At 61.9% G+C, this 42386-nt stretch carries 25 protein-coding genes; 11 read left to right on the forward strand and 14 right to left on the reverse strand.

The features are described 5' to 3' along the window. Positions 1–39: 39 nt before the first annotated feature. The 8 genes from ACW9H9_RS23490 to ACW9H9_RS23525 all read right to left on the reverse strand — a co-directional run bounded on the left by ACW9H9_RS23490 (position 40) and on the right by ACW9H9_RS23525 (position 18296). Positions 40–378, reverse strand: coding sequence for a hypothetical protein (locus ACW9H9_RS23490; RefSeq protein ID WP_457345567.1), 339 nt, complete (start codon positions 376–378; stop codon positions 40–42). A gap of 7 nt (positions 379–385) precedes the next feature. After that, on the reverse strand, positions 386–625 hold the full coding sequence (locus ACW9H9_RS23495) for a hypothetical protein (RefSeq protein WP_457345568.1): 240 nt from the start codon (positions 623–625) through the stop codon (positions 386–388). A 611-nt stretch (positions 626–1236) separates the two neighbouring features. After that, positions 1237–1638, reverse strand: a complete 402-nt coding sequence (locus tag ACW9H9_RS23500; RefSeq protein ID WP_457345569.1) for a contact-dependent growth inhibition system immunity protein — start codon at positions 1636–1638, stop codon at positions 1237–1239. Further along, entirely contained in the window at positions 1635–1940 is a 306-nt protein-coding gene (locus tag ACW9H9_RS23505; protein ID WP_457345570.1) for a polymorphic toxin type 28 domain-containing protein, read from the reverse strand. The genes ACW9H9_RS23500 and ACW9H9_RS23505 overlap by 4 nt, the downstream gene beginning before the upstream one ends. Positions 1941–2855: 915 nt before the next feature. After that, a complete protein-coding gene (locus ACW9H9_RS23510; RefSeq protein WP_457345572.1) occupies positions 2856–3056 on the reverse strand; it encodes a hypothetical protein in 201 nt (66 codons plus the stop codon). A 5-nt stretch (positions 3057–3061) separates the two neighbouring features. Next, complete coding sequence (locus ACW9H9_RS23515) at positions 3062–15343, reverse strand: two-partner secretion domain-containing protein (RefSeq protein WP_457345573.1); 12282 nt, start codon at positions 15341–15343, stop codon at positions 3062–3064. A 32-nt stretch (positions 15344–15375) separates the two neighbouring features. After that, entirely contained in the window at positions 15376–17067 is a 1692-nt protein-coding gene (locus ACW9H9_RS23520; RefSeq protein ID WP_457345597.1) for a ShlB/FhaC/HecB family hemolysin secretion/activation protein, read from the reverse strand. Positions 17068–17321: 254 nt separating this feature from the next. Next, positions 17322–18296: a hypothetical protein gene (locus ACW9H9_RS23525; protein WP_457345574.1), complete on the reverse strand. Its 975-nt coding sequence runs from the start codon at positions 18294–18296 to the stop codon at positions 17322–17324. A gap of 352 nt (positions 18297–18648) precedes the next feature. Between ACW9H9_RS23525 and mexE the strand changes: the two genes are divergently transcribed. From mexE to ACW9H9_RS23540, 3 genes are read left to right on the forward strand one after another with little or no spacing between them, the layout of a single operon-like run. After that, a complete protein-coding gene (gene mexE, locus ACW9H9_RS23530) occupies positions 18649–19893 on the forward strand; it encodes a multidrug efflux RND transporter periplasmic adaptor subunit MexE (RefSeq protein WP_457345576.1) in 1245 nt (414 codons plus the stop codon). Positions 19894–19908: 15 nt separating this feature from the next. Beyond that, the gene (locus ACW9H9_RS23535; RefSeq protein ID WP_457345578.1) at positions 19909–23088 is read left to right on the forward strand and encodes an efflux RND transporter permease subunit; all 3180 of its coding nucleotides are present in this window, start codon (positions 19909–19911) and stop codon (positions 23086–23088) included. Continuing rightward, positions 23085–24500, forward strand: a complete 1416-nt coding sequence (locus ACW9H9_RS23540) for an efflux transporter outer membrane subunit (RefSeq protein WP_457345579.1) — start codon at positions 23085–23087, stop codon at positions 24498–24500. The genes ACW9H9_RS23535 and ACW9H9_RS23540 overlap by 4 nt, the downstream gene beginning before the upstream one ends. A 136-nt stretch (positions 24501–24636) precedes the next feature. Here the strand turns inward: ACW9H9_RS23540 and ACW9H9_RS23545 are convergent, their stop codons facing one another. Next, positions 24637–25653 carry an AraC family transcriptional regulator gene (locus ACW9H9_RS23545; RefSeq protein ID WP_457345581.1) on the reverse strand — a complete coding sequence of 339 codons (1017 nt, stop codon included), beginning with the start codon at positions 25651–25653 and terminating at the stop codon, positions 24637–24639. A gap of 168 nt (positions 25654–25821) precedes the next feature. On the opposite strand from ACW9H9_RS23545, the gene efeU reads away from it, so the two are divergent. Genes efeU through efeO (ACW9H9_RS23565) form a run of 4 tightly spaced genes read left to right on the forward strand, consistent with a single transcriptional unit; the run spans position 25822 to position 30045 of the window. Next, positions 25822–26667: an iron uptake transporter permease EfeU gene (efeU, locus tag ACW9H9_RS23550; protein WP_457345582.1), complete on the forward strand. Its 846-nt coding sequence runs from the start codon at positions 25822–25824 to the stop codon at positions 26665–26667. 10 nt (positions 26668–26677) lie between these two features. After that, a complete protein-coding gene (gene efeO, locus ACW9H9_RS23555; RefSeq protein WP_457345583.1) occupies positions 26678–27880 on the forward strand; it encodes an iron uptake system protein EfeO in 1203 nt (400 codons plus the stop codon). 14 nt (positions 27881–27894) lie between these two features. Then, a complete protein-coding gene (efeB, locus tag ACW9H9_RS23560; RefSeq protein WP_457345585.1) occupies positions 27895–29199 on the forward strand; it encodes an iron uptake transporter deferrochelatase/peroxidase subunit in 1305 nt (434 codons plus the stop codon). 27 nt (positions 29200–29226) lie between these two features. After that, on the forward strand, positions 29227–30045 hold the full coding sequence (gene efeO, locus ACW9H9_RS23565) for an iron uptake system protein EfeO (RefSeq protein WP_457345586.1): 819 nt from the start codon (positions 29227–29229) through the stop codon (positions 30043–30045). On the opposite strand, the gene ACW9H9_RS23570 is transcribed toward efeO (ACW9H9_RS23565), so the two are convergent. After that, the gene (locus tag ACW9H9_RS23570; protein ID WP_457345587.1) at positions 30042–33278 is read right to left on the reverse strand and encodes a hypothetical protein; all 3237 of its coding nucleotides are present in this window, start codon (positions 33276–33278) and stop codon (positions 30042–30044) included. The genes efeO (ACW9H9_RS23565) and ACW9H9_RS23570 overlap by 4 nt on opposite strands. 123 nt (positions 33279–33401) lie before the next feature. Next, positions 33402–34745, reverse strand: coding sequence for a CDP-diacylglycerol--serine O-phosphatidyltransferase (gene pssA, locus ACW9H9_RS23575; protein ID WP_457345589.1), 1344 nt, complete (start codon positions 34743–34745; stop codon positions 33402–33404). Positions 34746–34871: 126 nt separating this feature from the next. On the opposite strand from pssA, the gene ACW9H9_RS23580 reads away from it, so the two are divergent. Together ACW9H9_RS23580 and ACW9H9_RS23585 are read left to right on the forward strand one after the other, a co-directional pair. Next, positions 34872–35423 carry a TetR/AcrR family transcriptional regulator gene (locus tag ACW9H9_RS23580; RefSeq protein ID WP_457345590.1) on the forward strand — a complete coding sequence of 184 codons (552 nt, stop codon included), beginning with the start codon at positions 34872–34874 and terminating at the stop codon, positions 35421–35423. A gap of 47 nt (positions 35424–35470) precedes the next feature. Beyond that, complete coding sequence (locus ACW9H9_RS23585; protein WP_457345591.1) at positions 35471–35950, forward strand: nuclear transport factor 2 family protein; 480 nt, start codon at positions 35471–35473, stop codon at positions 35948–35950. 48 nt (positions 35951–35998) lie between these two features. Here ACW9H9_RS23585 and ACW9H9_RS23590 read toward each other — a convergent pair whose 3' ends face one another. Continuing rightward, positions 35999–37153 (reverse strand): PQQ-dependent sugar dehydrogenase, encoded by a 1155-nt coding sequence (locus tag ACW9H9_RS23590; RefSeq protein WP_457345592.1) that lies wholly within the window; start codon positions 37151–37153, stop codon positions 35999–36001. Between the two features lie 44 nt (positions 37154–37197). After that, complete coding sequence (locus ACW9H9_RS23595; protein ID WP_457345593.1) at positions 37198–37518, reverse strand: hypothetical protein; 321 nt, start codon at positions 37516–37518, stop codon at positions 37198–37200. Between the two features lie 196 nt (positions 37519–37714). On the opposite strand from ACW9H9_RS23595, the gene ku reads away from it, so the two are divergent. Both ku and ligD read left to right on the forward strand, forming a co-directional pair. Next, positions 37715–38548, forward strand: coding sequence for a non-homologous end joining protein Ku (ku, locus tag ACW9H9_RS23600; RefSeq protein WP_457345594.1), 834 nt, complete (start codon positions 37715–37717; stop codon positions 38546–38548). A 13-nt stretch (positions 38549–38561) separates the two neighbouring features. Next, positions 38562–41006 (forward strand): DNA ligase D, encoded by a 2445-nt coding sequence (gene ligD / locus ACW9H9_RS23605; protein ID WP_457345595.1) that lies wholly within the window; start codon positions 38562–38564, stop codon positions 41004–41006. An 18-nt stretch (positions 41007–41024) separates the two neighbouring features. On the opposite strand, the gene lpxO is transcribed toward ligD, so the two are convergent. Beyond that, positions 41025–41924: a lipid A hydroxylase LpxO gene (lpxO, locus tag ACW9H9_RS23610; protein ID WP_457345596.1), complete on the reverse strand. Its 900-nt coding sequence runs from the start codon at positions 41922–41924 to the stop codon at positions 41025–41027. Positions 41925–42386 lie beyond the last annotated feature (462 nt).

The following is a 42386-nucleotide window of genomic DNA, read 5'->3' on the forward strand; positions in this document are numbered from 1 at the left end:
AACGGGATCGGCGTATTTCACCATATTTGGAAGTCTTCTTCAGGATTTCCCTAATTCAGAATCCAAATGACAATTAAACTTCCACAATGCCGTAGCGCCAACATTCTGAACAAACTCCAACCCATCTAAAAAACCCTCTGACTCTTCAAGCTTTAACCCTTTCATCTCCGCCATCAACTTTTCAAACAGATCAAGCACATAACCCCTACATCCTAAAGAGAAAAGCTCTTCGTACATTGCACGCTCATTACGTAAAAAATCTTCTGAAAAAGACAAATCCCCATCAATATAATTTATGCACAGCTCCAAAACAGAAAGTCGCTTTCCATTCTGACGCAAAAATAAAAAATAGATAATCCGCATGGTAACTTCGCACATTTTTTAACTACCTTAAAGATTGAGGATGCCAAACTTTTTTTGTAACAGGATTATAAACCATCTCCATCGAACCATTCGTATAACGATAGAACCCTGCCATCCTATCCGGGGTAACCGTTGTTGCTGTTTTCAGGACCTCATCCGCCTGAACAAAAGTTCCCCCACGCCCAGTCGACCATAAGCGTTTGTAGTAATACTCAGAGAATTTTAATGGTGTGCCTTCCGCTTGATAGAAACCATCAACCATCTTAATTTCTGGAAGACTACCTTTTGCACCAACTAATCAAACTTTTTGGCACGACTCAATTGCCTAAAAGGGTCCCAACCAAGAGGTGCAACCTGATTTTTACTCCACCAAGGCATACCTTTAGAGACCCACTTTTTACACAACTCTGAATGTGTCAGTGAAGAATCATCATAACCAAACTCTGTCCCGCAACATGGGCATATACTATATGAAGAGCAACCAAATTCATCATATGGCGCCTCATCAAGATCAACGTACCAACATACCGGACATGTATATAGCTTTTTATCACTGCGCGTTGAAATAATCCAAGTTAGTACCTTTACCATGCACGGGTGGATCAGGCCTGTAATATGTACGAATATCTCCTTTATTTGACACTACACCAAATTCATCGGTGGCAGGGTTGTACCGTACAATATCTCCATTAGGCCTTACTTTTTCGAGCACTTCTGCTGGCTTTGAAGATGTAAGAAACGCATCTGCCTGAGCTTCGTATTCAAGAGCGTTAGCGGCTCCAAAATCAGTACCATTTCGGGCGAAGTGATCATCAAATTTAGCTAGGTCAGCAAATCCGGATCCATTTCCAACGCTTTTTGCAACGTAGACGCTTACAGTTTATTTGCTTCCGTAAGTACCTTTGCCAGGTTTGATACATCTCTTAACAGGTCGGTATCTTGGCTTAATGTTTCAACCTCAGCCAAAGCGCACGCAGCTTGACATGCAGTACTTGTATTCCCTTGCCAGTACCTCGGACTCAAACCTGAAAGGGCAGCGACCAACTCGCCATCGTACCTTTCTCCTGCCAAAACATCATCGTTTAGCAAGGCTACGGCAACAGGTAAAACTTCACTAACAAACAAGTCTTGTCTTAGTGCACGGCAAATATCCCCCACACCTAACTGATTTAAATGGATGTCGCGCACAGAAATATACCATTCAGTCAAAGAGGAAAATTTTTCTTCTGGCAACCAACCGACTGATACTCCTTTTTCCAAATCACGAAACTTCATATTTCTGCACCATTTAAAGCTGATTCGATACGTTGAATTGAGTCTAACCCTCTTTGACGTGCAGCTTGTGCTACAGGATCACTCACACCGTTCAGCGTTTCCGCATAATTTCGTAATCCTCGAAGCGTGTCGTTCATTTCTTTCATGTGATCCCAATAACCACCACCAGGCTTCGGAACAGGATCACCAGCCATATCCTTTAATGCACCCGTAATGTCGCTGCCCTTGAAGTTATTGAGAATATTGTCAATTTCACTAACGGCCCTCTGTTGACCCTGGCTCAGCTTAACTACACTGTCCACCGCCTCTTTTTCACCAACATGCGACTAGAACCGATAGAGTTAACGCCTATCTTTTTCCGGCAACCAGCCCTCTTCAATTCTCTGGACTAATAACGTGTCGTTCCATGATCCACGTATAGGAAACTTTCGTTGATCTTCGGTGATTTCGCCAACTTTCCATTCTTTCTCCCCGTTCCAAAACCACCAAGTATCAACACGCCCAGTTGAAGGGTCGACTACTCCCGTACGGAACGTCGGGGTCTCCTTGGCATGCGCTGGGATAATACAACCCTTAGCTTTTTGGATAATCCCTTGCTTCAGAGCTGCCGAGACAGGAAAAAAAAACCCAGAAATTTGTTTTTTCCTCCACCAAGATATCTAGATCCGGCTCGCTATTATACGTACCTGGCAGGACACGAATTAATGAGCCCATAGGAGGGATTTTTTTACAAACTGGAAATATGCTTTTCCACTTATGGTTGCGATGGTAAATACATTTCCAATCTTGATCATTACTTGAATCCTGTGTATCCAACTACTTTCAAAAGAGCCGAACCTCTAGAGAGAGACTCGGCATAAATCGGATTAGCTGTAGAGATGCTATTGATCTTGTTAATCAATGAGCCGCCATCTTTACCTAAACCACTGTATTCGATCAACACTTGCTCAACTGCTCTCGCATCACTACGAGATATATTTTTGGAGACCTGGCATTGCGAAAAAAGTTGACAAATTTATTTTCCTGAAAATAAATCCGTCCCCTTTTTTCTCTAACAGTTTTAATTGGCGTTCCAGCTAACTCCGAGTAGAGCTTTTGTCCATCCTCACTAAAAGATCTGTCGGACTTGATTTTGTTTTGAGTAAAATTCGCCTCTGATAATTCACCTTTCTCTGCATTAGCGATGGTTCCTGCGCCTTTTGCCCCATAAAATTAATTCACGCGTCCATTCTATCAAGCAATCGCCCAACCTCGCCTAGAATCCCCAAAGCACATGTTTTGTCAACGCCAATACGAGTTTCAAACTCAAAAACCTCTATCCCATTGCACACTTCGTTCAAAGCAGCATTAATAACCAAAAGCTCAGCACGTGTAATATTGATGCTTGCCTTATTAGTTTCGGATCCAATGACTTCCATTATTACTACCTCAAATTATCAAAATATGTACGCCCACTTGTAGGGCGAAACGCTGTGCCACCGTCAGCAGCTTTGGGGTTCCTGATAACAACGGTGCCACTGGCATCATCCCAATAGGCAGACCTTCCTCCGCTCAGCTCGCGAAACGAAGTGGGATTGTTCACAATTTCTTCAATATGATTCGAAAATTCTTCACGAGTAGTTATTCCAAGGTCCTGATACTCACCTTGCTGAATCACGTGCTTTTCGAATGCATGACCGTCAGCTATTTCGTCAGCTGTTAACTGCGCACGACGCTTGCCTGCGTTGAGGGCATTTTCCGCTCCAGAGCTAGTAGTCCCATCCGTTGCTTTTGCACCCTCTACACCCGCATCCCCACCCCCTGCCACCTCCTCTTCAATAACAGAACCACCGCTACCTCCCCCGCCCGCCTCCGATGCCGCCGCCCGCGCACCTCCCGCGGCCTCATTGCCCACCTCATTGAACACACGTCCCAAACTAGCCGAGATCTCTGCCGCTTCGCCAGCCACCGCCCTGCCTGCTAGGACCTCGGTGCTCGCCGCTGCCATTAGCAACCCTGCTAATGCCTTGTACTCGGCGCCAACAAATACGTTATTGGAGAACACCCCGCTTGGCTGGCCAGACTGTAATGCAGAATCAAGGGAGCTGTCGAAGTCATCAGCTGGCTGTTGAGTCATAGCAGCAAAAATCTTGTGAAAACCCACGTCTGCGGCTTTCATGAGCACATGCAGATCCTGGTTGTACTTCTCCCCATACCCCCCAATCATGCTGCCGGTCGCGGCATCTCCTCCCGCCAGCGAAGACGAAAGTAATCCAATGAGCTGCGCAGTAAGGACTTTCTTCTGGCCCCCCTCATCACTCAAATCATCTGTCGAAAACTGATCGCTTGCGTACTGTGCCAAAAGCCCATTCGCAAGCGGTGTCAGGCCTTCCGCTGCGCCACCGGCGATCGCACCACTTGCAAAATCATGCCCTTTAGCAACCGAAATCAAACCGCCCAACGTGGCGTGAAGCAGCATCGTCGTTGCGGTGCCTGGGTCCACTTTCAGTTCTTTTGCCAGGTCACCTACCCCGCGGTTGCCCGCCGCAGCCGCAAGGTCGATGCTTTCGCTCACCAGCGCGCTGCCAAGGTTGGTTCCAATGCTGCCACCGTTAATTGCGGTAGAAATACCGCTACTGATTACCGCGTGTGCACCGCTCCTTAACACAGTGTCCGCGGCGTTTTTCCAGGTAAGCATGGGTTCGGTATAACCCGGGTTTTGCGCCGCGTTTGCGGTATAGATGGCCGAGCCGCCGTCACTTGCACCCGTAGGCGGCTTCAGGAAAGTGCTGTCTGCATAGCTGAGTGCCCCCGCCGTAAAACCACCGACAAGCGCATTTTTAAGGCTGTTTGAACCGAAGGTGTCACCCAGGGCAGCGCCTAGATTGCCTTTGTTGTTGACGAAGCTGACTGCCCCGGTACCCGCTAATGAACCAAGACTCGCTGACAGCGCAGCGTTCGCCCATCCAGCCGAAGCGGTTCCCACCGCAGTACCCGCAGACACCATGGCCGAGCTGCCACCGGCGGCAAACGCCGCTCCACTGCCGGCCTCGGCACCGGTGCCTGCCATCGTACCGATAGCGCCACTCGCGGCGCCTGCGGTCAACGCGGACACGACGATAATGATCGCCAGCATCGCGCCCGCTCCAAGGCTGGAGGTGCTGTATTTGTATGAGTCGTGAGTTTCCTTGACTTGCTTCCAATCGATATCGCCGCGTTTTTCGGCGTCCTTGAGCCAGGCCAACTGTGGGTCGGCCTTCACCATCACATCAATGGTTTGGCTTACCGATTGTTGGTCGATGCTTTTTACATCGATTTTCAGGCCTTCCACCGCCTTGATAGCCAGGCTGCCCTGAGCGATCAATTCACTTTGGCGCAAGGTTTCGTCGGTATTTCCCTTACCCTTTGCGCTGTTCCACGCCAGGCTGCTGCTGCTCTTATCGTGGCTTTCCTGGTGGAGATCTTTGACCCCCTGAAAATCGACACCGCCGCCGGTGGCAATCGTCAGATCAGCACCGCTGCTCAGCTTGGCGACTTGATACACCTGATCACTCCCGCTTTGCAGCGTGAGGTTACCCCCGGTAGTGATTTCACTGCCGACATGGGTGACCTGGGTCGTTTCATCGCGCTGTGTTTTCTTGGCCCCGAGACTGCCCTTTTTCTTCATGTCATACAGCGAATAATCACTATCCTCAGCGGCCAGCAGGCCAAGATTATTCCCCGCATACAAATACGCCTCATCCCCCGCCGTCACCCGGCTCGCCGTCAACGCCAGGTCATGCCCCGCGCTCAACGCCACATCGCCCCCGGCCTTCACCGTGGTGGAAACCTGGCTCACATGGTCGTCTTCACTTTTCACTTTCTTGGACGTAAACGAGGCATGCGACTCGTCCGCCGCCGATGACAACGACACATCACCCAACGCGGCCATCGTCACATCCCGCTTGGCATCAAGCTGGCTCGCGACTGCGTTGATATCGCGCCCGGCCTGTACGTTAAGGTCGCGCCCGGCGTCCACGCTGCTGCCGTATTGCGTCACGCTGCTGCCGTTGAACAGCCCGCTCACCGCGTTGGCGTTCACGCCCTGGGCCGACACCAGGTTGACGTCGCGCCCGGCACTGATTGTGGTGTCGGCGCCGCTGCTCATCACGCCGCCCACGTTGTTCACGTCGCGCCCGGCCTGCAGGCTCAAGGTGTTCGCGGCGATGATGCGGGCCGCGCTGTCGACGGAATCGGTGTGTTCGGTGCGGTAGCCGCTGCTGCTGTCGTGACTGGTGACGGTACGTTCGTTGAGGATGTCGCCTTTGGTGGCGGTCAGGGTGACGTCGCGCCCGGCGATGATGCCGCCGGCTTTGTTGACGATGGTGTTGCCGGCCAACAGGTCAAGACGGTTGCCGGCGTCGATCAGGCCGCTGTTGGTCAGGTCGTTGCCTGCCTGGGCAGACAGGTTGTTGGTGGCGCGCAAGGTGCCGACGTTGTCGAGGTCTTGGCCAGCGATCAGGTTCACGTCGCTGCCAGCGATCAACGCGCCGTCCGGGGCCAGGCGGTTGCTGGCCTGGGCCAGGTACACCACGGGCACCAGGACTTTTTCGCCGTTTACGACCTCTTCTTCCAGCCACACGATGTCGTGGGTCAGCGCCGCCACCTGGGCCGAGGTGAGGCTGACGCCCACGGTCAGGTCCAACTGCTGTTTGCTGCTGATGGCGTTGTCCATCAGGTACTTGAACAGGCCTGAGTCGGTGTTCTGGCCGTCGATAAAACGTTGGCCAGTGCGGGCGACCACGGCTTGTTCGATCAGGCGCTGTTCGTACAGGCCGTCGCCCAGACGCTTGGCGCTGTCATCGGGGTTGTAGCCCAGCCCCGACAGCAGGTAGTCGGAGCTCATGAATTGCTTGAGGTCCGTGAGCGCCGGGTTGGTTTCAACCAGGTATTTCTGGGGTTGCGACACGGGCTGCGCGTTGGGCAGGCCTTGTACGTGGGCCAGGGTCTGCGAGGTGCCGGTGTCGTGGCTCAGCGGCGTCAGGCCGGGCAGGTTCGGGGCTTGCCCCACGCCGCCTGCCGCGCTGCGGCCGGGGGCATGGCTGGCGCTGTTGTCGCTCACGCTGCCTACGTCGAACGCGCTGGCACGGGTGTCGAGGGCGTTGGCCTGGCGCGCGGCCACCGCCAGTGGATGATTGCTGGCGGCGTCTTGCGCCACGCTGTCCACCTGAATCACCCGGGCGGGGTCAGAAGGCTGGGCGTGCTGGTGCTGCGCCAGGCCCAGGCTGGCGGCTCCCAGCGTCCAGGTCGGTGACGGCGTGTTCGCGGCGGACGAAGCGGTGCTGCTGCCCTGCCCGCTCAGGCGGAACAAGCCATTTTGCCCGGTGGGCAAGCTGAAGCCCGGCAGGGTCAGCGGGTTGACCTGCAATTGGGCCAGGTTGGGTGGCAGTTGCGAGTTAACGGTCATGCGCGTGGAGTACGTGGCCGCGCCGCTGGCGCCGGTCGATCCCGTGCCGGTCTTGGCACCGGCGCCCACGTAGGTAAAGCCCGGGCGCACCACGGTGTTGTCGATGCTGCCTTGGGCCTTGACGTTCACCGCGCCGCCCGCCTGGATCACGCCCGCGTAACTCTGGTCGCCGCCGCTGATCTGTGTCACGCGGCGCAGCACGGTGCGTTCGGCCTCGGTGGTGCCGATAAACGCGGCCATGGCCGCTTGCAGGCCGCTCAGGTCATTGGGGTTGTACGCCGCGCCGCCAATGGAGTAGCGGTCGTCAAACGCCGCGGCCTGCTCGTACCAACTGCTGGCGTCACGGGACCGCATGGACACAAAAAGCCGCCAGGTTTCGGTTTCGCCTGCCTCAACACCGCTGTTGGTCAGGTTGTTGGCGACAATACTGAGGCTGCCCGCCGCGCCGACGGTGCTGCTGGCGTTGAGTACATCACCGCCTGTGAGGGTCAGGTTTTGCCCGGCGGTGATGCTCGACGCGGCGCTGGCCGCAGTCACTTCCAGCCTGTCACGCTGCACCACCTGCCACAGGTGGTTGATCTTTTTACCGTCGCAGTCACCGGCATAGTTCGGGCCTTCCTGGCAGGGGAACTCACTGATCGATGCGGTGTAGATCCCGCCCGAACTGGTCGTCAGTACCGCCCGCACGTTTTGCAGGGTGCTGGCGGCAAGGCTCAGGTTGCCGTCGCTCTGCAGGCTCGACGAACTGTTGATCACGCGGCTGGCCAGGCCGCCCTGGCCATCCCGGTCAACACTCAGGTTGCCCAGGCTGTAGATGTCGGCGTAGCTGTTGGTCAGCGAGTCCACCCGCAGGCGCATGTCGGCGCCGCTGAAGATCAGGCCGTGGTCATTGAGCAAGACGCCGGTGGTGGCGGTGAGTGCTTGCCCGGCGCCCAGGGTGGCGTAGTTGTTGACGGTGCCCGCGTTCAGCACCAGGTCGTTGGCCGAGGTCAGGCGCCCGGCATTGTTCAGCACGCCTGCGATGTTCAGCGTGGTGAGGCCGCCACCGGCCACGCTGGCGGTGTTGCTCAGGCTCAACTGCGCGGCGCCAAGGCTCAGGTCGCCCGCACTGCTGATGCGCCCGCTGCCGTTGAGCGCGCCGCCCAGGTGCAGGTCAAGGCTGCCGTCACTGGCAATCAAGCCATTGGTGGACCAGTTGCCGCCCGTGCCGACAAAGCCGTTGCTGGCCAGCAACTGGCCCGCGCCCGTCTGGTCAAGGGTGTTCACGTTGACGTTCAGGCGCCCGGCCTGGATCACGCTGTTGTTGGTCCAGGTGTCCTGATTGATGCTCAGGGCGCCGCGCGTCACCAGGCTGCCGCCAACGCTGTTGAGGTTGCCTGGCGCGATCGTAAAGTTGCCATTGCCTACGTGCAGCACGCTGCCGCCTGCGTTGAGCAGGCTGCCTGCGCCCAGGGTCAGGTCGCTGTTGGCGGTTTCGAGTACGCCGGTGGTGTTGTCCAGCAGGCCGGTAATGGCGAATGCGGTCTTGCCGGCCGTGCCCAGCGCGCGCAGGCGGCCGGCCTGGTTGTCCAGGCTGGCAGCGCTGACGTTGAGGGTCGACTGGCTTTCGATGATGCCCAGGCGGTTGTTCAGCGCGCCGCTCAGGCTCAGGTCAATCTGCTGGCCGCTGATCTGGCCGTCGTTGTCGCCGCTGTTGTCAAAATTATTGCCGCTGACGTGCATCAGGCCCTGGGCATAGAGCCCGCCATTGCGGTTGTCGAAGTCACCCGTGGTCACCCACGCATCACCACCGGCCGCCGACACGCGGCCACCGTCGTTATCAATCATCGCCGCCTGCACGTTGAGGCTCTGGCCCTGCACGGTGCCGCCCTGACGGTTGTTGTTCAGGTCATAGCCGTTGCGCAGCACGCCCACCACCTGGGCCCGCAACGCACCGGCGAGGCTCGCCAGGGTGCCGCCACGGTTATCCAGGCTGGCGGCGTTGAGCGTCACGTCGCCGGTTTGGGCGATGAGTTTGCCGCTCTGGTTGTCGACGTCGGCGCGCAGGTCCAGCGCCAGGCCGTTCTGGCCTTGCACCACGCCCCGGCTGTTGGCCAGGCTGGCGGCGCTTAATCGCAGGCTCCCGCCCTGGCTGTAGATCAAGCCGTCGGCGTTGTTTTGCACAAGGCCCAACGCGCTAATCGCAACCGGGCCTACGCCTGCGAGGGTGCCGTGCTGGCTGTTGTCGAGGCTGCTGGCAAACAGCGTCAGCAGGCTTTGGCTGGCGATCTGGCCGCCCTGGTTGTTGACCTGCACGGCGTGCTGCAACACCAGCGGGCCTGCGCTGGCCAGTGTGCCGCCGGTGTTGTTCAGGTTGCCCAGCAGGTTCAGGGTGACGGCGTCTTTACCCGCCAGGGTGCCAGCGTTGTTGTTCAGGTCGGTGGCCTTTAGCGTCAAGGCCTGTTGTGCGTTGACCGTCCCGGCGTCGTTGCCGAGCGTCGCGGCCTGTACGTCCAGTGCCGCGCCGCTGTCGATCAAGCCGCCGCCGCTGTTGTTCAACAGCCCGCCCACGCTAAGGCCTTGCCCGGCTCCGCTGGAAAGAATGCCCGCGGTGTTATCGAGGCTGGCCACGTTGACGTCCAGTCGTCCCTGGCTCACCAACGCACCGGCGCCGCTGTTGAGCAACGCGCCACTGAGGTTCACGCCCACTGCACCGTTACGGCTGGACAGCGTGCCGTTGTTGCGGTTGTCCAGGCTCGCACCACTGACGCTCACACCCTGCCAGCCCGACAGCAGGCCGTTCTGATTGATCAAGTCGGTGGCACCCACCGTCAGGGCCTGGCTGCTGATCAACGTGCCCGCGCTGTTGTCCAGGGTGCGCGCAGCCAGTTGCAGGTCCTGCTGGCTGGACAGTTCGCCGCCCCGGTTGTTCAGGTCACGCAGGTGGTTGAGGGTCAGCGGGCCCTTGGCGAGAATCGAGCCGTTGTGGTTGTCCAGGTCGCCGTTGTTCAGGTCCAGGGTGACACGCTGTTCGCCCACCAGCCGGCCGCTGGCCGACACCAGCGCGCCGGTGCTCAGGTCCAGGGTGCCCTTGGCCGACACCTCACCGCCGTTGCCGGTGTTCAGGCTGGCAACGCTCAGCGCCAGGTTGCCCTGGCTGTTGATCAGGCCGTTGGCGCTGTTGTCCAGGGCCATGGCATTGAGGGTAACGGCGGCCGTACCGAGCAGGCTGCCGCCCTGGTTATTCAGGTCTGCACTGTGCACGGTCAGGGCTTGGGCCGCGCTGATCAGGCCAAGGCCTGCATTGTTCAACAGGCCTGCGCTGGTCAGTTGCAGGTCGCCGCGGCTGGTGAAGCTGCCGCCGCGGTTGTCCACCGTGGCCGCCCGGGCGTCGAGGCTGGCGGCGCCAATCAGGCCCTTGAAGTTGTTCAAGACCTGGTCGACGCGCAGGGTCAGCGCCTGGTTGCTCAGCACTTTGCCGTTGCTGTTGTCCAGGCTTTGTGCGGCCAGGGTGAATGCCTGGCCGCTGGAAATCTCGCCGCTCTGATTGCTCACAGTGCTGAGGTTTTTGAGCCGCAACGGGCCTGCGGCGTTGATCAGGCCGCCGCCGTTGTCAAGCAGGCCGTTGTTCACATCAAGGGTCAGGGCGTCATTGCTGAACAGCTTGCCGCCCTGCTGGTCCAGGCCGGTCACGCTGGCGGTCAGGCCACGGGCGCTGCCGATGCTGCCGCCGTTGTCCAGCTGCGTGGCCACCAGGTTCAGGCTGTCACCGCTGTTGATCCGGCCCCCCTGGTTCGCCAGGTGTGCGGTGGTCAGCGCCACCGCGCCCTTGGCACTGAGGGAGCCCTGCTGGTTGCCCAGGCTGGTGCTGTGCAGCGTCAGGGCGCCATCGCTGACCAGTTGGCCGCCGAGGTTGTTCACCTGGCCGTTGACCCCCACGGTGAGGTCTTGCGCACTGGAGAGACTGCCCTGCGTGTTGTTCAGGTTGGCGGCGTTCAGGTCCAGGCCGCTCTCACTGCTCAGCAGGCCTTGGGTGTTGTCCAGGTCGCCGCTCAAGGCCAGCACCAACGGTTGCTGGCTCACGACCTTGCCGCCGCGGTTATCCAGCGACGTGCCGGTCACTAGCACCTGCTGGCCGTTGAGTTGCCCCAGGGTGCGGTTAAGCAGTTGATCAACCCTTAAGGTGAGCAAGCCTGCGGCGAACACCTTGCCGCTGTCGCTGTTGTCCAGGTACTGCCCGCTGACGTTCACACCGGCGTTGCCGGTCAGCTCGCCGCTGCGGTTATCGACGGCGCCTGCCTCGAGTGTCAGCGCGTTCGTGGCCCCCACCAGACCGTTGCGGTTGTCCAGGCTGGCGCCGCTGAGGTGCAGCGTATCGGTGCTGACCAACTGGCCTTGCTGGTTATTGATCGCGCCGACCGCCACGGCCATGTCGGTTTTACCCGCAACCTCGCCGCTGCGGTTATCAAGGCGGGTGCCGGTCAGCAGCAACGAGCCGTCGCCGATCAGGCTGCCGCGCTGGTTGACGATGTCGTCGCTTGCGCCGATGTCCAGGCCCGCGTGGCTGCTGATCACGCCGTCGGTGTTGTCCAGCCGCGCACTGCGGGCCATCAGGCCTTGGGCGTTGATGTGGCCAGCGACGTTGCTCAGTACCTGCTCCACGGTGAGGGTCAGGCCCGCGTTGCTGATGAGTTTGCCGTGGCTGTTGTCCAGGTTGCGCGCCGCCAGCACGAAGGCGTTCTGGCTGGATATTTCGCCATTCTGGTTACCCACGTTGCCCAGGTTGGCCAGGGTCAACACCGGCGCGTTGATCAGGCCAGCGTTGTTCAGGTCGCCGTGGTTGAGGTCCAGGTTCACCTGGAGGCTGCTGAACAACTCGCCGCCCTGCTGATTCAAACCGGTCACGCTGGCCGTGAGCACATCGCTGCTGGCGATGCGGCCACCGTTGTTCACTTGGGTCGCGGTGAGGCCAAGTTTGCCGGCGCTGGTCAGCTGCCCGCCCGCCAGGTTGTTGAACACGCCAGTGGCGAGGGTCGCCGCGCCCTGGTTCTTGATCACGCCTTGCTGGCTGTTGTCCAGGCTGGCGCTGCTCAGCGTCAAGTCGTGCGCGGTGTCAAACGTGCCGCCCAGGTTAAGCAGGTCGGTGGCACTGGTCACCGCCAGGGCGCCGGCACTGGTGATCGCACCGCCGGTGTTATCGATGCGCTGGGCCAGCAGGGTCAGGCCACCTTCGCTGCTGAGTGTGCCGCCGGTGTTGTCCAGTCGCCCGTCGAGCAGCGCTGTGGCACCGGGTGACAGTTCCAGCGCCAACGAATGCTGGCCCGCGACGGTGCCGTGGGCGTTATCGAGTCGCGCGCCGCTCAGGTGTACATCCTGGGCGAACACCAGCCCCTTGGCCTGGTTGATCACCTGGGCAACGGCCAGTTCGAGCGCGGTGGCCGCCAGCAGTTTGCCGCCGCTGTTGTCCAACTGGCCGCCGGTGAAGGTTACGCCTTGCTGGCTGGAGATCTCCCCGGCGCGGTTATCGCTGCTGTCCACGGCGAGTGTCAGCGCTTTTGTGGCCGACACCAGGCCGCCGTTGTGGTTGTCCAGGCTGCCGCCCTTGAGGGTCAGGTTGCCTTGGGCGACCAACTCGCCGCCCTGCTGGGTCAGCACGCCGATGGTGGCGTCGAGGTCGGCCTGGCTGGCGAGGCGGCCCTGATCGTTGCTGACGCTGCCCTGCGTGAGGTGCAGCGGGCCGGTGGCGCTCGCCAGGCCGTTCTGGTTGTTGAGCGATTGGCCGACCAGCGTCAGCGCCTGCTTGCTGTTGATCACGCCTTGGCGGTTGTCTACCTGGCCCACCTGCACGTCAACGTTTTGGTTGCCCCGCACCGCGCCGTTGCGGTTGTCCAGGTTAGCGGCGTGCAGCGCCACCGCGCCCTTGGCCGCCACGCTGCCCTGGGCGTGGTTGTCCAGCAGGCCGGTCACGGTCGCGTCCAGGCTGCCATCGCTGACAAGGCTGCCGGACTGGCTGTTATCCAGGCTGGCGGCCTGCACCTGCAAGCGCTGGCCGGCCCCCAGTGTGCCGCCCTGGTTGAGCAGCGCGCCGCGGCTGGTCAGGTCCAGGCTGATGTCGCCCAGCACCTGCCCGATGTGGTTGTTCAGCGCCGCCGCGCTGACCAAGGTTGCACCAGCACTGGACACTTCACCGCCCTCGTTGGCCAGGGCGCCGTCCACGTTTACCGTCAAGTCGCCCGAGCTGCCGATTAACCCGCCGCTGTTGTCCAGGCTGGCCGCCTGCACCTTGAGCCCCGCCGCTAAAATCTGGCCCTTGAGGTTGGTCAAGGCCTGGTCGAGCTTGAGGGTCAAGGCTTGCTCGCTGAGCACCTTGCCGTCGCTGTTATCCAGGGTGTGCGCGGCCAGGGTGAACGCCTGGGCGCTGGAAATTTCGCCGCCGCTGTTGGCGACCTCGTTCAAGTTGTCAAGCAGCAGCGAGCCCGGGGTGTTGATCAGCCCGTCGGTGTTGTTCAACTGCCCATGATGCAGGTCCAGCGCCAGGCTGGCGCTGCTGTACAGCTGGCCACCGGCATGCTGGTCCAGGCCGGTGACGCTGGCAGTCAGCGCCTGGGCGCTGGCGATACGCCCGCCTGCGCTGTTGTCCACGGCACCGGCGCTCAGGTCCAGCCGATCGGCACTGGTCAGCCGCCCGCCTGCGTTATTCAGGGCGCCGGTGGCCAGTGTCAGGGCACCGTTGGCGGCGAACAGGCCAGTCTGGTTGAGCATCTGCCCGGCAATGTTTGCGGTCAGCCCGCCATTGCTGGTGAGGCGGCCGTTGCTGTTGTCCAGGCTGCCCGCACTCAGGCTCAAGGTTTGCCCGGTGGCCAGCGTGCCCTGGCGATTGTCGACCGCGCCCAGGCTGGTGAGGGTGAGCGCTGTGTCGCCTTGCAGTTGGCCCAGGCGATTATCCAGCGTGCCCACCTGCACCGAGGCGGTGCGTGCCAGGACCTTCCCGTTGCGGTTATCCAGGCCCGCGTCGACCTGCAACGCCAGGCTGTCAGCTGCGTTCAACGTGCCGCCCTGGTTGACCAGGGCGGCGGCCTGCACGCTCAAATCACGGCTGGCAATCACCGACTTGCCGGTGTTGTCGAGGGCTTGCGCGCTCAGGCGCACATCACCGTTGGCATTGCGACTGTTATCGGCGTTGACGCCCGCTTCGATAATGCCGCTGTTGGTCAGCCGGGCGCCGCTGGCCAGGGTGATGCTGTCGCGGGCGGCCAGGGTCTGGCCGTTGTTCAGCGCGCCTTGGGTCTTGACCGTCAAGTCACTGCCCGCGTACACCGCACCCGCGGTGTCCAGGCTGTCGGCCTTGATGTTGATGGCCGTACCGGCAGATGTTTGCGCCAGGTTCACATGGCCTGCAGCGTCGATCTGGATATCGCCGCCCGCCACCAGGTTACCGGCCAGCTTGACCCCCACGCCCGCTTCGGTGCCCACCAGGCGAATCGTGCCGGCGTACATGCCGCCCAGGGCCGAGGAGTCGATGGCCACAGTCGGTGCCGGGCTGCCATCGGCGGTGCGTGCGGTGGCGTTGAGGGTGGCGGCGTCCACGTCGTTGCGGCCAGTCACCACGGTGAGTTTTTGCGCCTGGATCTGGGCGTTGATCTGCGCCGCCCGGGTGATGATCTCGAACTGGCCGACGTTGCTTGCATTCAAACCATCGCCATCGATGGACACCGCGCCCTGGTCGACCTGGTAGCGGCTGACCTGGCCGTTCTCGATCACCGCCTTGCCGGTGGTCAGCGTGACCTGCGGGGTGTTGATAAAGCCGCAGCCGTTGCAACTGATGCCATAAGGGTTGGCGACGATGACATGGGCCGACTGCCCCGCCACCTCGGTATAACCGCGCAACTGGCTGGGGCTGCCGCCGTTGACTTCGTTGAGGACGGTGCTGGCGGCCCGGCCATTGAAGTTGGGGTTGCCAACGATGATCCCGCCCAACTGGGTGCTTTGGGTGCGGTCGGTGGCGTTGTTGAGGATCAGGCCCTGCGCGCCCACGTTGTAGTCGTGAAACTGGTTATGGGACAGACCCGCCGCATTCGGCGCCGCGATGTTGACGATGGGCACGCCATTGCCAGCCTGCGCCAGCGTGGTGCCGGGGGCATTGACCACAATGCCGTCGGCCTGCGCCAGCAAGGGTTGCCAGAACAGCGCGTTCACCAGGATCAGCGCCAGCCCACGCTTGGGCAACCCGAGGAAGTTGCCGCGGGTTTTCAGGGCTGCAGAAGGTTGGCGCGCAAGAAAAGCGAACTGGCGAACGTCCATGTGAAGTCTCGATGCACAGAGGCGGCAAAAAATTAAAGGAAGAAATCCACGCGAAAATAAATCGGCGCTTCACGCTCGGTGATGGCGTCGGGGCGTTCCAGCGAGTGGGCAAATGTCACCGTGGCCGCCACGTTGGGGCCGCGTGCGAACAGTTCCAGCGAGTCGCTGGTCATGCGCCCGTGCTGCTCGGCGTTGTAGCGCCCGTGGCTGATCACGCCCTGGTCGTAACCGATGCTGCTGCCGTATTCGGCGAAGACCGCGTGCAGCCAATTCCAGGTCACCGGGCGGCTCCAGCGCAGGTCGTTGCGCCAATAACCGCCGCTGTCACCGGCCAGGGATTGGTCCTTGTAGCCACGAATCGACGACAGCCCGCCCAGGCTGGTGCGCTGGGGGCCGAAGAGCACGTCTTCGCTGTGCTGGCCGGTCATCAGGCTGCTGAAGCTCAACGACTCGTTCCACAGTTTGAAGGGCTGCAAGTAGCTCAGGGTGGCGGTGTATTTGCGGTAGCGGGCGTCGGGCTGGCCGGGCTTCACGTCGCGGTTGCTTTGTGCGTCGAAGGCGCCGATGCCGTCCTGCATGCCCAGGTCAATGTTGACGAACGCACTGCCGATGCGTCGGCCATGGTTAATGCCGAACTGGGCTTCGCTGATGCGGTTGCTGCTCTGCGCCAGCTTGCTGTCTTCGATGTAGTTATGGGTGTTGAGGTACGACACGCCGGTGCTGATCGAGGTCTTGCTGACCGCGTCGCGGTGGATCACCCGCTCCAGGCGCAACTGATGGTTCTGGCTGTCGCCGCTTTGCTTGAAGTTGAAACCGTTGGCGCGAGCCTGGGAGCGGTATTCGCTTTCGCTGTAGGTGTAACTGAGGTTCCACCAGCCCATGGGCAGGCTGTAGGCGGCCATGGCGTTGCGTGAATTTTGCGTCGTGTCACTGACCACATCGTGACCGGCGCGCAACGACAGCTGGTCAGACAAACCCAGTGGGTTGTCCCAGTCCAGCGTGGTGCCGGCCTGCTGCAAGCCGGTGCTGCGCTGGCCGTCGTTGCTGTAGGACAACCCGGCGCGCCAGGGTTTTTGCGGGGTGTTTTTGACCAGCACGTCACTGCCGCCCACCGCCTTGCCTGGGGTCAGTTCCATTTGCGCCTGGTTGGACGGCAGCCGGTTGAGCTGGTCGACCATCTGCTCGATTTCCCGCAGGTTCAGCAACGCGCCGGTGGTGCCCGGAAAAGCCAAGGCCAGTTGACGGTCGGAGAAGCCACTGCCGTCAGCGCCCTTCAAGCCTTCGAGTCGGCCCTCGACCACCTGCACTTTCAGGTGCCCGCTGGACAAATCCTGCTGCGGTAAATAGGCGCGGCTGGTGACCAGGCCTTTTTCGATGTAGCGCTCGGTGATGAACTTGAGCAGTTCATTGAGCTGGGGCACACCCAGGCACTGGCCGATGTAGGGGGCCAACAGCTGCGCGCGCTCGCGTTCGGACAGCGCCTCGGCGCCGACAAGCTCAATGCTCTGGATGGTAAAGCAGCGGGTGTCTTGCGCGGCGGCAGGCGTCACCGGGGCAGCGGTTTTTCCGGGCAGGTCCTCGAGGTCTTCGAGGCGGCGGCGCTGCTCGTCGAGGAGGCGGTCCTGGCGGTCGCGAATCAAGTCGGTGTCACCGGGGTTGGGCGCTGCCTTGACCGTTAACGGGACGGCAACCCCCGACCATACCAGTACCCAAACGGCACTCATCCTGAGCAGTGAAACGCGCATGACCACCTCTTGAAAGATGGCTAGGCGCCATCATTTTTGCGGCGATACTATGGCGACACTTCATTGACGTCAATTTGTCAAACATGAAACTTTTAGAAAATGTTTCATGTTGTTTTTGACACACCCCCAGGGCTGTTCTTCAGCGCCCGCAACCCCTTGATAAGCAACAGGCGCCGCGCCCAGGCACGGCAACCCTGCGCCCCGGAAAAGGTAACAAGACGGATACCTGACCGTTAAACGGCGCCTTGATGCAGCCTGTTCAAGCGGGCTTCTGCTTGCGCCTGATGCTCGGCAGGCAAACTGGGCACCAGGCGTGCCATCGCCATCATCATGCCTTGGTGGGGCTTGGCACGGCCCATCGCGCTTAACAACTGGTCAAAAGCGGCGGGCCGTTCCTGGGTGGGAAGGTGCTCGAGCCCTTCGCGGGTGAGCACGCCCAGCAGCGCGGGCAGGTCCTTGCGACCGGTGTGTGACAGTTCAGCGAACAGCCCCTTTAACACCGTGCTTTTGACCGGCAAGTTGTCGTTGAACAGGTGGGTCTTTTTCGCAATCGCCAGGGCCAACTGCCCGCGCTCGCTGCTGGGCCCAGGGAGTTTCTTGAACAACGTCAACGCATCCTGTACCGCCTGCTCTGCGCCATACGGCGTTTTGGGCGGGCCAAACAGTGAGGCCAGGGCCCGCTGGATCATCGTCTGGGCAGCCGGGGCTTGCAGCATGGACACGCCAATCTCGGCAGCGCTGAGCATTCTGTCCGTCAACGCGGTGCGATCCTGCGGGTGCACGGTTTTGTCCAAGGCCGTCAGGGCGGTGCCAATCTGATAATCACTGGCCTTTACATCAGGCCTCATGAGGTGGTCGGCCGGCGTCTGGCGCATGGCCCGGCTGTAGAGGCCCTGTTCTTCGGCGGCGCCCGGCAGGCGTGCCTTGAAGCCTGCGGCGGTGTTGGCGAGCGCAGCCTTGTCATCGATGCGCAAATGGCTGCCGACCTCCTGCACCAGTTCCGTGCACATCTCGTCCCACACATTGGGTGCAGGACGCGGTGCTTGCGCCGTCGGCCGGAACTTGTTCAGGGCCGACAACGATGCGCCTGGCGCAGAGGGCGCGGCGTCCGGTCGGGGTGGGCGCGCGTCATGCGCACGCTTGGCCGTGACAGCCGCGGCCACCGGCCGATCGGGCGTTGAACTGGGCAGCACAATGTCAGCGCCCACAATATGGAACCCTTTACCGGATGCACCGTTGACCAAATCACTACTCCCGCTATCGGCCTGACGTTAGTCGAAGTGAAATGAGTGGGGTTTTGGCCGAACCGGTTCCGCCTCGACCGAGAAAAACCGCTGCCCGGCGGCGACACTCGATAACGTGCGGTGTTCATTACACGTTGCGCAAAACACCTTTTACATTGACGCCATTGATAGCAGGTGGATTAAAGCGGCATGCTAAAGAGCTTGCGTGTCGCTCATATCATTCCGAATGATAGTTATCTTTGGTTTATTCGATTCGTGAGATAGCAGCCCGCCGAGCATGATCCGCCCATCTCAAATACATTGGCGGATGCACCTCATGGAAATCTCACTCAGCCCCTTACGCTACCCACTGGCCATTCTGGCCGTGATGGTGATGAGCGCCTGCGGCAAAGCCCCGAATCAAGCGGCCGCCATGCCACCGGCAAAAGTCAGCGTGGCCAAGGTGCTGGAACAGCCCGTCAACGAATGGGACGAATTCACCGGTCGCCTTGAAGCGCCAGAAACCGTCCAGATTCGCCCACGTGTGTCCGGCCAGATCGACCAGGTGGCCTTCACCGAAGGCGCGCTGGTGAAAAAAGGCGACCTGCTGTTCCAGATCGACCCTCGCCCGTTCCAGGCTGAAGTGCGCCGCCTCGAAGCCCAACTGTTGCAAACCCGCGCCGCCGCCACCCGCAGCGACAACGAAGCCCAGCGCGGTGATCGCCTGCGTCAGAGCAACGCGATTTCCGCCGAACTCGCCGACTCGCGCACCACCGCCGCCCAGGAAGCCCGCGCCGCCGTCGCCGGGATCCAGGCGCAACTGGACCTGGCCAAGCTGAACCTGAGCTTCACCCGCGTGACGTCGCCGATCAGTGGGCGTGTCAGCCGTGCCGAGATCACCGCCGGCAACCTGGTGACCGCCGATGTCACCGCGCTGACCAGCGTGGTGTCCACCGACAAGGTCTACGCCTACTTCGACGCCGACGAGCGCGTGTACCTCAAGTACACCGAGCTGGCCCGTGAAGGCCGTCGCGGCGCGACCACCCCGGTGTACCTGGGCCTGTCCAACGAAGACGGCAACCCGCACCTGGGCCAGATGAACTTCGTCGACAACCAGGTCAACCCGGCCACCGGCACCATCCGCGGTCGCGCTGTGTTCGACAACAGCAAGGGCGAGTACACCCCGGGCCTGTATGCACGCCTGAAGTTGGTGGGCAGCGGCACCTACTCCGCCGTGCTGATCACCGACGAAGCCGTGGGCACCGACCTTGGCAAGAAATTCGTGCTGGTCATGGACGCCGACAACAAACCGGCTTATCGCGGCGTGGAACTGGGGCCGAAAATCGAAGGCCTGCGCATCGTGCGCAGCGGCCTGAACAAAGACGACACCATTGTCGTCAAGGGCCTGCAGCGCGTGCGCCCGGGTTCGCCGGTCAACCCGGAAACCATCCCGATGGCCAGCAAGGAAACCCTGGCGGCCCTGGCCCAACAACGACAAGCGCTTGAAGCGAGCAACGTGCAGCAGGCGGCCCCGGACAAATCCGCGCCCAAGCTTGCTAGCACTGCGACTCCACGCGGTTAAGGGATACGACTCAAGATGAATTTTTCCAAGTTCTTCATTTCGCGACCGATCTTCGCAGCGGTGTTATCGCTGTTGATCCTGATCGCCGGCGCGATCTCGCTGTTCCAGCTACCGATCAGCGAATACCCCGAAGTCGTGCCGCCCACCGTAGTGGTGCGCGCCAACTTCCCGGGCGCCAACCCCAAAGTCATCGGCGAAACCGTGGCCGCCCCTCTGGAGCAGGCCATTACCGGCGTCGAGAACATGCTGTACATGTCCTCCCAGTCCACCGCCGACGGCAAGCTGACGCTGACCATCACCTTTGCCCTGGGCACCGACCTGGACAACGCGCAGGTGCAGGTACAAAACCGCGTGACACGGACCCAGCCCAAGCTGCCGGAAGAAGTGACGCGCATCGGTATTACCGTCGACAAGGCCTCCCCGGACCTGACGATGGTGGTGCACTTGACCTCGCCCGACAAACGCTACGACATGCTCTACCTGTCCAACTACGCCTTGCTCAACATTAAAGATGAGCTGGCGCGCCTGGGCGGTGTGGGGGATGTGCAGTTGTTCGGCATGGGCGACTACTCCCTGCGCGTCTGGCTGGACCCGAACAAGACCGCTTCGCGCAACCTCACCGCAACCGATGTGGTGACCGCGATCCGCGAGCAGAACCGTCAGGTAGCCGCCGGTGCCCTGGGCGCCCCGCCTGCGCCGAACGCCACCGCGTTCCAGCTGTCGGTCAACACCCAGGGCCGCCTGGTAACCGAGGAAGAGTTCGAGAACATCATCATTCGCTCCGGCGATAACGGTGAAATCACCCGCCTCAAAGACATCGCCCGCGTGGAGCTGGGGTCCAACCAGTACGCCTTGCGTTCACAGTTGAACAACCAACCTGCCGTTGCGTTGCCGATCTTCCAGCGCCCGGGTTCCAACGCCATCGAGATCTCTAACGAAGTGCGCGCCAAAATGGCCGAACTCAAGCAGAGCTTCCCGCAGGGCATGGACTACAGCATCGTCTACGACCCGACCATCTTTGTACGTGGTTCGATCGAAGCGGTGGTGCACACGCTGTTTGAAGCACTGATCCTTGTGGTGCTGGTGGTGATCCTGTTCCTGCAAACCTGGCGCGCCTCGATCATCCCGTTGGTGGCGGTGCCGGTGTCGTTGATCGGTACGTTTGCGGTCATGCACCTGTTCGGCTTCTCGCTCAACGCGTTGTCGCTGTTCGGCCTGGTACTGGCGATCGGTATCGTGGTGGACGACGCCATCGTGGTGGTGGAAAACGTCGAGCGCAACATTGAGCTTGGGCTTGAACCCTTCCCTGCCACCGAAAAAGCCATGAGCGAAGTGACCGGCCCGATCATCGCCACCGCGTTGGTGCTGTGTGCGGTGTTCATTCCGGCCGCATTCATCAGCGGCTTGACCGGCCAGTTCTACAAACAGTTCGCCCTGACCATTGCGATTTCCACGGTGATCTCGGCGTTCAACTCGCTGACCCTGTCACCGGCCCTGGCGGCGGTGTTGCTCAAAGGCCACGGCGCGCCGAAGGACGGTTTCTCCAAGTTCCTCGACAAGCTGCTGGGGGGCTGGTTGTTCAAGCCGTTCAACCGCTTCTTTGACAAGGCCAGCCATGGCTACGTGGGCACCGTACGCCGTGTGATCCGCGGCAGCGGCATCGCACTGTTCCTGTACGCAGGCCTGATGGTGCTGACCTACCTGGGCTTTTCGACCACGCCCACCGGCTTCGTACCGGCGCAAGACAAGCAATACCTGGTGGCCTTCGCCCAACTGCCGGACGCCGCGAGCCTGGACCGTACCGATGAAGTGATCCAGCGCATGTCCGAGATCGCACTCAAGCAGCCGGGCGTGGCCAACTCCGTGGCGTTCCCGGGCCTGTCGATCAACGGGTTCACCAACAGCCCCAACAGCGGCATCGTGTTCACCCCGCTCAAGCCGTTTGACGAGCGCAAGGACCCGAGCGAATCGGCGGGCGCCATCGCCGCCGCGCTCAATGCCAAGTTCGCGGACATTCAGGACGCCTACATCGCCATCTTCCCACCGCCGCCGGTACAGGGCCTGGGCACCATTGGCGGGTTCCGCCTGCAAGTCGAAGACCGTGGCAACCTGGGGTATGACGAGCTGTACAAAGAGGTGCAGAACATCATCACCAAGAGCCGTGGCGTGCCGGAGCTGTTCGGCCTGTTCACCAGCTACACGGTCAACGTGCCGCAGGTCGATGCCGCCATCGACCGCGAAAAAGCCAAGACCCACGGCGTGGCGATCAGCGACATCTTCGACACCCTGCAGATCTACCTGGGTTCCTTGTATGCCAACGACTTCAACCGTTTCGGGCGCACCTACCAGGTGAACGTGCAGGCTGAGCAGCAGTTCCGCCTGGGCGAAGACCAGATCGGCCAGCTCAAAGTGCGCAACAACAAAGGCGAGATGATCCCGCTGGCGACCTTCATCAAGGTCAGCGACACCTCGGGGCCGGACCGCGTCAGCCACTACAACGGCTTTATCACCGCCGAGATCAACGGCAACGCGGCACCCGGCTACAGCTCGGGCCAGGCCCAGGCTGCAATCGAGAAGCTGCTGAAGGATGAACTGCCCAACGGCATGACCTACGAGTGGACCGACCTGACCTATCAGCAAATCCTCTCGGGCAACACCGCGCTGTTCGTGTTCCCGCTGTGCGTGCTGCTGGCGTTCCTGGTACTGGCCGCTCAATACGAAAGCTGGAGCCTGCCACTGGCGGTGATCCTGATCGTACCGATGACCCTGCTGTCGGCCATCACCGGTGTGATCCTGTCGGGCGGTGACAACAACATCTTCACCCAGATCGGCCTGATCGTACTGGTGGGCCTGGCCTGTAAGAACGCGATTCTGATCGTCGAGTTCGCCAAGGACAAACAGGCAGAAGGCCTCGACCCGCTCGCAGCGGTGCTGGAAGCCTGCCGTCTGCGTCTGCGGCCGATCCTGATGACCTCGTTCGCCTTCATCATGGGCGTGGTGCCCTTGGTGTTCTCCAGCGGTGCAGGTGCCGAGATGCGTCATGCCATGGGCGTGGCGGTGTTCTCGGGGATGATCGGGGTGACGTTCTTCGGTCTGTTGCTGACGCCGGTGTTCTACGTATTTATCCGCCGCCGTGTGGAGCGCAGCGAAGCGCGCAAAGCGGCCAAGGCCTTGAAGCTGGAGCCACAGCAATGAGCGTGAAACTATTCGTCCCAAGCCTTCTGGTGCTGGCGCTCGCCGCCTGCGCCGTGGGCCCGGACTACAAAGCCCAGACCCCGGAGGCGGCCAACATCACGGCCGCCGCCGACGCCAAACAGTACGACCATGCCAAGTTCGAAGGCATCTGGTGGCAGCAGTTCGACGACCCGACCCTGAACCAGTTGGTGACCCAATCGCTGCAAGGCAACCGCGATTTGCGCGTGGCCTTCGCCCGCCTGCGGGCCGCCCGGGCGATTCGCGATGACGTGGCCACCGACACCATGCCGGTGATCACCAGCCGCGCCAGCAGCGACCTGGGCAAAGGCCAGGTTCCCGGCCAGACCACCCAACGCGTCAACAGCGAGCGTTATGACCTGGGCCTGGACATGGCCTGGGAAGTGGACCTGTTCGGCCGCATCCGTCGCAACCTGGAGGCCAGCGATGCTGACCAACAGGCCGCCGAAGCCGACCTGTACCAACTGCAAGTCACCCTGATTGCCGAACTGGTGGACGCCTACGGCCAACTGCGTGGCGCGCAACTGCGGGAAAAGATCGCCCTGGCGAACCTCAAGAACCAGCAGGAATCGCGCACCATCACCGTCAGCCTGCGTGACGCAGGTGTGGGCGATCAGCTGGACGTGGAGCGCGCCGACGCACGCCTGGCGGCGGTGGAAGCCAGCGTGCCGCAACTGCAAGCCGAACAGGTGCGCGAGCGTAACCGCATCGCCACCCTCCTCGGCCAGCGCCCAGACGCGCTCACCGTGGACCTGAGCCCCAAAGACCTGCCGGCCATTGCCAAGGCGCTGCCGATTGGCGACCCAGGGCAACTGCTGCAGCGGCGCCCGGACATCCTCAGCGCCGAACGCAAACTGGCCGCCGCCACCGCGCGCATCGGCGTGGCCAAGGCCGACCTGTTCCCACGGGTCAGCCTCAGCGGCTTCCTGGGCTTTACCGCCGGGCGCGGTTCGCAGATCGGCTCGTCTGCCGCCAATGCCTGGTCCCTGGGCCCGAGCATCACCTGGGCCGCGTTTGACTTGGGCAGCGTGCGCGCCCGTTTGCGCGGTGCGAATGCCGAAGCCGACGGCGCGTTGGCGACCTACGAGCAGCAAGTGCTGCTGGCGCTGGAAGAATCCGAAAACGCGTTCAGCGATTACGGCAAGCGCCAGCAGCGCCTGGTGTCGCTGATCCGTCAGAGTGAATCGAGCCGCGCCGCCGCCGACCTGGCTGCGATCCGCTACCGCGAAGGCACCGTGGACTTCCTGGTGCTGCTGGACGCCCAACGCGAACGCCTGGCCGCCGAAGACGCCCAGGCCCAGGCCGAAGTGGACCTGTATCGCGGCATCGTCGCCATCTACAAGGCCTTGGGCGGTGGTTGGCAGCCAGACACCGTGGTCGCCAGCGCCAAGTAATGTAAAGAGCTCCTTTGGTTGGTCGCATCCAACCAATTTTTAGCCCCGCGTCTCATTCGGTCGCGGGGCTTTTTTTGGCCTGTTAAAAAGGGTTCGCACAATAACAAGGTGGGGTTGCCTGCCAGCAAATGCCCGCTCAGCTCACCTCGTTCAGGATCAGGCTGCGGTAATGCCCGGGGTTGGAACCGGACCATTTGCGAAACGCCTTGTAGAACGAACTGACATCGGCAAACCCCAACCGGGTAGCGATGTCGGCAAAACTCTGCTGCGGGTCGGCGAGCCAGATAATCGCCAGCTCCTTGCGCACGCTGTCTTTGAGCCCTTGGTACGTCTGCCCCTCGTCAGCCAGGCGTCGGCGCAGGGTCGAGGCCGAGACGCACAGGCTGGCGGCCAGGCCGAGGGTTTCAGGCCAGGTGTCGGCGGGCATCTGGCGCAGGTCGTGCTTGATACGGGTGGCGAGGCTGTCGGGGTCGCGGTATTTGACCAGGATGTTGGCCGGGGCATGGGCCAGGAATCGCTTGAGTTCTTCCGGGCTGCGCTTGATCGGCAGGTCGAGGCAGTCGGCAGAAAAAATCATGCGCGTACGTGGCCGGTCAAAGCGCAGGTTGTCCGAAAACATCACCTGGTAGTCGTCGCAAAAAGCAGGCGCCGGGCCGCGCAGTTCGATGGCCAAAATCGGAATCCGGCGCCCCGCCAGCCAGCAGGCGGCGCCGTGCACGATCATCCAGTAGGCAAAATAGGTAAAGGCGCGCCGGGGCTGCGGCTGGGGCTCCAGCAGCACGATTTCTGCCAGGCTTTGCTGGCGCACCAGTTGCGCGGGCAAGTGCTCGAGCATCAGCGACAAAAACCCCAGCGCGGTTTGCAGCGCCGCGCCCAATGTCGGTTGCGCCATCGCGGCATGGCACAAAAAGCCCAGGCTGCCGGACTTGAGCTTGCGCGGGTCCATGCCAAAAAATTCGTCGTCCAGGCGCCGGGCCAGCAGGCGCCACAACCGTGCATAGGCGGTGGCCGAAACCCGCGCCCGGGACTGTTGCAACAGCGCGGGGTCGATCCCCACTTTGCTCAGCACCTCATGGGTGGCCGCGCCGGGCGTGCAGCTTTGCAACAAGGCCTCGCGGACGAGGTGAATGGAGATGGTGTCTTTTTGCAGCATTGGCCGTGGCGCCATCCGGTTAAACAAGGGGTGTTGCGCATCATAGGGGCGGTTGCGCTTCGCCACCACCGTTCAGCAGCTGTTCAGTAAAGGTCAAGATTGCTTGTTTAGTAATGAGTCTCATTATGTTACAAATTAGCACCCTAATTAGTGACGATGCGGTGCCGAATGCTTGTTCCATTTTTAATCATGCTGCGCGAAGGGATCGAAGCGGCGTTGATCGTTGGCATTATCGCCAGTTACCTCAAGCAGACAGGCCGGGGCCAGTGGATGCCCGCCGTATGGATCGGCGTGTTTCTGGCGGCCGCCCTGGCGCTGCTGGTCGGCGGTGGCCTGGAACTGGTCAGTGCGGAATTTCCGCAAAAGCAGCAGGAATTGTTTGAAGGCATTGTAGGCCTCGTCGCCGTGGGCATCCTCAGTTCCATGGTGTTCTGGATGCGCAAAGTGGCGCGCTCCATCAAGCGTGAACTGCACGAATCCCTCGATCACGCCCTCGCCGGGTCCAAGCACCAGGTCACCGCGCTGATCCTGATGGTGTTTTTCGCCGTGGCCCGTGAAGGCCTGGAAACCGTATTTTTCCTGCTGGCGGTGTTCCAGCAGAGCGAAGGCCCGGGCGCGCCGATCGGCGCACTGCTGGGGCTGATCCTGGCGATTGTGGTCGGCTTTTTGATTTACACCGGCAGCATGCGCCTGAACCTGGGGGCGTTTTTCCGCTGGACCGGCCTGTTCATTCTGGTGGTGGCCGCCGGCATTCTGGCCAACTCGGTCCAGGCCCTGCACGAAGCCGGGGTGTGGAACCACCTGCAGACCGTGCTGTTCGACTTCAGCGCCACGCTGCCCATGGACGGCCCGCTGGGCTCGGTACTGGCCGGAATGTTTGGGTATCAAGACGCCCCGACCACCAGCACCCTGGGGGCCTATGTGATTTACCTGGTGGTGGCGCTGGTGATGTTCTTCTTGCCTGCGCCGCCCGCCAAGCCTGCTGCCCGCTCTTCTTCCGTTTCCAGCCAGTAAGGACCGTCTCTTGTCCAGCCAATCCCCTCAACCGGCCTCGCCGCCCCGCGCACTGCGCTGGGCGGTGGCCGGCTCGGTGGTCGTGATGATCGCCGCCGGTGGCCTGTTCTACTACGCCTCGAAAATGGCCGCGGCCAAGCGCCAGACCAATCACGACGAAATCGCCGTGACCATCCACGGCCACAGCTGCGAGCCCAACGCGCTGACAGTGCCGGCCGGCCGTGCCAGTTTCCGCATCATCAACCGTTCGGACCGCGCCGTGGAGTGGGAAATCCTCGACGGCGTGCTGGTGATCGAGGAGCGCGAAAACATCGCGCCGGGCCTGAGCCAGGTGATCAATGCCAACCTCGCGCCCGGTGACTATGCAATTACCTGCGGGCTGCTTAGCAACCCGCGCGGCACCTTGCATGTGACGCCCACCGCCGAGTCGGACGCCGCCGCCAAGGCCAAGCCTTCGATGGTGGCGTTCATTGGCCCGCTGTCGGAGTTTCGCGTGTACCTGAGCGGCCAGGGCAGCGCCCTGATCAGCGCCGTGACCGCGCTGAGCCAGGCCATCAGCGCCGTTGACCTGGCCCAGGCCCAGGCCCTGTATGTACCTGCTCGCGAGGCTTACCAGCGCCTGGCCCCGGCGTCCCAGCGCCTGGCCGAACTGGACAACGCGATCAACGCCCGCGCCGATTACTTTGAAAAGCGCGAGCAAGACCCGGCCTTCAGCGGCTTCCACCGCCTTGAATACGGCCTGTTCCAGCAACGCGACCTCGCGGGCCTGGCGCCGATTGCCGAACGCCTGGTCACTGATGTGACCAGCCTCAAGCAGCAACTGCTGGCCCAGTCGCTGCCGCCGGAGCAACTGGTGAGCATTGTGGTGCGCAACCTCAACACCCTGGCTGAAGTGCGTGCCGCCAGCGGCGAAGAAGAGCGTTACAGCCATGTCGACCTGAACGGCTTTGCCGCCAACCTTGAGGTGGCGCGCAAGGTGGTCGACCTGATACGGCCTTTGCTGACCAAGTCTGCCGCGCCATTGCTGCCGGGCATCGACGCCGCTATCAACGCCTTCGACGCGCAGCTCAGTGGCTTTAAGGTCGACGGGCATTACGCCACGTACGACAGCGTCACGGCCGATCAGCGCACGCAGATCGCCGACAAGGCCAAGGCTCTGGCCGCTGCACTCGATGGAATTGACCCTGCCCTTGGCCTTTCCGGCCTGAAGTGAAGACGACCGTAGACATGAGTGATTCAGAACAGTTTTCTGCCCAACGCCGCCGTGTTTTGCTGGGGATGGCCGCCACCGGCGCCGCGATCGCCGGCAGCAGCCTGAGCTGCCCGGCGATGGCCGCCAGCGCGTCCCAAGTGACCGCCGCGCCCAGCAGTGACAAGACCCAGGACCATCACGATTTCTTCGGCAAGCACCAGAGCGGCATCGTCACCCCGCGCCCGGCCTGCGGCATGATCGTGTCGTTTGATGTGCTGGCGGGCGACCGCGACGACCTCGAGCGCCTGTTTCGCACCTTGAACGAACGCATCCAGTTTCTGATGACCGGCGGCACCGTGCCGCAGGTCGACCCGAAGCTGCCGCCTACCGACTCAGGCATCCTGGGCCCGGTGGTCACGCCGGACAACCTGACCATCACCGTGTCCGTGGGAGAGTCGCTGTTCGACGAGCGTTTTGGCCTGAGCGCCGCCAAACCCAAGCGCCTGAACCGCATGGTCGGGTTTCCCAATGACGCGCTGGAACCGGCGCAGTGCCACGGCGACCTGAGCCTGCAGTTCAGTTCCAACACGCCGGACACCAATATCCACGCCCTGCGCGACATCGTGAAAAACCTGCCGGACCTGCTGCTGGTGCGCTGGAAACAGGAAGGCAGCGTGCCGCCCCAGGCCCCTGCCCGCCCGGGCGAGCCTGCGCAGAGTGCGCGCAATTTCCTGGGTTTTCGCGACGGCTCGGCCAACCCGGACTCCACCGACAACAGCGCCATGGACCGTATCGTGTGGGTCCAGCCCGGCAGCGACGAACCGGCCTGGGCCGCCAACGGCAGCTACCAGGTGGTGCGCATCATCCGTAACTTTGTCGAGCGCTGGGACCGTACCCCGCTGCAAGAGCAAGAGAGCATCATCGGCCGCGTCAAAGCCAGTGGCGCGCCCATGGACGGCCAGAACGAAACCCAAGTGCCGGACTACAGCAAGGACCCGGAAGGCAAGTTGACCAAGCTCGATGCCCACATCCGCCTGGCCAACCCACGCACCCAAGAGACCCAAACCAGCCTGATCCTGCGTCGGCCGTTCAACTACTCCAACGGCGTCAACAAAAACGGTCAGCTGGACATGGGGCTCTTGTTCATTTGCTACCAGGCTGACCTGGAGAAAGGCTTTATCAGCGTGCAGACCCGGCTCAACGGCGAGCCTCTGGAGGAATACCTCAAGCCGGTCGGCGGCGGGTATTTCTTTACCTTGCCGGGCGTCACCGGGCCTGCCGATTTTGTCGGGCGCACGCTGCTTGCCGCGACACATCCTCAAACCACTGCCCATACCTAAAAACACCCCCAGAGCGGAAATCGTCCCATGAAGAAGTCGTCCATCGCGTTGTCGTTGTTGTTGACCCTTTCGCCGCTGGCAGCGTTCGCCGAAACGGCCCCTCTGGATCTGGTAGGCCCGGTGTCGGACTACAAGATCTACGTGACCGAGGAAATCGGCCAACTGGTCACCCAGACCCAGGCGTTCACCGATGCCGTGAAAAAAGGCGACCTGGCCACCGCCAAGAAACTCTACGCCCCTACCCGCGTGCACTATGAGTCCATCGAGCCGATCGCCGAGCTGTTCAGCGACCTCGACGCCTCCATCGACTCGCGTGTAGACGACCATGAGAAAGGCGTGAAAGCCGAAGACTTCACCGGCTTCCACCGCATTGAGTACACCCTGTTCTCCGAGAACACCACCAAAGGCCTGGAAACCCTGGCCGACAAGCTCAACTCGGACGTCAACGACCTCAAGGCCCGCGTGGACAGCCTGACCTTCCCGCCGGAAAAAGTCGTGGGCGGCGCTGCGGCCCTGCTTGAAGAAGTGGCCGCCACCAAGATCTCCGGTGAGGAAGACCGCTACAGCCACACCGACCTGTATGACTTCCAGGGCAACATCGACGGCGCGAAGAAAATCGTCGACCTGTTCCGTCCGCAGATCGAGAAACAAGACAAGGCCTTCGCCGCCAAAGTCGACAAGAACTTCGCAGCCGTGGACAAGATCCTGGCCAAGTACAAAACCAAGGATGGCGGCTTTGAAACCTACGACAAGGTCAAGGAAGCCGACCGTAAAGCCCTGGTCGGCCCGGTCAACACCCTGGCTGAAGACTTGTCCACCCTGCGTGGCAAGCTGGGCCTGAACTAACCGTTCACGCGCCGAAGGCCCTCACCCGCGTGATCGGGTGAGGGCTTTTTTATGTGCGCCACGGGCGCCAACGGGTCCACCTGGCCGGTGGCGACCAGCAGGTAACAGCGCATTTTTTCCTCGGCGGCAAGCAGGTGCGGCATGACCTTGGCCAACCGTGTGGTGCCGGTCGCCAGCAACGTCGACACCGAGCCAAGGCCGCGGGACACGGCGCTGATCATCCGGGGGTAGCCATCTACCGGGTTGAACGCGGCGCTGGCAAACAACGCGGTTTGCCGGGCGAAATCAAACGCCGCATCACTGAACATCACCGACGGCGCACCCCAGGCGACCTTGGGTGTAAGCGGCCCGACCGAAGCGCTCCATTTGCCCAGCACCTTGGGCAACGGGCTGCTCGCCAACACCTTGCTGGAGCGCAACAACGCCCGCGCCTGCACGCCCGCGCCGATGGCCAGCCCCGCGATGTCCAGCGCCAGGCCCTGTAGCCCTTTGGCGATATTGCCCGCGGCCAGATCCTGATAAGCCCCCACGAAGGGAATCAATGACAGCAGCAGGTCCTGCTGGCGGGCAGTGGCGGCCCGCTGGGTTTCCAGGGGCAGGGTCGCCTTGGCCCACGCTTGCATCTCGGGCAGGGTTTCATAGAAGTGGTTTTCGGCGATTTCACACGCGATGAACTCCACCCTGTCGGACTGGAAACTGTCCGGCACTGCGGGCGCGGGGCCCGCCTGGGCCGGCAGGCTGCGACCGAGCCGTTCAATGATGATGTGCTCGCTGACCGGGTTCGCGGCAGGTTCGTCGCCGCTGGCGTAGGCCTTGAAGTCCAGCGGCACGCTGTGGCCCTTGCGCAGGTATTTCTCCCCCAGCAATTTGTACTGGGCGGCATGGGTCCTGTCATTGACCACCGCGTCCAGCGCGCCAGTCACGTCGGGGTGCTCATGCTTGATCAACCGGCCGTTGGCGAACACCTCGTAGTAGGTGATCGACTGCTCGTGCTGGACACGCATCAGCACGCCTTGGCGCCCGGTGACGGCGGCCCGGTGTTCGTCGGTTTCCCAGACCTGTTGCTTGCCGGTTTTCGTGCGCAGCGTAAACAGTTCGACCTTGCCGGTTTCCAGCCTCTGGCGTTCGGCCAGCGGCCACTGGGCAAGCATCAGCTTGAGCTTGGTGACATAGGCCATTTGCAGTTTGCGATAGTGCACGGTCACGGCTTTATCGAGTAAACCGTCCAGGGCTGGCAGGCGTCGGATGCGTGCATCCAGCGCCTGGCGCTTGTCGGCTGGGGCGTCATCGACGCCTCGCTGCTGAAACGCAAACGGCGTGTTTTGCGCGGACGCACGCCCGGGTTCGGGCATGTCGCGGGTTAAAACCCAGCGGTCCGGCACCAGGTCACCGGTCATGTAAGTCTCCACCAGCGACCGGGTACGGGGCTCGGACAGGGGCAAGTTGCGGCGCTGCTGGGGGTCGGCGATCTGCACCGTCATCGCGGTCAGTTGGCTGGCACTGGTGCCCGGAAACACCTTGAGCAATTCCTGAACGGCGAACGCCCGACGGCTGGGCAACGGCGTACTGACCGCCTTGAACGCACGGCTGGCGGCCGCGCGTTGGCGACTGAACGCCTGGGCGGCTTTTTTCAGGGTATCGCTGTCGTATCGGCCCTGGGGGTGGGCCTCGATCACACCGTTGAGCACCGCCCAATCGGCCAGAATACGTGCGCCGTGTAACTGCATCAGGGTGCGCTGATCCGGGTCGATGGCGGCCAGGGTGGTCAATGCGGTGACCTGCTCCTCATTCATCGCCCGCGATGTACCGGGCGCGAACATATCGGCCATCGCGCAGCCCAGGCGCAGTTCCATCCAGGCGGGCGTGCCGAGGGCAACCGCGTCGGGCACCTCTTGCACGAGAAACTCAGGCGCCGCCCGCGCCAGCAGCAGGTGCGCCGCCAGCACGGCCATGTGCGGGGTCAGGCCTTTGTGTTGCTGCAAATGGGCTTCGACATCGCGGCGCACCGCGTTCAGGCTGCGGCCCATGTTGGCCGGTTGATACAGGGCATACCCGGCGACCATTCCCGGTGTGGCCTCTGGGTCAGCGCGCCGTGTGATCGCAGCGATGATCAACGGCGCGCGCGCGCCCTGCCAATTGCAGGCGCCCGCCAGTTGCTCGCCAAACGCGCGGGCCTGGGGGCTGGCCAGGAAGTCTTCCAGGTGGCGGGCAGTGCCTGTGCGCAGTGCGTCCGCCGTGACGCCCGAAACGTCGGGCAGGCTTGCCCCCAGGGCGATCAACCGGGTCTGTTGGTCTGCCGACAGCTCGACGCTGTAGTCCCCCAGCCATGGCATGGGCGGCAAGGTGGTGCGCAGCCATTGGATGACGTTACGGGTTTCACCGACCGTGCGCGGCGAGCCCAGGCCTTTGTGCTCGAGCAGTTGGCGAGCGTCAAGGTGAGGCTCGCGGGCCAGCGGGGAGTCGGGCGTGACCTCGACCGGCTGCCGGGACCAGTCCACGGGGGACTCGTCCTTGAGCCCCTGTATCTGTTGTTGCAGAAACTCGGCCAGCCAGGCGCGCTCGTCCAGGTCGCCGACCAGGCGCTTGACGCCATCCAACGCGGCGCTCAGGCCTGGCGTGGGCGCCAAGCCCTGCGTACGCAGTTGCTTGGCCAGCGCAGCGGTTTGCTCGGGCGTGGTGGGCGGCGCAAGGCCCAGCGCCGTTAGCACCACCGGCAATGAGAGCCGCGCCTCACCCGTGTTGAAGTACGGCAAGCCCCTGTCGTGCGGGTCGAGCACCGCACGTATGGCCCGCAACTTGACGCTTGCCTGCCACCAGCCGCTGCCATCGACGGTGGTGAACGTGGTGGCCGTGGGCACGCCGTCGCGTCTCACATAGCCTGAAACCCCGTGCAGGTGCAGGGTCAACGTGTCGGTCGCCAGGCCCCGGCTTTTGAACCAGGCCAGGGTGTGGGGCTGGTTGATGAGCTGCGCGTACACCTCAAGCGCCTCCCCTAACCCGCTGTGCTCAGGCACCGCAAGGTGCGTGTCGCCCTGCTCCAGCGCCTGGGCCAGCCGCGCGGCCAGCAGTGTGTTGGCGCTTGCCGCATCGGCACCGGTTTTGCTGGGCAGTAACGTCCAGGCGGGCCCGGGGATGTCTGCGCCGGTTTCGCGCTTGGGCCGCGACGGCGGCGCGGGAAGTGGAGAAACAGCAGGAGAGAAATAAGGCCGGGTACTGGCAGAAATCAACGGCATGCTGACGCCCTCTTTTGGCTGGATCCTTGTAGGGATTAGGCCATGCCTCCTTGAACGACCGGGAGGCACTATAAAAAAGGGCGGTGAGACGGGCTGTAAGTCGCGTCCGAAAAAAACCGCTGCCTACAGGATGCGGTAGAGCAATCGCTCGATGCGCACACGGCTGACCCGACGCAGGAACTTGCCGACCGCCTCCGGGTAATCCACCAGGGTCTGCAACTGCTGGAAACGCTCGATGCGCGAGGTGTGCTGGAAAATCTCGGCCAGCTCGGTGCGCCTGGGCGCTTGCCATTCGCCCTTGGGATCGTCGATCAGCAAGGCGTTTTCCAGGTCCAGGCGAAAGGCCCGGGGGTTGAGATTGTTGCCGGTGAGCAAGGTGTAGCGCTGGTCGACCCACATGCCCTTGAGGTGGTAGGTGTTGTCACCGTCGCGCCACAGGTGCAGGTTCAACTGGCCGCTGTCGATCATGACCTGATGGCGCTTGGCAAAGCGGCGCAGGCTGATTTCGTAGAGATACGGCAGCGCCGCGATGACCTTGAACGGCTCGCTGGGCGCGATGTAGAAGTCGTTGGCGGTCTTGTCGCCGACGATGATGTCGATCTTCACGCCGCGCGCCAGGGCCCGGTTGATTTCCCGGGTGACCGGCAGTGGCAGGTTGAAGTACGGCGTGCAAAGGGTCAGTTGGTGCTGGGCACTGGCGATCAGCTCGCAGATGACCCGGCTCAACGGGTTGTTCTTGCCCACGCCCAGCAACGGGCTGACGGTGAGGTGGCCGTTGGGCAACTGGCCGCGCGTGACGTCGTAGGTCGCATGTTTCAGGCGGCTGCGCAAATCGCCGATGTCGTTGCGCAGGCTGCGGGTGCGCGGCAGGTCTGGCAGGTCCAGACGGTGCACGGCCCTGGAGGCGATCAGGCCATGCTCGATCAGGTGCTGCATGGAATCGGCCAGCGGTGCGCTGTGGATCAGGTGGTAGCGGTCGTAGCGGTACTTGTCGAACTTGTGCAGGTAGACGTTATTGAGGCTGGCGCCACTGTAGAGCACGGTGTCATCGATCACGAACCCCTTGAGGTGCAACACGCCGAACAGCTCGCGGGTTTGCACCGGCACGCCGTACACCGGCACCTCACTGCGGTGGGACGCGGTCATGGCTTGATACCACGCGCTGTTGCCGGGCTGCTTGCCCGCGCCGATCAGGCCGCGTTGAGCGCGCAGCCAGTCGACCATCACCACGATATCCAGCTCGGGCCGCGCCGCCTTGGCGGCATGCAGGGCGTCGTAGATCTCCTGCCCCGCTTCATCCTGTTGCAGGTACAGGGCAACGATGTAAATGCGGCGAGTGGCCTGGGGGATTTTTTCCAGCAGGCAGCGCCGATATTCGGCGGCGCCGGACAGCACCTCGATGGCCGAGGGCGTCAGGGGAAAACCGCGCAGCTTGGGCAGCAGGGAACGCTTGAATAACAACGGCATAAGGCTCGCAAGGGTCAAATCCGAAGAGGGCCGAAGCTTACACCATGCACGGGCTTCAGGTCTTGCTGGCGCGGGCTTAAAAATAATTCATTGACCAAGGAGAACGATCGTTCTACAGTCCTAAACATGAACGATATGACTCGCGACATTATTCTCGACGTGACCGAAAAGTTGATCTATCGCCACGGCATTGCCGCCACCGGCATGGACTTTCTGGTGAAAACCGCTGGCGTCTCGCGCAAGAGCGTCTACCGCTACTTCGCCAATAAGGATGACCTGGTGATTGCCGCCTTGCAGCGCCGCGACGAGCGCTGGATGCAGTGGTTGCGTGACGACGTGCGGCGCCATGCCACTAGTGGCGAACGGCTACTTGGCGTGTTCAGCGCCCTCAAGGCCTGGTTCGTGTCGGACGACTTTCGCGGCTGCGCGTTTATCAATACCAGCGGTGAAACCGGCGACCCACAGGACCCGGTACGCTTGCTGGCCAAGGTTCACAAACAAAAACTGCTCGAGTTCATGCTTGAGCTGTGCCAGGAGCATGGCACCCCGGACCCGCACCAACAGGCCGTCCACCTGCTGATCCTGATCGACGGTGCCATTACCGTTGCGCTGGTCATGGGCGATTCAATGGCTGCCGATAATGCACAGACCATGGCCCGCGCATTATTGGCACTTTAAACGCACCTATTCCTGCACGTTAACGTGCACTAACGTTGGAGCATTACATGTCATCGACAGCCGAAGTACGTCCGCCGTTACCGCCCTTTACTCGCGCGTCTGCGATTGAAAAAGTCCGCCTGGCCGAAGACGGCTGGAACTCCCGCGACCCGGCGCGGGTTTCGCTGGCCTATACCCTGGATACGCAATGGCGCAACCGCGCCGAATTCGTCCATAACCGCGAAGAAGCCAAAGCCTTCCTGACCCGCAAATGGGCCAAGGAACTGGACTACCGCTTGATCAAGGAACTGTGGGCCTTCACCGACAACCGCATCGCCGTGCGTTATGCCTATGAATGGCACGACGATTCCGGTCATTGGTTCCGTTCCTACGGCAATGAAAACTGGGAGTTCGACGAGAACGGCCTGATGGTCAACCGCTTTGCCTGCATCAACGACCTGCCGATCCAGGAAAGCGAGCGCAAGTTTCACTGGCCGCTGGGACGGCGTCCTGACGAACACCCGGGGTTGTCAGAACTCGGGCTCTGAGGTGGGTGGCGGCAAGTGTGCGGCTTGCCGCTGGCAGCACCCGCTGCCTCAATCCAACCCCACCCGGTATAACGCGCCGTTGTCTTCGTCTGTCAGCACGTAGAGGTAGCCGTCCGGGGATTGCCGGACGTCGCGGATGCGTGCGTTCAAGCCACCCAGCAGGCGTTCTTCGTGGGTGACTTTGTCACCGTCGAATTGCAGGCGGATCAGCTCTTTGCTGGCCAGTGCGCCGATGAACAGGTTGTGTTGCCAGGCTTTGAAGCGGTCGGCGTCGTAGAACGCCATGCCGCTGATGGCGGGTGACTTTTCCCACACATGGTGCGGCGGCACGGTGCCGTCGACGGTCTTGCCTTTGGCTTCGGGAATGGGGGTCAACGAATAGTTGATGCCGTGGGTCGCCAGGGGCCAGCCGTAATTCTTGCCGCGCTCGATGATGTTGATTTCATCGCCGCCCCGTGGCCCGTGTTCGTTTTCCCACAGGGTGCCGGTCCAGGGGTTGAGCGCGGCGCCCTGCGGGTTGCGCTGGCCGTAAGACCAGATCTCGGGCCTTACGCCCTCCTGGCCGACGAACGGGTTATCTTCGGGCACACGGCCGTCCGGGAAGATACGTACGATCTTGCCTTGCAGCTTGTCCAGGTCCTGGGCGGTGGGCCGGTCGTTGTTTTCCCCCAGGGTCACGAACAGGTAACCCTCGCGGTCAAACACCAGCCGCGAACCGAAGTGGTTGCCCGTGGAGAGCTTGGGCTCCTGGCGCAGGATGACGGTGAAGTCCTCAAGCCCCTTGAGGTCGGCGCTCAAGCGCCCGCGCCCGACCGCGGTGCCTGCCGTGTCGCCCTTGCCACCGCCTTCGGCGTAAGAAAGGTAGACCAGACGGTCTTGCTTGAAGTCCGGCGACAGCACCACGTCCAGCAAGCCCCCCTGCCCTTTGGCCCAGACCTTGGGCACGCCGCTCAACGGCGCCGACAACTGGCCGTCCGGCCGGATAAACCGCAGGTTGCCGGGACGTTCGGTCACCAGGAACCCTTGCTTGTCCGGCAAAAAGGCCACCGCCCAGGGGTGGTTAAGGCCTTTGGCGACGACGGTGGCGGTGACACTGCCCTGCTCGCTGGGAAACGGCGGGGTGTCGGCGGCGAAAACCGACTGCGCCAGGGGCATGAGTGCACTGGCGCAGAGGACGGCTAGAAGGGTTTTGCGTAGTGGCATGAGGGGGATGTCCTTATTGAGTTACACGCTCGATCGCCCGCCTCTCAGGGCTGGCGATTTCCATTGGCGTCACGGGTCGGGGTTTTGGGCTGGAACGTAGGCTGCGCTGGCGCAGTGTCGCGTTGCGGGTAGCGGTTGCCGATGCCGCCGTTTTCCAGGGTGGGCTGGCGCTGCGTCGGGCCGATCTGCGGGGCACGCGGGGCGGAGCCACTGGGTTGGGTGCCCTGCATGCTGTTGGGGTTGGCCCGGTGGATGGGGCTGTTATAGGGGTTATTGTTGTTGCCCGGCAGGTTTTGCGCCTGAGCCACGGCGCCAAACGCCAGGCCCATCAGGAGCACTGCAAGGTTGCGAAGACCGGTATTCATGACAAAACCTCTTTTGGGCGGTGATAGCTGATTCGATTCCACGCTACGCGTTGGGTTCGCCTTTGGTAACTAAATAGTTTCTCATCAGGTGTAACACGATCTGTCTAAAGCGCCGTTACCAGCCAGCCGACCGGAGAAACTTTTGCCGCAGCAGCCGTGTCACCTGAAGACACTCAGCGGTCTCAGGACACCTCTCATGGCACGGGCACTCTGGAAAGGCGCAATCAGCTTCGGTTTGGTCCACATCCCGGTTTCACTGGTGTCGGCGACCGCCAGCAGCGGCGTCGACTTCGACTGGCTGGACAAGCGCAGCATGGACCCGGTGGGTTACAAGCGCGTCAACAAGACCACCGGCAAGGAGGTCACCAAAGAGAACATCGTCAAAGGCGTGGCCCATGAAAAAGGCCGCTACGTGATATTGAGCGAAGACGAGATTCGCGCGGCGCACCCCAAGTCCACCCAGACCATCGAGATCATTGCCTTCGTGGCCAGTGACCAGATTCCCTTGCAGAACATCGACACGCCCTACTTCCTGGCGCCCGACAAACGCGGCGGCAAAGTGTACGCACTGCTACGGGAAACCCTGAAAAAGACCCAGAAAGTGGCCCTGGCCAATGTGGTGCTGCACACCAGGCAACACCTGGCGGCGCTGATGCCGCTGGAATCTGCGCTGGTGCTGGTGATGCTGCGCTGGCCCGCCGAAGTGCGCAACCTGGACGAACTGGAACTGGGCACTGACGTGACCCGCCCGACCCTGGCCAAGGGCGAACTCGACATGGCCAGGCGCCTGGTGGACGACATGAGTGCCGACTGGCAACCGGAGGCCTACCGCGACAGCTTCCAGGAAAAAATCCTCGCGTTGGGGGACAAAAAAGCCAAGGCCGGCAAGATCGAGAACGTTGAATCGGATGAGGGCCGCGAGGAGCGCAAATCGGCGGATGTCATCGACCTGACCGACCTGCTCAAACGCAGCCTGGCGGGCAAGCCTGCGAAGAAACCCGCCGCGCGCAAACCCAAGAAGGCTTCATGAGAGGTAGCGTCAAATGGCCAAGCCCCTGAGTGAGTACAACCGCAAGCGCGACTTCAAGATCACCGCTGAACCGGCAGGCGCCGCTCCGCCAGGCAAACGTGCGCGCCAGGCCTTGACGTTTGTGATCCAAAAACACGACGCGCGCAACCTGCATTATGACTTTCGCCTGGAGCTGGACGGCGTGCTCAAAAGCTGGGCCGTGCCCAAGGGCCCCAGCCTCGACCCCAGCCAGAAGCGCTTGGCGGTGCACGTCGAGGACCACCCGCTCAGCTATGGCGATTTCGAGGGCAGCATTCCCGCCGGGCAATACGGCGCAGGCGATGTGATTGTGTGGGACCGGGGCATCTGGCAACCCCATGACGACCCCCATAAGGCGTACGCAGCCGGCAAGCTTAAATTCACCCTGGTCGGCGAAAAACTCGCAGGCGACTGGGCGCTGGTGCGTACCCGGCTCAGGGGCAGCGGCGACAAGCAGCAATGGCTGCTGATCAAGGAACACGACACCCAGGCCCGCGCCGTAGCCGACTACGACGTGGTGCACGCCCTGCCCACCAGCGTGATCAGCGGCGGCTTGGTAGGCGCTGTGAAAAAAACCGCTGCCACCCTGCCCGATCACCTGTCCCCGCAGTTGGCCACCTTGGTTGACCAGGCCCCCGCGGGCCAGTGGTTATATGAAATCAAGTTCGACGGCTACCGCATTCTGGCGCGCATCCGTAACGGCGAAGTTCGCCTGTTCACCCGTAACGGCAACGACTGGACTGACCGCCTGCCGCACCAGGCCAAGGCCTTGCAGGCCCTGAAACTCAAGGACAGCTGGCTGGATGGCGAAGTGGTCAGCCTGAATGCGGACGGGTTGCCCGACTTTCAGGCGTTGCAGAATGCGTTCGAGATCGGGCGCAGCCTGGAGATCGTCTACTACCTGTTCGACGCGCCGTGGCTCGGCGGTATCGACCAGCGCGAAGCCCCGGTGGAAGCGCGCCGCGCGGCCCTCAAAAAGGCGCTGGCGGGTAACCGCAGTAAACGGCTGCGCTTCTCCGAGGCGTTCGCCGCCCACCACCAGGACATCATTGAAAGTGCCTGCGCCCTGTCCCTTGAAGGCGTCATCGGCAAACGGGCGGGCAGCCCTTATGTGTCACGGCGCAGCGACGACTGGATCAAACTCAAATGTCGCAAGCGCCAGGAATTCGTGGTGGTCGGCTACACCCGGCCCCAAGGCTCGCGCACCGGCTTTGGCGCGCTGTTGCTGGCCGTCAATGACGACGAGGGCCTGGTGTATGCCGGACGCGTGGGCACAGGTTTTAACCAGGCCACCTTGAAAAGCCTCAGCGCCCAATTGAAAACACTGGAACGCCAGGCCTCACCCCTGCACCGCCCGCTCACCCGCGCCCAGGCCCGTGGCGTGCACTGGGTGGAGCCGACACTGGTCGGCGAGGTGCAATTTGCCGAATGGACCCGCGAAGGCGTGGTACGCCAGGCCGCGTTCGTGGGGCTGCGCACCGACAAACCTGTAAAGCAGATCGTGCATGAGCAACCTCGCGCAGTGGACGCCGTGAAACGCACCACCGGCCAAGCCGGTGAAGTGGCCGGGGTAAACATCACTCACCCCGAGCGCGTGATCGACCCCCAGAGCGGCACGCAAAAGCTGCAACTGGCGCGTTTCTACGCCGACATCCAGGAATGGATCCTGCCGCACCTGCGCAAGCGTCCCGTGTCCTTGCTGCGGGCCCCGGACGGTATTGCGGGCGAACAATTCTTCCAGAAACATTCCGAGCGCCTGGCCATCCCCCATATCCAACAACTGGCCCCCGCCCTGGACCCGGGCCATGCCCGCCTGATGGCCATCGACCGCGCGGCCGCGCTGATCGGCGCGGTGCAAATGGGCACGGTGGAGCTGCACACCTGGGGCGCTACGGTGGACAAAATCGAAACGCCGGACCTGTTCGTGCTCGACCTGGACCCGGACCCCGCCTTGCCCTGGAAAAGCATGATCGAGGCCGCGCAGTTGACGCTGTCGGTACTGGACGAGCTGGGCCTGCAGGCTTTTGTCAAAACCAGTGGCGGCAAAGGCCTGCACCTGGTGGTGCCATTGGCGCGCAAGGACGGCTGGGACACGGTGAAAGCCTTCGCCAAGGCGATTGCCCAGTTCATGACGCATCAGTTGCCCGAGCGCTTCACCGCCACCTCCGGGCCGAAAAACCGGGTGGGCAAGATCTTTATCGATTACCTGCGCAACGCTCGCGGCGCGAGCACCGTGGCGGCGTATTCGGTGCGTGCACGACCGGGGCTGCCGGTGTCGGTGCCTATCAGCCGGGACGAGTTGGAGACAGTGCGAGGGGCGCAGCAATGGACGGTGGCCAACCTGCACGAACGGCTTGCGGGGCTAAAGGAGGACCCGTGGGCCGGTTATGCCCACCGCCAATCCATCAGCAAAGTGATGTGGAACAAATTGGGGGCCTGAGGCCCCCGTGGTGTACCCCTAGATCACCAGGAAAATGGCTGCCAGTGCGGCGAAGATCGCCCATTTTTCCAGGTAGTAGCGCGTGCGGTTGCGTTTCTTCAGCTCCTTGCCGCGCAGACGAATCTTGTACAGGCGGGTAAACGCACGGTTCAAGCCGCCGGTCTTGTCGCCGTCGTCGTTCGGCGAACCCGCCGCGGCCATGACGTTGCGGCTGAACCAACGGTTGAACGCTGCGGCCCAGCGGTACTTCATCGGCCGCTCGATGTCGCAGAACAAGATGATGCGGTTCTGGTCGGTGGCGTTTTCGGCGTAGTGGATATACGTCTCGTCAAACATCACCGGCTCGCCGTCCCGCCAGAAGTAACTTTCGCCGTCCACATTGATGTAGCAACCCGGATCGTTTGGCGTGTCCAGGCCCAGGTGATAGCGGTAAGAACCGGCATACGGGTCACGATGGCGCACCAGTTTGGAACCCGGTGGCAGCTCGGCAAACATGGCCGCCTTGATCGAACCGATGCTTTGCACCAACTCGGTGGTGCGTGGGCACAGCTTCATGGCCGACGGGTGGCTGTCGCCGTACCACTTCAGGTAAAAGCGTTTCCAGCCAGACTTGAAGAACGAGTTGAAACCCACGTCGTTGTATTGGTCCGAGCGCTTGATCTCGCCGGCACGCATCAGGTTCTGGCCTTCCTGGCGGATCTCCTCCCAGTGCTCCTGCAACGGGCTCAGGTCCGGGAAATCACTGGTGCTCAGGTACGGTCGGCCGGGAAACTTGGAAAACAGGTAAAGAAAGCAGTTCACCGGCGCCAGAAACGTGGAATGGTCACTGAGTTGACGCGTGAGTTTGTGCCGAACCCGGCCACGCAGGTGTACATACGCGATGGAGATGACGTAGAGCGCAACAATGATGAGTTTCAAGGGTATTCGTCACAAGTCAGAGGAGAACAGGCTGCTCCTGCGGGCCACAAGTGGACGGGCAATGGGTGGGCAGCACCTGAAATCACAATTTACAAACAGGCGAGATGACCCGGCAGGTGAGGCGCCGGATCATGGCCGTAGGCAGTTATTTAGCCACAACTTGTAACCAAAGGTTAACTAAGAATTGTGAAAAGCTGTCTTTGGGCTCAGTAGTTAGATGCCCTATCGTGCCACCTTGAGTTGCCCCACCCGGTTCAATCCAGGCCCCGGGCAAACCACGCGCACCTTCAAGCGCAAAGCCTGACCCCCGGCCTGCGATCTTGCGACACCGTTTTCACGGGCCTTTCACTTTCCGGGCTATAAGCTGCAGGCTACCTACTCCAGTGATCCTTGGCCCGCCCTCCTCGCGGGCTTTTTTTTGGTTCTTCACGGATTACCGGGAAAGTCATTCTTGATCTTCAT

The organism is Pseudomonas sp. SDO5215_S409 (assembly GCF_054071325.1).

What these genes read in the sequence shown, in the direction of transcription:
- ACW9H9_RS23490 (WP_457345567.1), bottom strand. Translation starts at nt 378, where the DNA reads ATGTGCGAAGTTACCATGCGGATTATCTATTTTTTATTTTTGCGTCAG.
- ACW9H9_RS23495 (WP_457345568.1), bottom strand. Translation starts at nt 625, where the DNA reads ATGGTTGATGGTTTCTATCAAGCGGAAGGCACACCATTAAAATTCTCT.
- ACW9H9_RS23500 (WP_457345569.1), bottom strand. Translation starts at nt 1,638, where the DNA reads ATGAAGTTTCGTGATTTGGAAAAAGGAGTATCAGTCGGTTGGTTGCCA.
- ACW9H9_RS23510 (WP_457345572.1), bottom strand. Translation starts at nt 3,056, where the DNA reads ATGGAAGTCATTGGATCCGAAACTAATAAGGCAAGCATCAATATTACA.
- ACW9H9_RS23515 (WP_457345573.1), bottom strand. Translation starts at nt 15,343, where the DNA reads ATGGACGTTCGCCAGTTCGCTTTTCTTGCGCGCCAACCTTCTGCAGCC.
- ACW9H9_RS23520 (WP_457345597.1), bottom strand. Translation starts at nt 17,067, where the DNA reads ATGAGTGCCGTTTGGGTACTGGTATGGTCGGGGGTTGCCGTCCCGTTA.
- mexE (WP_457345576.1), top strand. Translation starts at nt 18,649, where the DNA reads ATGGAAATCTCACTCAGCCCCTTACGCTACCCACTGGCCATTCTGGCC.
- ACW9H9_RS23535 (WP_457345578.1), top strand. Translation starts at nt 19,909, where the DNA reads ATGAATTTTTCCAAGTTCTTCATTTCGCGACCGATCTTCGCAGCGGTG.
- ACW9H9_RS23540 (WP_457345579.1), top strand. Translation starts at nt 23,085, where the DNA reads ATGAGCGTGAAACTATTCGTCCCAAGCCTTCTGGTGCTGGCGCTCGCC.
- ACW9H9_RS23545 (WP_457345581.1), bottom strand. Translation starts at nt 25,653, where the DNA reads ATGCTGCAAAAAGACACCATCTCCATTCACCTCGTCCGCGAGGCCTTG.
- efeU (WP_457345582.1), top strand. Translation starts at nt 25,822, where the DNA reads ATGCTTGTTCCATTTTTAATCATGCTGCGCGAAGGGATCGAAGCGGCG.
- efeB (WP_457345585.1), top strand. Translation starts at nt 27,895, where the DNA reads ATGAGTGATTCAGAACAGTTTTCTGCCCAACGCCGCCGTGTTTTGCTG.
- efeO (WP_457345586.1), top strand. Translation starts at nt 29,227, where the DNA reads ATGAAGAAGTCGTCCATCGCGTTGTCGTTGTTGTTGACCCTTTCGCCG.
- ACW9H9_RS23570 (WP_457345587.1), bottom strand. Translation starts at nt 33,278, where the DNA reads ATGCCGTTGATTTCTGCCAGTACCCGGCCTTATTTCTCTCCTGCTGTT.
- pssA (WP_457345589.1), bottom strand. Translation starts at nt 34,745, where the DNA reads ATGCCGTTGTTATTCAAGCGTTCCCTGCTGCCCAAGCTGCGCGGTTTT.
- ACW9H9_RS23580 (WP_457345590.1), top strand. Translation starts at nt 34,872, where the DNA reads ATGAACGATATGACTCGCGACATTATTCTCGACGTGACCGAAAAGTTG.
- ACW9H9_RS23585 (WP_457345591.1), top strand. Translation starts at nt 35,471, where the DNA reads ATGTCATCGACAGCCGAAGTACGTCCGCCGTTACCGCCCTTTACTCGC.
- ACW9H9_RS23590 (WP_457345592.1), bottom strand. Translation starts at nt 37,153, where the DNA reads ATGCCACTACGCAAAACCCTTCTAGCCGTCCTCTGCGCCAGTGCACTC.
- ACW9H9_RS23595 (WP_457345593.1), bottom strand. Translation starts at nt 37,518, where the DNA reads ATGAATACCGGTCTTCGCAACCTTGCAGTGCTCCTGATGGGCCTGGCG.
- ku (WP_457345594.1), top strand. Translation starts at nt 37,715, where the DNA reads ATGGCACGGGCACTCTGGAAAGGCGCAATCAGCTTCGGTTTGGTCCAC.
- ligD (WP_457345595.1), top strand. Translation starts at nt 38,562, where the DNA reads ATGGCCAAGCCCCTGAGTGAGTACAACCGCAAGCGCGACTTCAAGATC.